This is a genomic window from Tomitella biformata AHU 1821 (assembly GCF_000524475.1).
GTDB lineage: Bacteria > Actinomycetota > Actinomycetes > Mycobacteriales > Mycobacteriaceae > Tomitella > Tomitella biformata.
The window spans coordinates 111619-161987 of the sequence record NZ_BAVQ01000002.1; the positions used below are offsets into that span (position 1 = coordinate 111619).

Genomic DNA, 50369 nt, shown 5'->3' on the forward strand with positions numbered 1-50369 from the left:
CAGCGAAGAGCTCTACGTCATCTCTGGTCGGCTCAAGATCGGCGAGCTGATTCTGGAAGCTGGCGACTTCTTGCGCACCGCTGAGGGCGAGGTCCATGAGATCCGTGCGCTGGCGGATTCGGTAACCCTGATCAGCCTCACCGAACCATTGGAATTTCTCTAGCCGGCCGCAGCGCTCGTTAGACTGCGGCCAGAAACGACCGACACCTCCGGGGTACGTGGACCACGGAGGTGTCGGTGCGGGTCTAGCTCAGTTCAGAAGAGCCTGATTCACCACAACCCGCCGGTGGCGTCTAGAACTGTGCCGGTCACCCAGCGAGCCTTCTCCGAGGCCAGCCAATCCACGGCCTCCGCGATATCCTCCGGCGTGCCAAGCCTGCGCAGGGCAGGTGCCGCCGACATCGCCTCGACGGCCTTCTCTGCAGTGCTCGTCCGCAGCCGCTCAGTGTCGGTGGCACCTGGTCGCACCACATTCACCGTGATGCCGCGCCTACCCAACTCCTTTGCAGTAGAGCGCGACGCCGCCTCCAAACCGGCTTTCATCGCGGCGTAGGAGGCCTGACGGCCCGGCGCCATATAGGCCGCCGCACTGGAAATCATCACAATGCGGCCGTTGTCAGCGACTCTATTTGCCGCGGCCGCGAGAGTGAGGAGCCCAGAGCGAAGATTCGTCTGATAGTCCGCGTCGATGGACTCTTCGGTGAGGTCCGAGACCCGGGTGTAATCCCACGCCCCCGCGCAGTGCACCACCGTGCGCAGCGGACCCAGCTCCTCCGCCGCGTGGAAAGCCTGGTCCACACCTGCGGCGGTCCGCACATCCGAGCCGACGGCGAGCGCGGAACCGCCGGCGTCTTGAATCTCCTGGACCACCGCGCGGGCCCGGTCCTGCCGGTCACGATAGCCGACGGCCACCGCATGCGAGGCCGCCAGTTTGCGGGACACGGCGGCGCCAATCCCGCCGCCGCCGCCGATCACGAGTGCGCTGTTGATAGTCATGCTCCCTCTTCTCCGCCGCCGAGCCTCGCCAGAAAATCTGGGCTGCCCTGCACAGCAGTACGCTGCAGATGGTGCTGGACGCTGCGCAGGCCAGCGAGCTCCTCGCCGCCGCCCGCGCGGCCTGGGCCGCCATGAACGGCGTGCGGCATCGCAGAGCCGTGGCCGCTGTTCTCCGCCGCGTTGTCGGCGTTGACCACCAGCAACCGGCCGTGCCACGGCGCGGATCCCAGCACCGCGCGCGTAGCGAAGTCATCGTCTCCGGTGACAATCGACGTCACCAGGCTGCCCTGCCCGCGCGCCACGTAGTCCAGCGCTTGCTCGATGCCCTCGTAGGGCAGCAGCGTGCTCACCGGGCCGAAGGCCTCCACCGCGTGCACCTCCTCGCGGTCTGGGTCGTCCGCGCGCAGCAGCACCGGCGAGATGAACGCGCCCGCCTCAAAATCGGCGTCGACGCCGAAGTTCTCTGGGACGGTCTGGGGATCGCCGAAGACGGGCCGCGCCGCGCTCATGAGCGTGGCGACTGCGGCCCGCACGTCCGTACGCTGGCGCTGGCTGGCCAGCGCGCCCATCCGCGTGGACTCGTCCGCCGGGTTTCCCACCGTGATCTTCGCCAACTGAGCAACGACGGCGTCCTGGACGGCATCCATCAGCCCGGCCGGAACAAACGCGCGGCGGATCGCGGTGCACTTCTGGCCCGCTTTTTGGGTCATCTCGGTGACGAGGCCCTTGACGAAAATGTCGAACTCGGGATCGCCAGCCTTGACGTCCTCAGCCAGGATGCTGGAATTTAGCGAATCCGCCTCCGCGGTGAACCGCACCGAGTTGGACGCAATGACAGGGTGGCGGCGCAGTGCGGCCGCCGTGTCCCGGGAACCGGTCACGGAAAGTGAGTCCTGACCCGTCAACTGGTCCAGCAGACCGTCGGGCCGCCCGCACACCAGCTGCAACGCACCCTCGGGCAGGATCTGCGAGTCGATGATCGCCCGCACCACCATCTCCGTCAGGTACGCCGTCTGGCTGGCCGGCTTGACCACGCTGGGCGCGCCCGCCAGCAGCGCGGGCGCCAGCTTCTCCAGCATCCCCCAAACCGGGAAGTTGAAGGCGTTGATCTGCACCGCGGCGCCGAGCCGCGGAACGCTGATGTGCTGGAGGCCGAAGGTACCGCCCTTGCCCAGCTGCTCATACTCCCCGTCGAGGAGGATCTTGCCGGCGGGCAGCTCTTTGGCGCCCTTGCCGCCGTAGACGAACAGGGTGCCGATGCCACCGTCGATGTCGACGGTCGCGTCCCGGCGGGTGGCGCCGGTGCGCAGCGAGAGCTCGGTGAAGTCCGGGATCAGCCCGGACAGGTGCTTGGCGAGCGCCGTGAGCAGCCCGGCCCGCTCCTGGAAATTGAGTTCACGCAGAGCTGGGCCGCCGATATTGCGGGCGTGGCCGAGCACAGCAGCGTAATCAACGGGCTTGGTGGAGATGCGAGCGACGGGGGCGCCGGTGGCCGCGTCGAGAAGTGTGGTGCCCTCGTCCCGAGGCGCCTGCCACACTCCCCCGATGTAGCTGCTGAGTATCTGCGTCATTGTGGACTCCTTGCTGTGGGATTACCGGAGGAGCTCTCCGTCAGGCACTGCTCGAGCGACACCGCGCTCAGCTCCGCCCTATAGCGGCGGCGTGCCGAGAGGTACTCGCCTACGCCGTAGTCAATCCATGATGCGTTGTCGATGGGCCCGCTCACCCGCACTGGCACCCCGATTGCCTTGCTGTGCGCCGGGATCTCGAAGCCCTCGGGCACCAGCCCCTGCGCGCCGACAATCGAGCCGCGGCGCACGATCGCCCGATTGAGCGTCACCGAACCGGAGCCGATGAGGCAGCGATCCTCCACCGTGCAGCCCTCTAGGTGTGCGTTGTGCCCCACCACGCACTCATCGCCGATTACGGTGGGCCACTCCTCCGTGGTGTGCAGGACGGTGCCGTCCTGGATGGAGGTGCGAGCGCCGATGCGAATCTCACCAAAGTCCGCCCGCAACACCGCATTCGGCCATACAGAGCTATCTGCTCCGATGGTCACCGAGCCGATGAGCACCGCGTCGGGGTGGATAAACGCGCTGGGGTGGATCCGCGGCCGCTGCCCCTGGAGCTCGTAGATAGTCATGGCCGAGGATTCTTCGGCTGGGACTTCTTCACGAGGAAGTCCGTCATTCGGGAGATCTTCTCCTCGTCCTCGAAGAGCAGCGCTTGGATGGCGAGGTCGAGCTGCGGGTGCGCGGACTCGGCGGCGTCGACGGCCAGCTTGGTCATCCGCATCGCGATCGCCGAGTTGCGCCCCATCTTCGCGGCGAGCGCGCGGGCCGCGTCGAGCAACTCCGCGGGCTCCACCACGGAGTGCGCCAGGCCCAGGGCCAACGCGCGATCCGCCTTCACCCAATCGCCGGCCAGGAGGATCTGCTTCGCCACGGACTCCCCGAGCAGGCGCACGAGCCGGAAGGTGGCGCCGGCGCCGGCGATGATGCCAAGTCCCGGCTCCGGCTGGCCGAACACGGTGCGGGGGGTGATGATGCGCAGATCGCACGCGTACGAGAGCTCGGCGCCCCCGCCCAAGGCGTAGCCGTCGATGGCGGCAATCGTCGGCATCGGCAGCGCCCTGATGCGGTTGAACAGGTTCAAGTTGATGCCGGCTAGGGCGTCGTCGCGACGCCTGTCCCGCAGCTCGCCGATGTCCGCGCCGCCCGCGAAGACCCCGTCCGCGCCGCCGGTGAGGATCATCAGCTGCGGTGCCCGCTCCAGCTCTGCGCACAGGGCGTGCAGGTCGCCGATCATCTCGGCGTCGATCGCATTCTTCGCCGCCGGCCGATCCAGGGTCACGAGCACATGGCCCTCCCCCTGTTCGACGCGCAGGGTGTTCGGCTTCGGGATGCTCACTTCCCGCTCCAATCGAAGAAGCCCTGGCCGCTCTTCTTGCCGATGTCACCGCGCTCGACCATGTCGATCATCAGCTGCGGCGGCGTGAAGCGGGGTCCGAGGCTCTCGGAGAGCCCCCGGGCGATGTGCAGCCGCACGTCCAGGCCCACCAGGTCGGTCAGCCGCAGCGGTCCCATCGGGTGCCGATACCCGAGCACCATTGCCCGATCGATGTCCTCCGGCGAGGCGACGCCATCCTCGACCATGCGGATCGCCTCCAGGCCGAGAGCGACGCCCAGCCGACTCGTGGCGAACCCCGGGATGTCGTTGACCAGGATCGTGTCCTTGCCGATGAACTCGCCGATCCGCTGGGTCAGCGCCACTGTGGCGTCTGAGGTGTTCGCGCCGCGGATCAGCTCGAGGAGCGGCATCGTCCACACGGGGTTGAAGAAGTGCATGCCGATGAAGGTCTCAGGACGCGCCAGCACCGTCGCCAAGGAGGCGATGCCGAGCGCGCTTGTGTTGGTGCCCAACAGCTTCGGCTCGCGCTCCTCGATCGCGCGCAGCACCGAGTGCTTGAGCTCCAGGATCTCCGGTACCGCCTCGACCACCAGGTCCAGCCCCGTCGCGAGGTCCGAGACGGACTCCGCGGTGTCCACGGTGTCGCTGACATGGCTGGCCCGATCGCTCTCGAGGCGCCCCTGCTCCTCCATGCGCTCGGCCCGACCGACAATGGCGCCGCGGGCTGCGGCGCGGCGGTCCGCGTCGGGCTCGACAAGCGTCACGTCGCAGCCCGCCGCGGCGAAGACATACGCAATGCCGATACCCATGGTGCCGGCGCCGACGACGCCAACCGAGGTCACTGGGGCTGTGCTCATGGATGCTGTCCTTCTCATTTGGGTTTCAGGGGAGGGCTGGGGCAGAGGCCGAGACGGGGGAATACCGTGGTGGCGTTCCCGGCGAGGACGCCGCTGAGCGTGTCCTCCGACCAGCCGAGCGCGGCTAGGGCCGCCACGTTGCTCCGGGTGCCGGGCACGCCGGGCCAGTCGGTCCCGAAGATCATTTTCTCCGCGAGACGGGGCAGATTGAACGCCCGGTAGTACTCCGGGAGCTTCTTGGGGGGCAGTCCGGCCAGGTCCAGCCATACGTTCTTCTTGCTCTGCGCCATGAACGCCGCCGCGTCATACCACCAGCCCCGGCCGCCATGGGCGAACACGAAGTTCAGATCGGTGAAGTAGTCGATGGCATCCAACAGCAGTTCCGGGTTGCCGAATCTGGTGCGTGAGCCGGGGAAGCTCGACGTGCCGGAGTGGAAGATCACGGGCAACCCGAGTTCCGCGCAGCGGGCATAAACGGGGTAAAGCTCCTTGTCGCCGGGATCGAAGGCGCCGTGCACCGGATGCAGCTTCAGTGCCACGGCACCGTGCTCGAGCTGTCGGCCCAGCTCCTCGAGCAGGGGAAAGTGCAGGTGCGGATTGATATTTGCCACCAGGTGGAAGCGACCCGGGTTGTACTCCAGGATCGGCAGCAGGTGTTCGAACGGTTGGATGCCCGTCGCACGCGGGCTGTACTCGCAGAACAACAGGGCGTGGTCCACTCCCTGTCCAGCAAGCAGCGCATCGAAGCGCGTCGGGTCCACCCGACCGTCCTCGTCGTACGCGGAGCGCCAGGACTCCACACCGGAGAACGTGTCAGCCCATTCCAGCCAGGCGGGCTTGAGCGTGTCCAGACGCGGCGCGTGCACATGCGCGTCAACCACCAATCGACCGTCGATCACCTAGACCCACCTTTTTTCGCCTCGGATTAGAGCAACCTCTCCACTAGCAATGACTCTACAGCAGTGTTGAGTGTCGCGACAGCTTTGTAGAGTGTCAATGCGCCGGACTTTTGCTCGGGAACTCCCCGCCGCCCGCACGACCCGGCTCATGTTCCCACCTGATGTCACAGTGACGTTTCGACCCGCCATGTCCGGTAGTTCCGAATCGCGCCGAAATATCGATCCGTGACGAATGGGGCGTCTGGCCGCTGCGCAGCGAAGGTGAATGTTCCACGTGAAACATTCACACCGCGCGCAGCCCCTACTCGGGGCGGATGGCGATCATGTTCATCGCGCGGAGCGAGAGCACCTTCGTGTGACCTGAATTGAACATCTCGCCGGTAGTCGTGACGATCCCCCGATCCGGCTTCGAGTTCGAGAGCCTCTTGCCCTCCACCGTGATCCGCACCCACAGTCGATCGCCTGGCCGCACTGGCGCAGTCCAGCGCAACTCGTCGATGCCGGGTGAGGCGAGAGACCCGACAGCCGTCAGATAGTGGTCCACGAAGATGCGCATGAAGATCGACGCGGTCTGCCAGCCGGACGCGATCAGCCCCTTGAACGGCCCATCCTCTGCCGTGCCGGGATTGGTGTGGATCGACTGCGGATCATAGATGTTCGCATAGTGCACGATTTGCGCTTCCGTCACCTCCACGTGGCCGTACTCGTAGACGGCACCCACGCGGTAGTCCTCGAACCAGCGATCATCGATAGGGCAATCGAAGTTTTCCGTCCCAATGCGAACGGTGCTCAGGTCATAGTCCATATGGAAAGACTATGCACCCAAGCACCGTTGCGCTGGAGGATCAGTTACACGCCCAAGCGATTACACGTCCAAGAATCGGACGTCGCGGGCATTGCGGGTGATGAAGCTGCGGCGCGCCTCCACGTCCTCGCCCATCAGCGTGCTGAACAGCTCGTCGGCCGAGGCCGCGTCATCCAGCGTGACCTGGCGCAGGATGCGGACGGACGGATCCATCGTGGTCTCCCACAGCTCGCGGGCGTCCATCTCGCCGAGGCCCTTGTAGCGCTGAATACCATCGTCCTTGTTGATCTTGCGGCCGGCGGCCAAACCCGCCTCCATCAGCACATCGCGCTCACGGTCCGAGTACGCGAACTCGGGCTCGATCCGCTGCCACTTGAGCTTGTACAGCGGCGGCTGCGCCAGGTAGACGTGACCGGCCTCGATCAGCGGGCGCATGAAGCGGAACAGCAGCGTGAGCAGCAGGGTCGAGATGTGCTGGCCGTCGACGTCGGCATCCGCCATCAGCACGATCTTGTGGTAGCGGAGCTTCGCGATGTCGAACTCATCGTGGATGCCTGTGCCCAGCGCGGTGATGATGGCCTGGACTTCCGTGTTCTTCAGCACGCGGTCGATGCGGGCCTTCTCGACGTTGATGATCTTGCCGCGCAGCGGGAGGATAGCCTGGAACATCGAGTCGCGACCCGACTTCGCGGAACCGCCGGCGGAGTCGCCCTCCACGATGTACACCTCACACTTGGAGGGGTCGTTGGAGCGGCAGTCGGCCAGCTTGCCGGGCAGCCCGCCGAGGTCCGTCGCGGACTTGCGGCGCACCAGCTCGCGGGCCTTGCGGGCAGCCATGCGGGCCTGCGCGGAGGAGACGGCCTTCGTGACGATGACCTTCGCCTCGGCCGGGTTCGCCTCAAACCAGTAGTCGATGTGCTCGTTGCACGCCCTCTGCACGAACGACTTGACCTCGGTGTTGCCCAGCTTGGTCTTGGTCTGCCCCTCGAACTGCGGCTCGACAACCTTCACGGAGACCACGGCCGCCAGACCCTCGCGGATATCGTCGCCCGTGAGGTTCGGGTCCTTGTCCTTGAGGAGCTTCTTCTCTTTCGCGTACTTGTTGACCGTGGTGGTCAGCGCGGAACGGAAGCCCTCCTCGTGGGTGCCGCCCTCCGCCGTGTTGATCGTGTTCGCGAACGTGTGCACGGACTCGGAGTACCCGGCGTTCCACTGCATCGCGACCTCGACCTCGTGGCCGGTGCCCTTGGCATTGAATCCGATGATCGTGGTGTGGATGGCCTGTTTGGTGCGGTTGATGTGCTTCACGTAGTCCACCAGCCCGCCCGGGTAGTGGTAGGTGCGCTGCTTGACGCGGGGCTTGGCGGCCTTGGTCTCCTCCGCCTGCTCCTCCGCGGACTTCGGCGCCTCGGCGACGTCGCCGACGACCTCGTCGGTGATCTCGTCCGCTGTCACGCGCTCGTCGGTGAGGGTGATCGTCAGGCCCTTGTTGAGGAAGGCCATCTCCTGCAGGCGCCGCGACACGGTTTCGAAGTCGTACGTGGTGGTCTCAAAGATCGTCGGGTCCGCCCAGAAGCGGACCGTCGTACCCGTTGCAGAGGTGGGCCCGTCCTGCTCCAGCGGCTCGGGCACCGCGTTGTTGAAGTTCTGCTTCCAGTTGTAGCCATCGCGGGCGATGTCGACCTCGACCTTGGTCGAGAGCGCGTTAACTACGGAGATGCCGACGCCGTGCAGTCCGCCGGAGACCGCGTACGACTCGGAGTCGAACTTGCCGCCGGCGTGCAACTGCGTCATGACAACCTGGACAGTCGGCGCACCGCTCTCGTGCATCTCGACGGGGATGCCGCGGCCGTCATCGCTGACCTGGACCGCGCCGTCATCGAGCAGGCTGACGTGCACTGCGCTGGCGTAACCCGCCATCGCCTCGTCGATCGAGTTGTCCACGACCTCCCACACCAGGTGGTGCAGGCCGCGCTCGCCGGTGGAGCCGATGTACATGCCGGGACGCAGACGCACTGCCTCGAGGCCCTCGAGAATCGTGATCGAGGAAGCGCCATAACCGCTGCTAGAGCCGTTAGAGCTCGTTGCGGACTGATCTTTGTCTTTGGCAACCACGGGTAGGTAGCACTCCTTCTCGATCAAGGCACACACATGGATCCACCACCCGGGAGCGGACTCCATAGTGCGGGCGGTGGAGAGGCGATGCGATAGTTCCTGGCCAGTCTACTGCCATGCCCGGGTCACGGTGCCACTAAGACCGTCCTGACACGCCCACAGCCGCCTCAAAGGCTCGCGGGTAGAGAAGCGAGGACCAGAACTGACGCCACCGAAATCTGAGCCGCGCTGCGCGGGGCTACCCGTAGGTGTCGCGCGGGCCACGGCCGGAGATGTGATGATCACCGAACTTCCAACTGGGTGCCTTGGGCCCGTGGATGCGGACCTGCTTCACGACGCCATGCCCCACGGACTTCGCGATTTTCGCGATGATCGTGGACTGCATGAGCCGCAACTGCGTGGCCCAGGCCGTGGACTCCGCGGTGATGTAGAGGATGTTCTCTTTGATCTCCGTGGGCGTCGCATGGTCCGCGATGTCCGCGCCGACCACCTCCTCCCACAGCCCCAGCACCTTGCCCTCGGCGACGTGCGGGGTCCAGCCGCGGCGCTTGGCTATCGATGCGGTCACGGAGCCGAAAGCCTGCGGATCGCGCGCGTCCGGGCCAGATCCCGACCAGCGCCGGCGGCTCGTGGAATTGCCACGCTTGGGCGAGGCCTTGCCCTGGCCCACCGATTTGCCCTTGGCGAGGGCGTTGGCACGTGCCTCCTCGAGTGCCCGACGCGCCAGGTCGTAGCCGCGTTCGGGCTCTTTCTCGTCAGTCATCCGCCGACCTCCTATCCCTATCGATGCTCGCGGAATTCACTGTGGCCGTGACCGACCCCGGTGGATCTGAGCTCATGCTGGAAACCCGCTGGCCGTCCCGGTCGCTGATCTCCACATACAGTCTGCGCGCGTGCAGCTCCGCCGGCACGTCCTCGGGGACTGCGGCGGTGATCAACACCTGCTCCGTGTGGGCGGCGACCGCCGCCAGCGCGCTGCGCCGCTGCCGGTCGAGCTCGGCGAAGACGTCGTCGAGCATCAGCACCGGGTCCGTGCCGTCCTCACGCAACAGGCTCAGACTGGCCAAGCGCAGCGCGAGGGCATAGGCCCACGACTCGCCGTGGCTGGCATAACCCTTGACAGGGTGCTGGCCCAGACGCAACTCCAGCTCATCGCGGTGCGGCCCGACGAGGCACACGCCGCGGGCGATCTCCCGGTCGCGGACCCGTGCCAGCTCGGCCATAAACGCAGCCTCTAAGAGGTCGATGTCGGCCGGGCCGGTGTGGTCGTTGACGTCCTGGTACTGCGGTGGCATGGACTCGCCCAGGCTGCAGCGGTAGTTGATCGCCGCGTGCTGGGACTCGGGCGCCACGTCCGCATAGGCGGCCGAGATATGGGGCGCCAACTGCGCCAATAGGTCCAGCCTGGTCGCAATCAGCTCGGCGCCGAAGCGCGCGAGGTTGCCATCCCACACCTCCAGCGTCGCCAACGCGCTCGCTGCGTCCGAGGAATTTCCCCGCCGCATGGACGGCCCCGCAGTCTTCAGCAGCGCGGAACGTTGACGCAAAACCTTGTCATAGTCCGCCCGCACGCCCGCCATTCGCGGCCACCGGGTCGTGAGCAACTCATCCATGAAACGGCGCCGATCGCTTGGGTCCCCGCGTACCAGCGAGAGATCCTCAGGCGCGAACAACACGGTCTGGACGATGCCGAGGATCTCCCGGGTGCGGCGCACCGGCGTGCGGTTGATCCCGCCCCGGTTCGCCTTCCCCGGCACCAATGCCAGGTTCACGCTGAGTTCGCGACCCTCGTTGACGGCGGTCGCGGCGATCCGGGCGCCCTCGGCGCCCGCTCTGATCAGGGGCTGGTCGGAGGAGACGCGATGCGAGGTGAGCGTGGAGAGATAGTTCAACGCCTCGAGCACGTTTGTCTTCCCCCGCCCGTTGGCGCCGAGCAAAACGGTGACGCCGGGCTCTAGGTCGACGGTCAAAGACTCCCAGGAGCGGAAATCGTGCAGTTGGACTTGCCGGACAAACACGTGTGCATCAGCCCGGCAGTCGGACGGGCATCAGCAGGTAGGTGTAGTCGCCGTCCGAGGCCGGGTAGGTGCCGGACTCGTTGGCGGCCGGCAATTCCTCCGCCACGGTGGGGCACAGCACGGCGGGCCGGCTGGGGCTGGTGAAGCCGAACTGGACCTTGCTGGTGTGCAAGGCGCCGAGTCCTTCGAGGAGATATCCGGGGTTGAACGCGATGGTCAGCGGCTCGCCCTGGAACTCCGCCATCAATGCTTCCTCTGCGCGGCCGGCATCGTCGCCGCCGGCGGACATGAGCAGTCCCTCATCAGAGAACTGCATGCGGACCTGGGCGCCTCGCTCGGCGACGAGGGCGACACGCTTGATGGCGTCGACCAGTGGGCCGATCTCGACTGCCGCGAGGGCGGTGTGCTCGGTCGGCAGCAGCTGCCGAAACTTGGGAAATTCAGCGTCGAGCAGGCGCGTTGTGGTTTGACGGGCGCTGCCGACAATGCCAAGGAGGCCCTCGGAGGCGACATTGGCGCCGTTGCCCATAGAGAGCTCGATCGGTCCGGCGGCACTGCCAGCCATGGTCTTCGCGGCTTCGGACAGGGTGCGAGCCGGGACCAAGATGGCCGCCTCCACCGTGGAGTCCGCGGGGTTCCATTCGAGCTCGCGGACGGCCAGCCGGAACCTGTCGGTGGCGGCCATGACAATTTTGCTGCCCTCGATCTCCACCCGGATTCCGGTGAGCATCGGCAACGTGTCGTCCTTGCCCGCTGCGACCGCGACCTGCGTGATCGCCTCACCGAATTTGTCGGCAGGCAGCGATCCGGTCTGCGCGGGCGCCGAGGGCAGCTGCGGGTAGTCCTCAACCGGCATCGTCGGCAGGGAGAACTTCGCACTGCCACCGGTGATCGCGAGGCGGGTGCCATCGAATGACACGTCAACGGGCTTGGCAGGCAACGATTTGGTGATGTCCGCGAGAAGTCGTCCGGAGACCAGAATCGACCCGGGTTCATTGACCTCGGCGGAGATCTGCATGCGTGCGGAGGTCTCGTAGTCGAAGCCGGAGACGGTGACGGTGTCTTCCGAGGCCTCGATCAGGACGCCGCTGAGGACGGGGGTGGTGGGGCGGGCCGGAAGGCTGCGCGCGACCCATGCCACCGCGTCTGCGAAATCTTCCCGGGAAACGCGAAACCTCATGCCTGCAAGCTCCATCGGTCCCGGGGGTCCTTCCAGTGATGTCGGTGCCGTGCTCCAACGAAAGGAGCTGCATCCGAGATGTCGATCGGTGTCAGCCAGCGTAACTGGTGCCGGCTGATGCCTGCTCGTCCACCGTAAGGCTTCGAGGGGCTTCCGTAAAGCTGGATCCTCGGACTTGGCGCTGGTCTGAGCCGGTGGGGCCGGGGCGGCAGCGGAACTTTCCCCACAGGCTCTTTTAAAAGATGTTCTTAAGGGATGTAAACAGAAGCAGTAATAGCTCCTGTGCAACTTGTTAGCCGACCGTCTCCCACGCTGGTCGCGATGCGTATCCGGTTGTGGACGGTTGGTATGACAGTTTTGGGCCATCTGGGGACAGTTGGGGAGAGTCAGAAGTTGTTCACGGCTTGTCCCCAGTTTTCCCGACTTGTCCACATAGTTATGCACAGATGTGGAATCTCTGCTCAGGAGTCACACGCGTCCCAAAAATTGTTGGCGTCGAGGCGGGCAAATCACCGCGATCTCCGTGAATCGGTCGACTTTGGGCTGGGAACGGGTAGCTGGCGGAGAGCGGCCCGGGGTCTTCACTAGTGCGCAGAGGGGCAGCTGAGAGGTGTCAGCTGCCCCTCTGCGTCAGACAAAAGAAGCGGCATCCCGACCGTCGTCGGGATGCCGCTTCTCCATGCGTTCGTGGCAGATACTACATATCAGGGCTTGGAACGCTGCTTGATGCGTGCAGTGAGCTCCTGGACCTGGTCGTAGACCTTCCTACGCTCCGTCATCTGCTCGCGGATCTTCTTATCGGCGTACATGACCGTGGTGTGGTCGCGGCCGAACTGCTGCCCGATCTTGGGCAGCGATAGATCCGTTAGCTCACGGCAGAGGTAGAGGGCGATCTGACGGGCGCCCGCGATGGCACGGGTGCGTCCGGGCCCACAGAGCTCGTCGATGCTGGTGTCGAAGTACTCGGCGGTGACCGCCATGATCGTGGCCGCAGAGATCTCAATCGTCGACGAGTCCGGCGCGAGATCGCGCAAGACCACCTCGGCCAGTTTCAGATCGAGCGCCTGCTTGTTGAGCGAGGCGAATGCGGTCACCCGGATCAAGGCGCCCTCGAGCTCGCGAATGTTGCGCTCGATCCTGCTCGCGATCAGCTCCAGGACGCTGTACGGGACGTCGATCTTTTCCATCTGAGCCTTTTTGGACAAGATGGCGATGCGGGTCTCGAGGTCCGGCGGCTGCACGTCGGCGATCAGGCCCCACTCGAAACGGGTGCGCAGTCGGTCCTCCAGCGTTCCCATCGCCTTCGGGGGGCGATCGGAGGTGATGAAGATCTGCTTATCGTGGTTGTGCAGGGCCTCGAAGGTGTGGAAGAACTCCTCCTGAGTGCTCTCCTTGCCCTCGATGAACTGGATGTCATCGACCAACAGCACATCGGCATCGCGGTAGCGGCGCTTGAACTCCTCTTTGCGCTTGTCGCGGATGCTGTTGATGAAGTCGTTCGTGAACTCCTCCGTCGACACGTACTTGACCCGCAGCCCCGGGAACAGGCGCTTCGCGTAGTGGCCCGTCGCATGCAGCAAATGTGTCTTGCCTAGTCCGGACTCCCCCCAGATGAACAAGGGGTTGTAGGCGCGCGCCGGCGCCTCGGCAACCGCGACCGCCGCCGCATGGGGGAAACGGTTGGACGGGCCGGTGACGAAGGTCTCGAACGTGTACTTCTTGTTCAGGCCCGCGCCCTTGCCCTTATCGCCCGGATTGTGCGGCGCCGGGGTGTTGAACCGGGGCGGCCAGGAGCGGTCCAGGCTCTCGCGAGCCTCCCTCTCCTCCTCGAGCAGGTCGGAGTCCTTGCGAGCATCCTCGCCATAAGGGTCTCCGTACGTGTCGGGGGCCGGACGGGACGGGGACTGATGCTGGCCGGAGTCCGTGGGCGTCGCCTCATCGGCGTCGGTGGACCCTGTTTTTCTCAACTGCCCTGCCTCATCCTGATCGTTCGCCTCGATGCGGACGGCGATCTCGATCGGCTGGTTGAGATGGCGCTGGAGGGATTCGGTGATGGGGGTGCGGAGCACTCGTTCGATGGCGTCTCGGGCGAAACTCGAGGGCGCGGACAACAACGCGAAGCCACCGGCCAAGGTGATGGGGCGGGCCAGCAGCAGCCATGCTCGTTGCTGGCGGGTCAGGGGCAGAGTCCCAGTTCCGTCAGGGGACGAAGACGCCTCGCTAGCAGGACTTGTCAGTTCCGCGACCACGAGTGGCCAGACCCGTGACAACACGTCGGGATTACTATCCACGCGGCTTCTGCCTCTCCAGCTTTCCTATCTCGAGCTGCGGAAACGATGGTCCTCCGCAGGGCTTTTTCAGGGGTATTCCTGTCTCCACACGATTATCCCCAGCTGTGGACAAGTCTGGCCTACCCGTTTTGCGGGCAGACCAGGACCCCATTTTGAGCGCGCTCGGGTGTGCCAGGCTGTTGGGCCGCGGCATCATCCGAGTGCCCCAGTGACGAGGGCGGTCCATACTGTTGGGCCGAACGCTAACAAGGATGGCGTCGGTCTGCAATCGGGGCAAGCACAGTATTCTGAGGTTCTCAAGGATCTCGGGTTCTTGGCGTGTTGGCGGGGCGGGCATGAGGCTCCGACCCCAGTTTGACCTTCACACCGCTGCTGAGTAGTCTCGGGCAGTCACCCGTTGTGTCGGGAGCTCTGTCGATGCTGGTCATTAATTTGACCGCTTTGAAGGTTTCGCGGATCCCTCGTAACACGTGGGGATTCGGTGCACGTCGACATGATGGGTTCCCAGTCAGAGTTAGTGGCGCCGCAAGGGCGCCGGCATAGATCGAGGAGTAATCACCGTGAGCAAGGGCAAGCGGACATTTCAGCCGAACAACCGGCGTCGCGCGCGCGTTCATGGCTTCCGGCTGCGCATGCGTACCCGTGCGGGCCGTGCAATCGTGGCAGCTCGTCGCAACAAGGGCCGCGCCACGCTGACTGCCTAATAGCGGGCACGAGCGCGGATCCACAGTTGCTGCCAGAACGGCACCGTCTAAGTCATCGCAAGGATTTTTCCTCTGTGATGCGCGGCGGACGACGCTGTGGTCGACATGACGTGGTGGTGCATATCAATGCACTGCCACGTTTCGTCGATTCTGCAGCCTTGTCGGCCGGCGGCGAGGCGGCCGACCGCCATCTAGTCAAGACTGGGCCGCGTGTCGGCCTCATAGTCAGCACAGCCGTCGGGAACGCGGTGGTTCGCCACCGCGTGGCCCGGCGGCTTCGTCATGTCGCGTGCACCGTGCTCGGTGACCTCGATCCCGGCATCGACATTGTCTTGCGTGCCCTTCCTGGCGCCGCCACCGCGACCTCGGCTGAGCTGCGGCAACAGATCGAGTCGGCCTTGCTGAAGCTCCGGGTGCGGGAGCCCAGGTCGTGACGGCGCCGAGCTTGCTGCGCAGGATCCGGTCGTGGCCCATGCGGGCCGCGGTGTTCTGCATCGAGCTCTATCGCACGTATATCTCCCCCATGAGACCGCCCACGTGCCGTTTTACCCCGACCTGCAGCGAGTACGCGGTGGAGGCTCTGCGAGACTGGGGACTATTGCGAGGGCTGGCCCTGGCCATGTGGAGACTGCTGAAGTGCGGTCCGTGGCATCGTGGCGGCTGGGACCCCGTACCGCAGAGAAGACATGACCGTAACAACGCTTCGGAGGAGTTGGACGTGGAACGCTTGGAGGCCTCTAGTGAGAGCCTCGGCGTCGCGACCGCTTCATCGGCGCCCACAGATCAACATTCATAGCCGGATCTGATCCGGGAGGGCTGCCTGGCAGTCTGCACCGAGAATAAGGAGTGCCCAGCGTCGTGCTGAACTTCATCTATTGGCCTGTCTCGGCCATCATGTGGGTGTGGTACAAGCTTTTCAGCTTTGTGCCAGAAGCGGTGCCCGGGATGGGGCCGACCGGTGCCCTCACGTGGATCCTCGCCGTGGTCTTCCTTGTGTTCACCCTGCGCGCTGTCCTGTACTGGCCGGCGGTGAAGCAGATTCGCACGACGCGGCAGATGCAGGAGCTGCAGCCCCAGATCAAGGCGCTGCAGAAGAAGTACAAGAACGACCGTCAGCGCATGGCCACGGAGATGCAGAAGCTACAGAAGGAACACGGGTTCAACCCGCTGCTCGGCTGTCTCCCTATGTTGGCCCAGGCGCCTGTCTTCATTGGCCTGTTCCACGTGCTGCGCTCGTTCAACCGCACGGGCACCCGATTCGGCCAGATCGACATCTGTGGCGACGTTCCCAACCCCCTGGCGGACAACACCTGTGCCGAGCTGAACGCGAGCCTTGGCAACTATGCGTTCAGTTCCGGCGACGTCCACAACTTCCTGCAGGCGAACATCTTCGGCGTGCCGCTCTCGTCCTATATCTCACAGCCGGCGAAGGAATTCGCCGCGTTCGTCGGCTTCATCGACGAGATGCCGACCCGCTGGCAGATCGCGGCCGTTGCCATTCCCCTGATGATCATCGCGGCGGTTGCGACGTACCTGAACTCCCGCGCGTCCGTGGCCCGTCAGAGCCCCGAGGCGGCGGCCGCCCCGCAGGCGAAGATCATGAACAAGCTGGCCCTCTACGTCTTCCCGCTCGGAGTGCTCGTCTCGGGCGCGTTCCTGCCAGTCGCGATCTTGCTCTACTGGGTTGCGAATAACGGCTGGACTGTGGTGCAGCAGCACGTGGTGTTCGGCCAGATCGAGAAGGAAGAGGAAGCCAAGAAGCAGCGGCTCCTCGAGATCCGCTCAGAGCGTGCGCCCAAGCCTGGTGCGGTCCCCCAGGTCGGGAAGAAGGCCAAGCCTGTCGACGACGTCCTGGTCGTCGACGCGGAGGACTCCGACGAGGATGACGAGTCCCCGAAGCCGAAGCCCGCGGCTGGCGACAAGCCCGCCGGTGGTGCGGGCGGCGCCCAGAAGCAGGGCGGCCAGCAGCGGAATAAGAACAGGTCCGCGGGTAATCGGCCCGGTGGCGGCAAGAGCAAGAAGAAGCGTAGGTAGCTGTGGTGCAGTCCAGCTAGGGACCTTCGCTACACCCAACATGCCACCCAGATTTATGGGGATTGACGACAAGGAGAACCTGACGTGACGCAGGAAGACGTGGACCACGTAATGCCCGACGAGGTTGCTGTGGAGACGGTCGAGATCGCAGACAAGTCACAGGACGACGGCGGCGACGACCTGTTGGTGGAGGAGGGCGAGATCGCGGCCGACTACCTCGAGCAGCTGTTGGACGTGCTGGACTTCGACGGCGACATCGATCTCGATGTCGAGAGCAACCGCGCCATGGTCAGCGTCGTGGGCGGCGAGGACCTCGACAAGTTCGTCGGGCGCAAGGGCGAGGTCCTGGATGCACTGCAGGAGCTGACACGTCTTGCCGTCCAGCAGCAGACCGGCACTCGCAGCCGGTTGATGCTGGATGTGGCCGGCTGGCGGGCGGGCCGCCGGGCTGACCTGACGATCGTGGGCCTCGACGTGTGCGAGCGGGTGAAGTCCTCCGGTGCGAGCGAGGAGCTCTCCCCCATGACCCCGTTCGAGCGCAAGATCGTGCACGACGCGGTTGCCACGGTCTCGGGTGTGCGGAGCGAGAGCGCTGGTGTGGAGCCGTCGCGACGGGTAGTCGTTCTCCCCGGGTAGGCGGTGGCCGCCCATGGGCGGCGGATGGATTGAGGTGGCGTCCGGGCATTGGCCCGGGCGCCACCTTTCATATATCAACCGGCGGAGCCGGCCTCGTGTGTGTAGGACGCCTGCCTAGCGAGGCCTCTTCGAGTGATCGTCGCGATGAAGAAGCCGCGGCTGCTACCTCCATCATGAGGACGGACCGGGTCGGGTCGGCCATCTAGGGCCTCCGAGGGCTTGCAAATGGTCTTTGAGTGGGCGGACCATGCAGGCCACCCAGTCCTGAAGTTCGCTGGAGTTGCCAGCCTGGGCGACCATACGTTTACAAATCTGATCTACCTGTTCGGTGTGTGAGCGGACTATCGCTCGGACCAGGTCGGATTTGGTTCCGAAGTGATAGCTGACGGTCGCATCGTTGCCTTGTCGCTGGTGATCCAGCAGCTGATTCAACTGCCCGCCGCTACCGGTTACGGCATGGACAAGTGGTCGCTAGCTGTGGGTCTCGTCATGGCGCCGCAGGGCTTCGTGATGATGATCATGGCTGGACTGTCGGCGGTCATCGCCAAGTCTCGGGCCTGAAGGTGACGCTCATGCTCGGCGCCGTGACGGTGGCGGCCGGCTACGCACTGAACTTCGCGTTGATGTCGGAAGTCTGGCACCTGGTACTGGTCTCCTGCTTTTATCGGCGCTGGTGTCGGCTTCGCCTACGGATCCCTGCCCTCGCTCATCATGAGCGCGGTGCCGGTCTCCGAGACGGCCGCAGCAAACAGCCTCAATATGTTGATGAGGGGAATCGGCAGTTCAGTCGCCAGCGCACTGGCCGGTGTGATCCTTGCTCAAATGACAATGCCGATCGGGGCAGCCACGGTGCCGCCTGAGAACGCCTTCAAGGTCGTCATGAGAATCGCTTGTGGCGCAGCACTTCTCGCGCTCGCCGTCTCTGAGTGCCTTCCGCGTCAGGGCTTGCTGGTCAGTGGGGATACATCGGAGATGCCCAGGCCGTCTCTCCCCCCGAGTTGGTCGCGCCCGTTCGCCGTGCGTGACCTGAGATTGGGTCCGCGGCGAATCTGACATCCCACGCAGCTTGGGAGCGTGTCCTAATCGCTTGAGGCGCATCGTGATGGCCCCCGCCACCGCTTGTGGGCACCGACGGCTCGTTCAGCGACGTTGCGGCCTGTCGGAGTCCGGCGGTGTCGGCATCGGTGCGCAGCGCGGCATGGACCTGATCCCAGGCGCCGCCCTGGCCGTACGGATGGTGCGTTTCCGCATGGTCTGGCTCGGCGGCCACGTGCCCCGGGCACAACAAGGACGCCCTCCCATATGTGCCGTCGGGCCGCGAGGGCGTCATTCGCTCTGCTGTAATCGATGCGACCATCGCCTGGCCGGCAATTTGCGGCGAGACCCGCGGTCTGTGCACTGACGGGGATGGCGTGATGGATAGCCTCCGCCGCTGGCTAGCGCCGGATTGAGGTTCAAGAGATCCCATGTGTGGACAAAGTCATCCGTCGGCGACTTCGGTGGGCAAATGACGCACGGAGCAGTCAACAGTCCCGGATAGTAAGAGTGCCCCGATGGGCCCGGATGCCGCCGGTGAATTATCCACAGGTGTATTGGGGGTGCCTTGTGTGTGCGGGCCGGTAGCAGGGAGAATGGTGCTGCGCCTGGGATTGGGTCTGCGGATCACCGTGTTCGCCCCGGTCGGCAGTCCGCTGTGTCTGATCCCATTGCGACCATATCTATCTAGTGAGGATGTTTCACGTGGAACAAGACCTGCCTGATTCGCTGCGCGAGGCGGCCGAGGAGATCTTCGGGGACAGGCTGGAGCTTGCCCTTGCCTATGGCCGCTCGCTCGCCACCGCCGGCGTGGAGCGTGGTCTCATCGGCCCGCGCGAGGCGCCCCGCCTATGGGAGAGGCACATCCTGAACTGTGCCGTCCTGGGCGAGTTGGTCGACCGTGACGCCACCGTCGTCGACATCGGGAGCGGCGCCGGTCTGCCGGGTATCCCCCTGGCGATCGCCCGGCCCGATCTGCGCGTGACCCTCGTTGAGCCGCTGCTGCGCCGCACGAAGTACCTCGCCGAGATAGTTGAGGAGTTGGAGCTTGGCGTGGCGATTGTCCGCGGCCGGGCAGAGCAGCCCGGGGTGCTCAAGGAGGCCGGCGGGGCGGATTACGTCACCTCGCGGGCGGTCGCCCCGCTGGAGAAGCTGGCTCAGTGGTCGCTGCCCCTCGTGCACACCGGCGGCCAGTTCATCGCCATCAAGGGGTCGAGTGCGCAGGAGGAGATCGACCGCAGCGCCGAGGCTCTCCGGCGCCTGGGCGCCGGATCTGTGGAGGTTGTCCAATGCGGCGAGGATCTTCTGCCGACACCGACTACCGTGGTGCGTGCGACCCGGGAGTCGAAGCGGACCCTGCGGCAGCGGTAGATCCTCTCGGATAGATCGTCGATGGCACCCAGTGGCGTCGACGCAATGGTGGAATTACCGCAGTGGTGGAAGTACTGGGAATCGCGTTGTTGGTCGATTGCAAGGACGCGCTCCCGCCAGACAATCTGGATGGCTGCACGCGTGTCGGCAGCCAAGGTGAAGGAGCAGGGATTGTGAGACAGGCTTGGGCCGGGGTTTCACGTGAAACATTCGATTCACGTGAAACAGACGAACTACCGCCATCGGCGGATATGGACGGGGAGGAGGCTCCTATGGGCCAGCACCTTTCGGCGACGGTGGGTGGATCCCTCCCCCGGCCGACCAACCGGCGGATCATCACGATTGCCAACCAGAAGGGCGGGGTGGGTAAGACCACCTCTACGGTCAACCTGGCGGCTGCACTCGCCGCAAACGGGTTGGGCGTCCTGGTTGTAGATCTGGACCCGCAGGGGAACGCCAGCACGGCACTGGGCATCGACCACCGCTCTGGCGTGCCCTCCACCTATGAGTTGCTCATCGGTGAGGTGACCCTGGAGCAGGCGATCCAGCGCAGCCCTCACAACGAGAACCTCTATTGTGTGCCCGCGACGATCGACCTCGCCGGCGCGGAGATCGAGTTGGTCTCCATGGTGGCCCGCGAGGGGCGCCTGAAGAGCGCCCTGGACGACGCGGCGTTGGACAAGCGCACCATCGACTACGTCCTGATCGACTGCCCGCCGTCGCTGGGGCTGCTGACCGTCAACGCACTGGTGGCCGCGAGAGAGGTCCTGCTGCCCATCCAGTGCGAGTATTACGCGCTCGAGGGGGTCGGACAACTTCTCCGTAATATCGAGCTCGTGCAGGCGCACCTGAACCGCGCCCTGCACGTGTCGACGATCTTGCTGACGATGTACGACGGCCGGACCAAGCTCGCGGGCCAGGTTGCGGAGGAGGTCCGGAACCATTTTGGGAGCATGGTCCTGCGGACGATGATTCCCCGCAGCGTGAAGGTGTCCGAGGCTCCCGGCTTTGGGATGACGGTCCTCGACTACGCGCCGTCCTCCCGTGGGGCGATGAGCTATATGGACGCCGGCCGGGAACTCGGCGAACGAGGGGTCACGATGACTACGGGACAGGAGCAGTGAGATGAGCCAGCAGCGCAAGGGCGGTCTTGGTCGAGGGTTGGCCGCATTGATCCCCACGGGTCCGGCCGACGGGCCGCGACTCGGTGAGGCTGCGGCCAGCGTGGTCATCGGCGGCGAGAGCAGTGCCGATCGGAAGCGCAAGGCGGACGCGAAGAAGAGCAAGGGGAACGCCGCGTCAGGCGTGCTGCCGGCTATGCGGCCGCCCGTAGATGGCTCCTCCTCGGTCGCTGCGGAAGACGCGCAGGAAGATGCCGCCGGCTCCCCCGAAGTGGCGGAGATGGGTGCCATCTACCGGGAGATTCGGCCCGAGCTGATCGAGCCAAACCCCAAGCAGCCACGCCAGGTCTTCGACGACGAGGCGCTCGCGGAGTTGGTGCACTCCATCCGCGAGTTCGGCCTCATGCAGCCGATCGTGGTGCGCGAGGTCGCGCCCCAGCAGTATCAGCTCGTCATGGGAGAGCGGCGCTGGCGGGCCAGCCAGCTGGCGGGGCTCGAGACGATTCCGGCCATTGTCCGCGAGACCGCGGATGACAGTCTGCTCCGCGACGCGCTGCTGGAGAACATCCACCGCGTCCAGCTGAATCCCCTCGAAGAGGCGGCGGCTTATCAGCAGCTGCTCGAGGAATTCGACGTCACGCACGAGGAGTTGGCGAGCAGACTGGGGCGCTCTCGCCCGGTGATCTCCAATATGATCCGGCTGTTGCGACTCCCCGTCCCGGTCCAGCGGAGGGTCGCCGCGGGCGTACTCTCGGCTGGCCACGCGCGGGCCCTGCTCTCCCTCGAGGCGGGCGCTGCGGCGCAGGAGGAAATGGCTGCCCGAATCGTCGCCGAGGGTATGTCCGTGCGTGCCACGGAGGAGGCGGTAACCCTTGCGAACCGCGATGATGCTCAGGACGCCGCCCCTACCCCGCGTCGCAAGCCGATCCAGATGCCCGGCCTTCAGGAAGTCGCGACGCGGCTCTCGGACAACTTCGACACCCGCGTGACCGTCAGTTTGGGCAAGCGGAAGGGCAAGATTGTCGTCGAATTCGGGACTGTTGACGACCTCGAGCGGATCGTGAAGCTGATGGATCTGTAGTGAACCGTTTTATGACGGAAGACCCGCACCCGGGTACCCGCGGTAATAGTGTCACTGTGACGTAATGGGTTGCGGTGGGTGAATTCGCCGTCGAACGATTATTGAATTATTAAGGGGCACAAAGTCTTTCACGTGTCATGGTGATCGTTCGGCGGGGTGCGGGCTGCTGAACTATTCTGGACTCGGCCCAGCCGATTAATAAGCGTGATAAATCGGCAAAATTGGCGATTGGGGATCTGCGGTGTCCATCAGCACGACGGCGTTGACTCTGAGCTCCGTGGGGTCCTTCGCCGGGCATTCTCGAGACTGCACCTTTTGGGAGATGGACCCCGCGATGTCCGCGCCCGGCACGACCGCGGATCCAGGGCTCGAGAAGGAAGCCTGGCTCTCTGCCCTGCTTCTCGAATGGGGATCCTGCGGCCGGATGGTCTGGGACGGCGAGGCCTTGGCCGGGCACGCGCTATACGCGCCGCCCTCGGACGTGCCCCGCTCCCGTCTGTTCCCCACCTCTCCGGTGACCGCGGATGCAGTGCTATTGATGAGCATCGACATCTACGACCAGTCGGTGCCGTGGAGCGCGATCACTCCGCTGATGAACGCGGTGACGGGCGACCTGGTCCGGCGGGGGGTTCGCGCCATCGAGGCGTTCGGCTATCGCGAGAGCGCGCCCGAGACGGAGTTCGACCCCTCGATGCTCCTGCGGGACGTGGTCACGCCGGGGACAGGCGACTGCTCCCCTGGGCGTTGCATGATCCCCGTGGGTTGGCTCGAGCAGCTGGGCTTCCAGGAGGTGGCGCCGCATCACCGCTACCCGCGCCTGCGTTTGGAGCTGGGGCGGGATCTGGGGTGGAAGGCGGAGGTCGAGGCCGCACTGGAGAAGCTGTTCGACGAGGCCGCGTTGGTGGGCTCAGGGTCCGTCGGGACCATGGGCGCCGGCCTGGCAAACGCGGCGATGCGAGCGAAATAGCCTGTGCCCCCGGCTAGTCCGCCCGGGAGAGCTCCTCGGCCAGGAGCTCTGAGAACGTGTAGGTTCCGGTGGGCTGATCGTCATTGTCGAGCAGGTACAGGCGCTTGATGCCCACCAGGATGGCCTCGGCGATGATGTCGCGGGTCTGGGGATTGATCATGATCGCGGAGTCCGCGTCATTGGTGAGATAGCCGGCGTCGATCTGCACGGCGGGCATTCGCGTCAGGCGCAGGACCTCCCAGGTGCGCGCGTGCGAGCGGCAGTCGCGCAGTGCTGTGCGAGCGACAATCTCACGCTGGATGAACCCGGTGAGGATCGACCCGATCGGTGAGTAGGAGCCGTGCAGGGTGCCGAAATGGAAGCTCGCCACGCCATTCGCGCGCACCGAGGAGCCGGTGGCGCAATGCAACGAGATCATCAGGTCGGCGCCGAAGGCGTTGGCAGTCTCGGCGCGTTCGGTAATCGAGGGATTATTGCGCCGGCCGCGGGTCAGCATGGTCTCCATGCCGGTTGCCGCCATCCGCCCCTCGAGCCGCTGCGCAAGGTCCCAGATGATCTCCGCCTGGCTGATGGGCCCATCCGGGCCATCGATGATCAGGCCGGTCTCGAGGCCGCCGAGGGCGGGGTCGATGACAATCCGCTTGCCAGCGAGCCGGGGCCCGGAGCGACGCACGTTCTCATGCTCGGTCAGGGCGTTGGGCGAGCCGCCGGTGACGCGGGCCCCGAGGTACTGCAGGGACCGCAACGTGCCTGGACCGCAGATACCGTCGGCGGCGAGCCCATACTCGGACTGGTACGAGATCAGCGCGGCGTGCGTGATGGGACCGAAATAGCCGTCGACGAGCCCGTGGTAAAAGCCGAGGTCCTGGAGGCGCAACTGCAGGGCGGCCACATCGTCCCCGTACATGGGCGCGGCCAGCTGATAGAGCAGTGTGCGGGCGCCCAGACGGAAGGACGCGCCATGGAGAGCCAGGTAGGTCGAGTTGCCGACCACACCGTCCACCAAGAGCCCGCGCTGCTGCTGGAAGGTGCGCACAGCCAGATCCAACGCCTGGTTGAAGACAGACTCGCGGCTAGTCCAGCGATCGCTGCCGACCTGGACGGTGGCGTCGATGGCCTCGAGTCCGTCCAACAGGCCGAGGCCGGTCAGCTTGGCTCGAATCTCAGAAACCGCGGCGCCCTGGTCGCCAAGGCGGAGTGGCTGCATACCTTGGGGCCTTCCTTACATAATCTCCCGCGACTGCGCTAAATTGCGGAATCTGGGTCGGTTGGAACAAGTGACAGTGTCCTGAACAGGGTACGTCAGACCCTCGCCGGAGCGCTGGCGGGGACAGGGCTAGGCCAGCGTCAATGGCCTGTCACCTGTGGGTTTAGCTGGGCGACAACACACCTGGCGGTTAGAGGAACTCCGCGATTGCCGCGTGGAGCTTCTTCTTGGACTGGGCGCCCACCAACTGCGCCACCTGCTTGCCGTCCTTGAACACGATCAGCGTGGGAATCGACATGATCTGCAGATCCCGCTGCAGCCCCGGGGCCTGGTCGATATCGACCTTCGCGAAGGTGACCTTGTCGGAGTGGTCGCGGGCCAGCTCCTCGAATACTGGCGCGATCATCTTGCAGGGCCCGCACCAGGTGGCCCAGAAGTCGACGATGACCGGCTTATCGGACGCCAAGACCTCCGTGGGGAAGGACTGCTCGGTGACGGTGACGCTCGTGCCTGTGCTCATAGCCTGTGCTCCTATCGGGAAACTTCGGATTTAGACGCTGGCGGAGACGGTCTCCGCAGGCGCCTCGGCGCGCTCTGCGAGCCAGCGCTCGGCCTCGATGGCGGCGGAGCAGCCGGTGCCGGCCGCCGTGATGGCCTGGCGGAAGGTGTGGTCGACCAGGTCGCCGGCCGCGAAGACGCCGTCGACCGACGTCGAGGTGGACGGGGACGCGACGGTGACATAGCCGTCGGCATCGGCGTCGACCTGGCCGCGGACGAGCTCGCTGCGGGGATCGTGGCCGATGGCGACGAACATCCCGGTGACCTCGAGGGTGCTCTCCGCGCCGGTGACGGTGTCACGGAGACGGATGCCGGTGACGCTGTTCTCGCCGAGGACGGCGATGGGCTCGGCGTTGGTGACGAACTTGATCTTCTCGTTGGCGCGGGCGCGCTCGAGCATGATGCGCGACGCGCGGAACTCCTCGCGGCGGTGCACCAGGGTGACCGAGCGGGCGAAGCGGGTGAGGAAGGTGGCCTCCTCCATCGCGGAGTCGCCGCCGCCGATGACGGCGATGTCCTGGTCGCGGAAGAAGAAGCCGTCGCAGGTGGCGCAGGCGCTGACGCCGCGGCCCAGCAGCTCCTGCTCCCGAGGGATGTCCAGGTAGCGGGCGGCGGCGCCCATCGCGAGGATGACGGCCTTGGCATAGAAGATCTCGTCGCCGACGGTGACGGACTTGATCTCGCCCGAGAGGTCGATCGCATCGACATCCTCGGTGCGCACGTCCGCGCCGAAGCGCATGGCCTGCTCGCGCATCTGCTCCATCAGGTCCGGGCCCATGATGCCCTCGCTGAAGCCGGGGAAGTTCTCGACGTCAGTGGTGGTCATCAGCGCGCCGCCGAACTGGGTGCCCTCGAACAGCAGCGGGGCCAGCTGCGCACGGCCGGCGTAGACGCCAGCCGTGTAGCCAGCCGGGCCGGAGCCGACGATGATCAAGTTGTGGACGGTCGAGGAGCTCATGCGGGCCTTCCGGTCATGCAAAAAATCAGGGAATGTGCCGGCGGTGCGAGCGCCGGTGTCGTCATAGACAACACCAGCCTAGATTGTGTTGTTCCCGGCGGGTCAATCCGAGACGGTGTTCACCGCGAGCAAGTCCGGATTGCTCGCGGAGCAACGATCCCCGAGGACCAGGGCGATCACGATCGGCGGCCGATCGCCGGGAATGAGCAGGAGGGTGCCGAGCCGGTCGCCCACCTTCGCCTGCACGGCGCCGAGCAGTGTTGTGTCGGCCGCGTATCCGTTCGCGCTTAGACAATCCGACCGGAGCCGGGCATCGCTCAGCCGCCCCATGACCGTGCTGCCCTGCACGGCCAGTGCCGCGCTGGGCGGCACGGTGCCATCTGGCAGGTCGAGGGTGCCGGCGATGGTGGCTGGCGGCGCGGCGACGGGGGGCTCAGGCGGGGTCCCGCCGAACTGGCCGAGCCCGACGAACCAGCCCGCGCCGACGACAATCGCCGCGGCGGCCGCGGCGGCGACGACGGTGAGCCGCGACCACGGTCCGCGGCGCTGCGCGACGGGCGGGGAGGCGGCGTCGTCCGCGGCCGCCGGCAGTGCGAGCAAGGTGCGTTGTAGCCGGGCCGCGACGAACTCCGGCATGGGCTCGACTGGGCCGCCGAGCGTGCGCAGCTCGGCCGCGGTGGTGTCGAGGGCCGCGAGCACGGCGGCGGCGTCGGCATCCTCGCGCGCCCGCGGCCAGAGCGCGTCGGCCTCCGCGTCGGGCAGGAGGCCGGCGTGCAGATCGGCGAGGAGTTCGGGGGCGAAGGGGGGCGTTGGAGTCTCGCCAGGCACAGGATCACGCATCTGCACGGCCCTCCCCTCGAGCAAGTTCCTCTTGTCTGTTTTGACGCGCTGTGATGACGCACGGTTCCATCGCTACTGGCCGTCCTTCAGGTGTTCGAGCAGGCGCGCGAGTTTGAGGCGGCCGCGCGAGGCGCGGCTTTTGACCGTGCCGACGGGTATAGAGAGCAGCTCCGCGGTCTCCGCGACGGAGAGCCCCTGGAGGTCGACGGCGACGATGACCTGGCGTTGCTCGTCCGGCAGGGCGGCGATCGCCTCCTGCACCACCATGGTGGTCTCGAACTGCCGATAGTGGTCGACGGTGTCCGCCGGGCCGCCGTCCGCAAAATCTGGCATCGGCACCGCGGCGCGGACCTGATTGCGCCGCATCCGGTCCAGGCAGCTGTTGACGACGATGCGGTGGAGCCAGGACCGCACGGCGGCATCACCGCGGAAGGAGCCGGCCCGGCGATGGGCGGACAGCAGGGCCTCCTGCAGGGCGTCGGCGGCGTCCTCGGGCGAGCGACTGGTGCGGCGGGCGAGGCCCCAGAGGTAGTCCTGATGTCGGCCGACGAGCTCGGCGAAGGCGCGCGGATCGCCCTGTGCATGCGCCGACAACAGCTCGGTGTCAGAGACCGAGCGCACTCTGTCCTCGTCGCCGCGCACGAGCCGAACCATATCGCACCGGTTTGGAGCGCTGAGCCAATAAAAGAATAACTCCGCGCACAACGGTTGTATGAGACGCGGAGTCCCGCTAAACTTCCGTCAAGTGGCCGAAGTCATAGCAAGGAGGAAACGATGACGCTCTCAACCGCGCCGCGCGCACGGGTGGCACAAGCTGATCCGCTGCGCCAGGACTATCGGGACCTCCTGGCGACCCTCTCGCAAGGATCGGTGCACAAGAATTTCGATCCCTACCTCGACATCGACTGGGACTCCGCCAATTTCGCGATCGACCGGGACGATCCCCGCTGGCTGCTGTCGGCGGAGACGGACCCGCTCGGGGGCACCAGCTGGTACCAGGGCCTCCCGCTGGACCGCCAGATCGAGATCGGTCGCAGGAGGGGCGCCAATTCGATCAAGGTGGGCTCGGCGTTCGAGAGCATCCTGATCCGGTTGATGATGCAGTACGCGATGACGCTGCCCAACGGGTCGCCGGAGTTCCGCTACTGCCTCCACGAGATGACCGAGGAGTGCAATCACATCCAGATGTTCCAGGAGCTGGTGAACCGGATCGGCGACGATGTGCCGGGTATGCGCCGGCATTTCCGCATCCTGTCGCCACTGGTGGGCGTCCTGGGAGGTTACTTCCCCCTCCTCGGCTTCATCGGCATCCTCGGCGGGGAGGAGCCCATCGACCACTACCAGAAGTCGCTGATCCGGGCGGGCGCGGACATGCCGCCGGCCGTGCGCCGAGTCATGCAGATCCACATCGCCGAGGAGGCCCGCCACATCTCCTTCGCCGGGGAGTTCCTGCGCACCCACATGGGCCGGATGGGCCGGGGCAAGCGATCCGTCTACGCCGTCCTGTTCCCGCTGACCATGCGTTGGCTGGCAGGAGAGATCATGACTCCGTCGAAGTCGTTCGCCGCCGAGCTGGGGATCCCGCCGGAGGTGCGCCGGGAGGCCTTCTGGCGCAGCCGCACCTCGCAGGCGCTCCTCGCGGGCTATTTCGGAGACATGCGGGCGCTGGCCGAGGATCTTGGGCTGATGAACCCGGTGAGCCGACGGGTATGGCGCCTCGCCGGCATCGACGGCCCAGCAACCCGCTATCGCAGCGAGCCGGAGCGCTCGGCGCCACCTGCGGCGTAGGCGACGTTCCGAGCCCTAGCTCTGGCCGGTCGAGAGTTGGGCGACGACGGCGATGAGCTCCTGGCGGGGGTCGATGACCAACCCGGCGGACCGGACGGCGCCGTCGAGCACGTACCAGGAGTACAACGCCAAGTCCCCCACAATTTCCGCCCGGGACTTCTCCGGCGCCGGATCGCGCACCCACTCCCGGAGGGTGCCCTCCACCATCGTCACCACGGCGAACGGGACCGAGGAGAACTGCGCGGCGTCAATGCCGATGGCCAGGCCGAGGGTGGCGAGCAGCTCGCGGGCCTGTTGCGAGACCCGCAATTTCAGGTTGGTCACGGCGTCGATGCCAGGCGCGTCATGGGTCGGGCCGGTGCGCGCGAACTCGCCCTGCCGGGGATGCTCCGAGAGCCATTCGGCGACCGAGTCGATGGTCCGGTGCAGGATCTCCTCGATGGAGCCGGACGAGATGTCGAGGTTGGTGGTGATGGTCGCCGCGAAGTCGTTGATCAAATGCGAGCGCAGGCGCCGGTCCAAATCGTCGCGGCCGTCGAACTGCCGGTACACCACGGACTTGGCCAGCCCGGCTCGCTTGGCGACCTGCTGCATGGAACGGTCGGCGTCCTCCTCGAGCAGTTCCAGCGCCGCCTGCAGGATCATTGTCTGCCGCTTGACGTTGTGGGGCTGCCACCGGACTTCATATCCAGACGCCGTGTCGGCGCGCGCGCTCTCCTGCTCCGTGGACATACCGTGGAGTGTAGCCAGGCGGGGCCTGGCGGCCAGCGGTTGTGGCTACTCGGAGCCGATGAACGTGACCTGCGAGAGCTTGCTCTGGAACTGCCCCCCGGAATCGCCCAACTGAGTGATCCACACCAGCACATACCGGCCGGCCTGTGGATTCTCGACGGGGATGTCGGTGTGGCCGTCCTGGAGCACGGCGCCGCCGATCAGCTGGGTCTGCTCAAGCGTCGCGTCGGGGCTGGGCGCGCTGCGGATCTCCACTCGGGTGCCGGGGCTGGTCGAGTCGATGCCGACGCTCTGCAACCGCGCCGGCTGCTCCAGCTGAGCCATCAGACCGACGCCGTTCTTGAGCGCGGGCAACTGCTGGAAGTACTGGTCGGTGCTCCACGCGGTCGCGGGATCGCCGTCGATCGCGTTCCTGGCGATTGCGGGGGAATCCGCCACGCCCATTGGCGAGTACACGGTGACGTCGGACACGGCCAGCGGGTGGACGGCCGGCGGGGCCTCGGTCGGGGTGTCGTCGGAGGGGGTGGCCGGCGGGGTGGTCTCCGTCGGGGTGAGCCCGATGTTCTGCTGGGACATCGGCTCGTCGGACCCGATGAAGAAGTCGGTGAGGGTGCCCACGAGTACGACGGCGACGATCACGAGGGCCACGCCAAGGGCGGACAGGGCGATTGTCATCTTCCTGCGGCGGGCGGGATCGGGCCCGTCAGGGTTGTCACCGTCCTCCTCGATGGGCCGTGCGCTCTGGCGCGGCGCGTCGGTCCTGGGTGTGGACGTGGACGTGGGCGCTGGCGTGGCCCCGAGCGCGGTGCCGGCCTGCTCCAGCACATGTTGGACGGTGGCGGCGGTGCGAATGCCGCTGTTGCCCTGGACGGCGCGCATGGCCACGGCGGAGATCTCGAAGGGGATCTCGGGGCGGATGGTGTGGGGCTCGACGGGCAGCCCACGGGGATCGAGCAGCGCCTGGCGGAGGCTGCCGACCTCGATGTGCGGCTCCTTGCCCTCCTCCGACTCGTCCACGGGCCACTCGTTGGTGAGCAGGGCGTAGAGCGCGGCGCCGAGTCCGCGCACGTCGTGAGCCTGGTCTGAGGTGGCCAGGGTCGCGGGGAAGGCGAGCACCGCGGTGCCGTCCTTGGCGATGCGGATGCGGTCGGGGTGGTCGATGGCGAGGGCGGTGCCGAGGCGGTGGGCGTCCTCCGCGGCGCCGGCGAGCGTGGCGATCGCGCGGGCGGCGCCGAGCGGTGACGGGCTGAGCGCGCTGACCTCGTGCAGGGGGTTGCCGTCGGTCCACTCGGAGACGACGATGCCGCCGGAGCTGCCACGGACCACATCCAGCACGCGGGCGACTCCGGGCGAGTTGAGGCGGCCCAGGCGCAGAGTGCGGGTGAGGATCTCCTGGGGATCGTCCTTGGCGGTGCTGTGCGGTGGCTCGCCGGCGGCCTGGTCTTGCAGGGCGTCCACGAAGGTGAGGGCGACCTCGCGCTCGAGACGGGTGTCCAGGGCCTGCCAGAACTGCAGGGGCTCGGCGCCGCCGTGGCGGGCAAGGAGCCGGTAGCGGCCACCCGCGATCATCGCGCCCGGGATCAGCCGGGGTCCGCGGGGCGGTTGGCGGCGGCGGTCACGGGCGGAACGCGCGCCGGGACCTGACGGTGCCGGTGAAGCCTGTGCGTCCGGATCGCTCACGTTCAAAGTCCTCAGGGCAGCGTCGACCCGCGGCAATAGCGGGACATAGGTGAATGGGTCAAATTCAGAGTACGGGACCATCGGCGTCTGGATGGGGTGCGACGCGGCAGGGTGGAGTCCGTGGGACTCGGTCTGCGCAGGGGTTTCGGGGGCGGGGGCACCGCCGGGCAGGAGTCGCCGGATCAGGCCGGTCACCGCACCGGACACGGCGAGGACCTCGGGGACCTTGAGCCAGATCAGCAGTCCGAAGGTGACCCCGAGCATCAGGGTGCCGTTGACGGCGACGGCCAGCAGCGAGAACAGGCCGCCGTGGCGCTCCGCGAACTCGTGGATTCCCAGGGCCGCGTCGAGCAGCAGGATCACGGCCACGCCCACCGCGGACGCGGCGAGCACCTTCATGCCGAGGCCGGCGATGACCTTCAGATTGAGGAGGCCGAGGGCGCGCCGCAGCAGGGCGATCCCGACGGCGGCGCCGACGATGAAGCCCAAGCCATTCGCGGCGCCCAGCGCGACCACGACGTGCTTGGGGTCGACGAGGCTGGGCGCCAGCACCGAGAGCGCGATCTTGACGGTGGTGATGCCGATGATGATGAAGGTGGGGATCCACGCCTGCTCCCGCGCGTAGAACACGCGCAGGTGCAGCAGCACGATCGAGTACGGGATGAGCGTGAACGCGGACGCGGACAGGGTCAGGCCGAGCAGGGACGCGTCGTTCTCCCCGAAGTTGCCGTAGTTGAACAGCGCGCGCCCGATAGAGGGCCCCTCGGCGGTGAAGAACGCGACGACGGGGATCAGCGCGACCATCGTCAGCTTGGTGGCCATCGTGAGGTCGGCGACCACGGCGCGGTTGTTTTTCGCGGCGGCGTTGCGGCTGAGTTGCGGCATGACGGCGGTGAGGAGGGTGACGCCGAGGATGCCGTACGGCACCTGCAGGAGCATCCACACGAAGCTGTAGATCGCGGGTCCGGCGGCGTCGGCGCCGGCGGTGATGCGGTTGGTGACGACGAGGCCGGCCTGGCTGATCATCACGTACACGACGATGGCCACGCCCATGCCCGCAAAGCGCTTCAGACGCGGGTCCAGGCCCCACAGCGGGCGCATGTCGATTCTCTGCCGGCGTAGCGCGGGGACCAGGACCAGGGCCTGCGCGACGACCCCCAGGGTGGTGCCGATGCCCAACACCAGCAGCTTGGGCTCCCCCATCCGCACGGGGTTCAGCGAGATCTCGCCCGGCATGAGATAGAAGATCGCGAGGGTGGAGATGGCGACGACGTTGTTCAGGACCGGTGCCCACGCCCCGGGCTTGAACACGCTGCGGGTGTTGAGCACCGCCGTGAACAGGCCTGCGGCGCCGTAGAACAGGATCTGCGGCAGCAGCAGGTAGGCGAAGACGGTGGCCAGGCCGACGTCGACCTTGCCGCCCTCGGGCAGCATCAACCCCGTCAGCCACGGGGCCGCCAGCACCGAGGCCACCGCCGCCACCGTGAACACGGTCATCGCCGCGGTCAACAGTCTGCGGACGAACGCGGCGCCGTGATCGTCGTCCTCTTGCTCCGCGCGCACCAGCACCGGGATCACGATCGCGGTGAGCACGGCGCCGAGCACCAGCTCCGAGATCAGGTTCGGCAGCTGGTTGGACGTGTTGAAGGCGCTGGCCATCGCGGGGCCTAGGACGGCGGCCATCAGCAAGATCTTGACGAACCCGGTGATGCGGCTGATCAGTGTGGCGATCGCCATCGATCCTGTGGACGCGAGGACACTGGGTGCGGGCTTGCCACCGCTCATCTGCTTGCTCATCCTTCGGCCCCCGGCTGGTCCGGCGGGGTGATCACGGGTCGGCGTTCATCCGACGGGTCGGGCTTGCCCTTGATGCGGTGCCAGGCACGTCGGCCGGCGAGCAGGAGCAGCAAGGCACCGAAGACCGCGGTGACGATCGGTATCAGGTTGCCATAGGCGTTCGAGTGCAGCGAAATGTGGATCTCCTCGCCCAGCGGGGAGCCGTCGGGCGCGAGCAGCCCCACCCGCAGGTCGATCTGGCGGCTGAACTCGATCTCCGCCGGCACCTGGATCTGGCGGCTGCCGCGGGCGGGCAGCGTGTAGTCGGTGAAGTTGTGAATGTTCACACCCTCTGGCGCGGTGATCTCCAGCCGCACCCGCACCGCGATGGGCAGGTCGTTCTTCGCGACCAGCAACAGCGGGCTCTGCGAGGAGGCCAGGGTGTAGACGGAGCCCGGCGACAGCACGGTGATCGCCTGGAACTGCTCTGTCAGCGACTCGTCCAACGCGGCCAGCCGGGTCCGCGCCGCGGCCTCGGCGGGCTGGGGATCCTGGCCGTCGAGATTTGCGGTGCTCAGCGAGCGCAGTAGGTCCTGGGTTAGCGGCCGCAAGTAGGTGTCGGGGGTCAGGCCCGCATTGGGGACATCGACCAGGATGCCGCGCAGGGAATCCAGCCGGGGCAGCATCGTGCGCACGTCGGCGGCGAGGTCGGTCCAGCCCGACTCCTCGGGAGATTCCGCCGTCACCTCGCCGACGCCATCGCCGGGCACGGAGTCCACCAGGCCCGCCACCGGGGCGTCGGGCGCCTTGGCCAGGGCAAGCGCCTCCGGCAGCGGCCGGGAGATCGCGAGCCCGTTGGCGATGAGCCGCGCATAGGCGGACAACACGGCGGTGGCCTCGTCTTCGTCGACCGACCAGAGTTGCGGCGGCGTGAGGATGACCGGGCTCGGGGCGGGCGCGGGTGGGGTGCTGGCCGATGGGACGTCGGAGTCGGCGCGCGACGGCGGGATCATCGGCCAGACGATCGCGCCGAGGGCATCCTGCAGGCGCGCGAACCGCGAATCATTGTCGACGCGGTAGCGCAGGTCCTCGGGCACGAAGGTCGGCGTCGCGGGGTCCTCGCCCGTGGCGGCGAGGGCCGCCGCGGCCGGCAGGTCGAAGGAGGTGGCGCTCAGCAGCGGGTTCACGTCTTCTAATCGCATCGCGGGGGCACCGGCGCTGGTGGCGTTCGCGGCCAGCAGCAGCGTCGTCGGCGTGTCGGTGGGTAGGGCGTTCGCGGTGTCCGTGTTCAGCTGCCCGGTCGCGGGCCACAGCATCCCCGTGACACCGGTGGTGCCGAGGAGGTTGTTGACGATATCCGCCGCCGCCGTCGTCGCCTCACTGGTCAGCTGGGGGTCCTCAGCGTCCGTGACGGCGCCCAGCTCGGCCTGCGCGTACGGCATCGCGACGGTGCACATGGCGCCGGCGAGCGTGCGCAGAGTGGAGAGCCAGTTGGTGGCGGCCTCCTGCCCGGTCCCCGGCGTCGTAGGGGCGGTGGGATCGGTGGGGTCCGACGTGACCAGGTAGCCGTGCGTCATCGCGTCGACGGTGACCAGCAGGTCGGGGTCGATGGCCAGACACAGCCCGGCGGTCACGGCGGGATCCGGCGCCGCGCTGTCCGGGGTGACGGTCTCCTGGAGCGCGTCCAGCATCCCGTGCAGCCGGCCGCCGGCCGCGAGCGAGTCCGCGAGCGAATCGTCGATCAACCGGGTGACGGGGTTGGAGTCCACGGTCGGCTGGCCGGGGATGCCCGCGGCAAGCTTGGGGGCGTTTGCCAGCGGATACAGCATCGTCATCGGAACCGGGGAGCTCACGCGCGGCAGGACCGCGGGCTCGTCGGGCGCGTCGGCGCTGGAGGTGGCGGCCGTGGTGGACCGGGCGGCGGGCAGGCCGAGGACCGGGAGGAGGAAGCGGGCATCGTCGAGCCGGGCCGGGCCGCCATAGTCTGGGGTGCCGTTGACATTGACGAGCAGCGGGTAGACGCCGGGCTCGGTGATGTTCAGCGAGGCCTCGGTGGTCGCTCGCAGCGGCAGCGACAAGGCGAACTTGGCGGTGGTGCCCTGTTCGAGCTCGGCGGTGATCTGGTGGAACTCGCCGACCGTGTCGTAGCTGCCCTGGTCGAGTTGCAAGACACCGCGCAACCCCTCAGGCTCGTCGATCCGGTTCGCGCGTTGGAGCCGCACCTGCACGTCCGACACGCCCCGGTCGCCGATATTGGCCACCGACCCGATGACCGTCACGGTCGCCGGGCTGCCCGGCTCCACGATCTGCGGCGTCACGGAGTCGATGCTCAGGTGCAGGAACTGCTGGCTGGGATCGGCGGGGGCCTGGTGCGCGGGAGCCTGGTGCGCGGGCGTGCCGGCACCCGCCGCCGTCGCGACGCCGGCCGCCGGGCCGCAGAGGAGTGCGGCGGCGGCCACCGCTGTCGCCGCCCGGCGCAGCGCGTGCCGCAGGCCGGACGATCTGGTGGTCCGATAACTCATTTGTGGCCGGTCTTCCCCCTGGACTTGGGGAGCATGGACAGCGGCGACAGCAGCCGGCTGGGCCGGGGCCGGGAGTCGGCGCTGAGGTTCGGCCCGGGTGCGGCTGTTACCGGGGTGGGTGCGGTGGCATCGCCCGGCGTGGGGCCCGGGGCGGGGCCGGGCTTCGCGCTGGCCTGGGTTCTGGCGTGGGGTCCGGCCTGGGGCCCGGACATCATCTCGGTGAGCATCTTCGAGGCCAGACGGGCCAGCTTCCGCTCGTCCGCGTAGGCCAGCCGATGGTCCAATTCGCTCAGCGGCACCCAGGCCACCTCGCTGACCTCATAGTCCTCGTCGGAGAGCTCGCCGCCCTGGTAGCGCAGGAGGTAGTGGTGCACTGTCTTGTGGATGCGCCGGCCCTCGGAGACGAACCAGTAGTCGATGCTGCCGAGGGAGGCCAGGATCTGGCCGCGGATGCCGGTCTCCTCGGCGACCTCGCGCATCGCCGTCTCCTCGACGGTCTCGCCGTGCTCCACATGGCCCTTGGGCATGGACCACAGCAAGCGGCCGCGGCGATCGATCCGGCCGATCAGCGCGGCGCGGAGCTGGCTGGTCTCGTCGTCGAGACCATTGATCACCAGGCCGCCCGCGGAAGTTTCCCGCACGGTGCGCATCCGGGGCGCTTCGGGCACCTGGCCCGAATCTCGCTTGCCGCCCGCGGAATCGGCGGAGCGCCGTCGTCGACGACGCCCGCTGCGCGAGTGCTCGGCCGGGGACACGGTCTTGATGGTACTTGGCAGGCCAGCGACCTGGGGATCCCGCGCCGGATGGCGGGGGCGCCGAACTGCCGCGATACAGTTTTTCACTGTGCAGACCTCTATTGATCCCGTTGACGGCCCCGAGTTGGAGCGGCGCGCCCGCTTACTGGCCGCCGCCGCAGTGACACTTGGCGCCTACTCCGAGGTGTTCGACGGTCTGGGCGCCATCTTCGCCGAGCACGGCCACCAGCTCTACCTCGTTGGCGGCAGCGTGCGCGACGCGGTACTGGGCCGCCTGGGCTCCGACCTCGACTTCACCACCGACGCGGCGCCTGACGACGTGCAAAAGCTACTCGCCGGTTGGGTCGACAACCAGTGGGACACCGGCATCGACTTCGGCACCGTCAGCGCCGTCCGCGGCGATTTCGAGATCGAAATCACCACTTTCCGGGCGGACCAGTACGACCGCGTCAGTAGAAACCCCCAGGTCACCTATGGGCAGACCCTGGCGGAGGACCTGGTGCGCCGCGACTTCACCGTCAACGCGATGGCCGTGCGGATCGCGTCGGACGGCTCGCAGGAGTTCGTCGACCCTATGAACGGCTTGGACGATCTGCTGGCGGGAATCCTCGACACCCCCGGCAAGCCCGAGGACTCCTTCAACGACGATCCGCTGCGGATGCTGCGCGCCGCGCGTTTCGTGGCGCAGCTCGGCTTCGACGTGCACCCCCGGGTGCGGGCCGCCATCGTGGAGATGGCGGACCAGCTCGGGCGCATCACCGCCGAGCGGATCCGCGCCGAACTCGACAAGTTGATCCTCGGCGAGCACGCGCTCGACGGCGTCAACGCGATGTGCGAGACCGGTCTGGCGCAGTACGTCCTGCCCGAGGTTCCGGAGATGAAGCTGGAGATCGACGAGCACCACCAGCACAAGGACGTCTACTGGCACTCGCTCACGGTGCTCAAGCAGGCGATCGACCTCGAGGACGGCGATCCGGACCTGGTCCTGCGCCTGGCGGCGCTGCTCCACGACATCGGCAAGCCCGACACCAAGCGCAACGAGCCGGGCGGCGCCGTCAGCTTCCACCACCACGAGGTGGTCGGCGCGAAGATGGTGCGCAAGCGGATGCGCGCCCTCAAGTACTCGAAGCAGATGGTCGAGGATGTCTCCAAGCTCGTCTTCCTGCACCTGCGTTTCCACGGCTATGGGAAGGGCGAGTGGACCGATTCCGCGGTGCGCCGCTACGCCCACGACGCCGGCGACCTGCTGCCCCGTCTGCACAAGCTGGTCCGGGCCGACTGCACGACGCGCAATAAGCGCCGTGCCGCCGCGCTGCAGGCCACCTATGACGACCTCGAGCGGCGCATCGCCAACATCCAGGCGGCCGAGGATCTCGCTCGCGTGCGCCCGGACCTCGACGGCAACGCGATCATGGAGCTGCTCGGCATCTCCCCCGGCCGCGAGGTCGGCCTGGCGTGGAGCTTCCTCAAGGAGCTGCGTCTGGACCGCGGCCCGCTCCCGCGCGAGGAGGCCGAGCGCGAGCTGCTGGCCTGGTGGCAGGCGCGCTAAAGCTCTCTCGCGGACGCACTGCCAATGCCCGTTTGGCCGGGAATCTAGGCGATGAGGACCGGGTTTCGCCCGGTCGTGCGGCCAGAGCCGGCCCTCGTTCGCTGCCACCTGGGCAAACGGCCCAATGGCGGGTCAAGATTTTCTTGAGCGGGCACCTGACCTGCGATTGTTGTGGAGAATCGCCTGAATCCCCCCGTTGGCGAAGGCTGGCCAGCCATCACCACCCGCGCCACCTGGGCTTTTCCGGCGACACCCGATTCGAGGCTCGCCCACCGGAGGATTTCGGGTGTCCGACGCTCCAGATTGAGGCGATACGGGCGTTGCCTGCCCGCGCAACGTAGGCCCGCGGCAGGACTACCAACTGTGAATCCACAATTCGTCCGCGATGATGTTCCACGTGAAACATCCGCCTTGGCTATTGACCCCGACGCTAGCCTGGAGACATGAGCGACTTCGAGGCTGCGTCCGGGGACAAGGTGGTGGTGCTCGGCGGGGCGGGGGTCACGGGGACCGCGACGCTGCCGCGCCTGGTCGAGGCTGGGTACGCAGTCACCGCGCACAGCCGCTCGCCGAGGGCCGGCGGCGGACCGGTCACGTGGGCCAGCGGGGACATCATCACCGACCGGGCGGCACTGCGAGACCTGCTCGACGGGGCGGCCGCGGTGTTCGACCTCCGCGTGGCGCTGCCCACCTCCCTCCGCACGGCCGGCGCGATCCGGCAGTACAAGGCGGTCCGGGACACGGCGGTCCGCGAGGTGGTCGACGCGTGCATGCATCTTGGGGTGCCGCGTCTGGTGCACGACACCGTCACGATGGTCTACCGCGACGGCGGCGACCGCTGGCTGGACGAGGACAGCCCCGTCAACGCCCCCGGGCCGATGAAGGCCAATCTGGCGGGCGAGGAGCACCTGCGCCGGTTCACCGAGGGCGGCGGCATTGGCGTCGACCTCCGCCTGGGCATGCTCCACGGCGACGACCCCATGACCGCGATGATCGAGAACACCGCCCGCAAGGGCTGGCTGGCGATCCCCGGCCGCCGTGACGGCTACCTCTCGATGCTGCCGATCGAGGACGCCGGCGCAGCCCTGGCCGCAGCCCTCGCGGTGCCGGCCGGAATCTACAACGTGGCAGCCGAGCCGATCACCAGGGCGAACTACGGGCGGGCGCTCGCGGAGAAGGTCGGCCGGGCGTCCCTGCGCGCGCTGCCGGGATTCCTTGGCGGTCCGCTCGGCCGATCCCAGCGGGTGTCCAGCGCCAAATTCCGCGCCGCCGCAGGCTGGGCCCCGGCTTAGGGAACTCCGGAGAGCTCCCCCGCGTCCAAGGTCGTGGGGGTGGGGCATGGACGGAATCGAGTACATCTTCGGGACGGGCGACGGCCACGTCGACACCTGGGCCACGCCGGCCGATATCGACGTCAACGGGGACGGACTCCTCGACGCGGTGGCATTGGACTTCGATGGGGACGGGCTGTTCGACGACGCGCTGTGGGACACCGACGGCGACGGCGTCGCGGACACCGTGGCGGTGGACTTCCGCGCGGGCGGCGGCGCAGGCTGGTATACGGACCCCGACGCCGATGGGACGTGGTCGGATTACCGGGCCGGGGGCGCCGAGCCGGTGGAGGCGGCGGCGCCGGAGTTGCCGACCGCCCCGGTGGTGGTCGCGGAGCCGGTGCCGACCTTGGTCGTGGACACCGACGGCGACGGCATCCTGGATACGGGGCTGACCGATCGGGACGGGGACGGCCGCCTGGACACCGCTAGCCCTGCGAGTATCCGGTTGCGCGCAGGCGATTGGTGGGAGTGGGACGTGACGCTGCGTTGACCAGGACACCGACGATCGCCAGCGCGTAGAAGCCGCCGACGGCGAGGATCAGGGCCCGCGACTGCCCGTCGGCCGGCACGATCGCGGCCGCTGCGGCGATCGCCAGCACGAAGGCCATGTTGAACATCGTGTCCTGCAACGCGAAGACTTGGCCGCGGCGCGCATCGCGGATATCGGTCTGCATGGCGGCATCGCCGGTGAGCTTGATGGTCTGGCCCGCCAGGCCCAGCAGGAATGCGGCCGCGAGCAACGGCGCCTCCGCGAGCGCGGCCACGAGCAGCAGTTGGACGGCCAGCGCGACGGCCAGCGCGAGCAGCACGGTCAGCGCGCGGCCGAGCCTCGGCAGGAGTACGGGTGTGGCGACGGCGGCCAGCAGCATGCCGGCGGCGGTGAGGCCGACCGCCACCCCGAATCCCGCGAGACCTCCCACGGCGCCGTCCTCCCCCGCGAGCGGGCCGCGCAGGATCAAGACCATCACGAGGGTGTCCACGCCGAACACGATCCGATGCGCGCCGATTGCGAGCAGGACCCCTGTCACACTTGGCGCCCGCCACACCGCGACCGCCCCGCGCCCCAGCCCGGACAGGACGGAGTGCAGGACGGTGTCTGCCATCGCGGGGGCCCCTGCCGAGGCGCGCTCGGGGCCGAGGGCGTGGCGGGCGAAGCTGGCGGCGACCGCGGCGCCGCCGAAGGACCCGATGACGGAGAATAGGACGACGACCGAGGCCACCCTGTCGCCGGCGCCGACGAGGCCGAGGATGAGCAGGCCGGTGCTGGCGCCGAGCGAGTTGACGACCGAGCCGATGGTGGCGAACACGGAATTGGCGGGCACCAGCAGCCGACGGGACACCACGTGCGGGAGGGCGGCGGAGATTCCGGCGGCGACGAATCGGCTCACCCCCACCGCGCACAGGGCGAGCAGCAGCACGGCGGCTGTCGGCGCCCCGATCGCGAGGGCCCCGGCGCACAGCACGATAAACACCGCGCGCAGGAGGTTGGCCCAGAGCAGCACGCTGCGCCGATCCCACCGGTCCAGGAGACCCCCGGCGAACGGGCCGATGATCGAGTACGGCAGCAGCAGCACCGCGAAGCCGGCGGCGATGGCCCGCGGGTCCGCGCCGCGCTCCGGGCTGAAGAGCACCACGCCGGCGAGGGCGGCCTGGAAGATGCCGTCGCCGAAAATGCTGATCAGCTTGACGGTCAGCAGCCGGCCGAGGCCGGGTGATTCCCCCAGCAGCCAGCGCAGCCGAGCCCATCTACCGGCGGCCGCATCGGGCATCTCTGGAGGATTGCGCATCCCCCGCAGACTACAAAGGGTTGCCGACCACAGGATCGGTGCCATCATTGGGGGGTGCATATGCCAGAGGACAGTGAGGGCTTTCGACCGTCATCTATCCAGTCTGTGCTGCCCGGCAGCCTGCTGCTCGCCGGGACGAGCATGCTGGAACCAATCTTTCGTCGCACCGTGATCTATGTGATCGAGAACAACGACGGCGGCACGTTGGGCGTGGTCATCAACCGCCCGACGGAGACCCCGATCGCAGTGGGCCTGCCGCAGTGGGCGGACCTGTGCAAGCCGTCGGACGTGTTCTACCTGGGCGGGCCCGTCAAGCTCGAGGGCGCGCTGTGCCTGGGGGTGCTCAAGCCGGGGGTGAGCATCGAGGGCGCCGACGGCGTCTCGCGGGTGAGCGGCCGGGTGGTGATGATCGACGTCGACGCGGACCCGGCGCCCTTTGCGGCCGCGCTGGAGTCGGCGCGGATCTTCGTCGGCTACGCGGGGTGGACCTTCGGGCAGCTCGACGGGGAGCTGGCGCGCGATGACTGGATGGTGTTCACCTCGCGTCCCGGGGACGTGTTGGCGGACCCGGGCACGGACCTGTGGGGGGCGGTGCTGCGGCGGCAGCCGATGCCGTGGGCGATGCTCGCCACGCACCCGATCGATGTAGACCGAAACTAGCGCTGGTCCGCGAGGGTGTTCAGCGCGCCGGCGAGCTCCTCGGCGCGGGCGGTGGTGATGGTCAGGACGTCGCCGCCGGCCATGGAGATCTGCGCGGCCGGGCCCTTCTCGGTGACGACGCCATAGCGGCCCTGGCCCTTGAACCGCATGCCCCAGCCGCCGAAGTCCCGGAACGGGTGCACGGCCACCACGCGGGCGCCCTCGATCTCGCTGAGCTCGTAGGAGAGCATCGCGGCGCCGAGGGAGCGCACGCGCACGCCATCCTTGTCGGCCTCGACGTGGTAGCGCGCGGTGGCGAACATGAGAAGCGGGACGGGCGCGAACAGCGGCAGCGGCCAAAGCGACCCCACCGCGATGCACGTGATCACGGTGCCGGCGGCCGAGAGCCCGCAGACGAGCCACAGCCACACCGGTCGCACGCCGAGGTTGAACTCGATCGGCAGCTGGGGGCTTGCGGCGCGGGGCAGGTTGGCGTCGGGCCTGGCGGTGGCCTGGACGCGGGGCCGCAGATCCAGCAGGGCCCGTGCCCCGAGGAGCCCGACGAACACGCCGATCAGGACTCCGAGCCCGATGGATCCGGTGTTCAGTCGGGCATCGGCCGAGTCCTGGAGATCGAGCTGGCTCGCCATCATCGCGGTGTTGACGGTGAACATGAGGCCGGTGACGGTCAGGCCCACAACGAGCATGATCCGGCGGAGCATCAGCTGGACCGAGGCAAATGCGGCGATGGTCGAGCAGCCGCCGCCGATCACGATGATCATCGCGACCATGAACCATGTGTTGGACCACACGCCGGAGAAGCCGTCGGGCTCGGGTCCAGAGCTCCAGTGCGTGCCGATCTGCGTGGGTAGCCGGTCCTGCCACATGGCCGTGAGCGCGATGGTCACGGCAGCGGCCACTAGCGGGATGCCGAAGGCGAAGACGGCGCCGACGGGGTCGATTCTCTTGACGGAACTCACTCCTTGGCCAACGCGTCGAGGCGGTCGGTCTTGTCGCCGTAGCGTCGGGCCAGGATGGCGCACACCACAAGCTGGATCTGGTGGAAGATCATCAGCGGCAGCACGATCAGGCCCACGGACTGGCCGGCGAACAGCACGCTCGCCATCGGCAATCCGCTCGCCAGGCTCTTTTTGGAGCCCGCGAAGATGACGACGATCTGGTCGGCCCACGGGAAGCCCAGCCAGCGGCTGACGTGGATTGTCGCAAACAACACCACGGCCAGGATCAGACAGGAGACGGCGATGACGACGAGGATCTGCGTGACCGAGGTCGTGGACCAGATGCCCTGGTTCATGCCCTCGCTGAACGCCGCGTAGACGACCAGGAGGATCGAGCCGCGGTCCACGATCTTCGTGGGCGCGGCGTGCCGGGTCAGCCAGCCCACCAGCCATGGGCGCAGCAGCTGGCCCACCATGAACGGCACCAGCAGCTGGACCACGATGTCGATGATCGCGCGGCCGTCGATGTGCACGTCCCCGGTGGTCTCCATCAGCAGGATGACCAGGACCGGGGTGAGGAACACGCCGATGAAGTTGGAGAAGGACGCGCTGACGATGGCGCCGGCGACGTTGCCCTTGGCGATCGAGGTGAACGCGATCGACGATTGGACCGTCGACGGGACCAGGCACATGAACAAGATGCCGGCGTAGAGCTCGTCGGAGATCACGTGCGGCGCGAGCACCCGCAGCGACAGGCCGATCAGGGGGAACAGCACGAACGTGAACGCCAGGACCGTCGTGTGCAGGCGCCAGTGCTTGAAACCCTCGAGCGCCTCCTGGGGGGACAGACGTGCGCCGTAGAGCAGGAACAGCAGGCCGATGGCGATCTTGACGGCCCAGCCGAGGATGTCTTCGCCGACGCCCTTCGCGGGCAGGATCGCGGCGAGCCCCGCCATGACGAAGATGCCGATGAGGAACGCGTCGATGTTGAACCGCGCCAGGAATTTCATCTAGTTCAGTGCGCGTGGGTGGAGCTGTCGCAGGATCCGCTCAGCGAGCAGGCGCCGCAGGAGTTGCCGCAGGCTCCGACGTCGTCCGGCATCGCCGCGGCGGTCCGGATGCCGATGCTCGCGCCCAGCCCGAGCAGCGCCAGCGCGGCCAGCAACGCCACGACGACGATAATGATCCCCGCCACCCCGTCGAGCTTGAACGACGCGATCCCGCCGAGCAGCAGAGCGATGGCCCCCCCGACCTGGGTGGGGGCGGCGACCAGGTTAGCGACGCGGAAGGTCTCGTCGTCGCGCATCGTGGCCTCGGTGCGGATGCCCAGCCAGCGGTTGCGCGGGAGCTTGCCGGCAAACCCCACGGCAGCCAGGGAGCCGAGAAGGACAGCGAGCACGATTAACACAATTGCGGCAGTCAACACGCCCCATATGGTACGAGATGGCGGCGCGTGGGGCGGCGCCGGAGCGACAGGCGGCCCCACCGGGCCTTACTCTGTGTGCAGGGCTGATGGCCAGCGGCCCCGCGCAGTGCGTGCAGTTTTCGAGGAGATAGCGACAACAAGTGACCCAGTCCAACACCCCCGCCACACCGGATAGCACCGAGGCTTTCGAGGGCATCCCCTCACACCGCTATACCGCGGACGTCGCCGGGGCGATCGAGTCCCGCTGGCAGGGCCGGTGGAGCGAGCAGGGCACCTTCGACGCGCCCAACCCGACCGGCCCCCTGGCCGGCCCGGTGCCCGAGGACAAGTTGTTCGTCCTCGACATGTTCCCGTACCCGTCCGGCGCCGGCCTGCACGTAGGCCACCCGCTGGGCTTCATCGCCACCGACGTCTACGCGCGCTATCACCGCATGACGGGCCACAACGTGTTGCACACGATGGGCTTCGACTCGTTCGGCCTGCCCGCCGAGCAGTACGCGGTGCAGACGGGCACGCACCCGCGCAGCACCACCGAGGCGAACATCAACCGCTACCTCGAGCAGATCCGCCGTTTGGGCTTGGGGCACGACGAGCGCCGCCGCGTCGCCACCACCGACGTCGACTTCTACCGCTGGACGCAGTGGATCTTCCTGCAGATCTACGGCGCCTTCTACGACGTCGAGCAGGACAAGGCCCGTCCCATCGCGGAGCTGGAGGCCGAGTTCTCTTCCGGCGCACGCACTTTGGATGATGGCCAGGTGTGGTCGGAGCTGACCCGCGCCGAGCAGAACGCGGTGCTGGACGGCTATCGCCTTGTCTACCAGTCGAACTCGACGGTGAACTGGTGCCCCGGACTGGGCACCGTCCTCGCCAATGAGGAGGTCACCGCCGACGGACGCAGCGATCGCGGCAACTTCCCCGTCTTCCGCAAGAACCTGCGCCAGTGGATGATGCGCATCACCGCGTACTCCGACCGGCTGATCGACGACCTCGAGCTGCTCGACTGGACCGACAAGGTCAAGGCCATGCAGCGCAACTGGATTGGCCGCTCGCACGGCGCCTCGGTCCGCTTCGCCGTGGCCGACAAGTCCATCGAGGTCTTCACCACCCGCCCCGACACGCTCTTCGGCGCCACCTATGTGGTCCTCGCGCCCGAGCACGAGCTGGTCGACGAGCTGGCCACCGCGTTCTGGCCGGCGGATGTCGACGCACGGTGGACCGGCGGCGCCTCCTCCCCCGCCGAGGCCGTGCAGGCCTACCGCGCGCAGATCGCCGCGAAGACCGACCTGGAGCGCCAGGAGAACAAGGAGAAGACGGGCGTCTTCACCGGCTCCTACGCCGTGAACCCCGTCAACGGGCAGCAGGTCCCCATCTTCATCGCCGACTACGTCCTCACGGGCTACGGCACCGGCGCCATCATGGCCGTCCCCGCGCACGATCACCGCGACTGGGAGTTCGCCACCGCCTTCGGCCTGCCGATTATCGAGGTTGTCGGCTCTGACCAGGATGTTGCCGAGGGCTCCTACTCGGGCGACGGCGTCGCCGTGAACTCCGCCAACGCCGAGGGCCTGGATATCAATGGCCTCGCGGTCGCCGAGGCCAAGGCCGCCACCACCGCGTGGCTCGAGGGCCGCGGCGCGGGCGCCGGCACCATCCAGTACAAGCTGCGGGACTGGCTCTTCGCCCGCCAGCGCTACTGGGGCGAACCGTTCCCCATCGTCTACGACGCCGACGGCGTCGCGGTCCCGCTGCCGGACTCCATGCTGGCCGTGGAGCTTCCGGAGGTCGCCGACTATCAGCCGGTGAGCTTCGACCCCGATGACGAGGACTCTCTGCCCTCTCCCCCGCTGGCGAAGGCCACCGACTGGGTGAACGTGGAGCTGGACCTGGGCGACGGCCTGCAGACCTACACGCGCGACACCAACGTGATGCCGCAGTGGGCCGGCAGCTCCTGGTACCAGCTGCGCTACGTGGACCCGACGAATAAGGACACGTTCTGCGCCAAGGAGAACGAGCAGTACTGGATGGGCCCGCGCCCCGCCCAGCACGGCCCCGAAGACCCGGGCGGCGTCGACCTGTACGTCGGCGGCGTCGAGCACGCGGTGCTGCACCTGCTGTACGCGCGCTTCTGGCACAAGGTGCTCTTCGACCTGGGCCACGTCTCCTCGAAGGAGCCGTACCGCCGGCTGTTCAACCAGGGCTACATCCAGGCGTACGCCTACACTGACTCGCGCGGCGTGTACGTCGAGGCGGAGCAGGTCGTGGAGTCCGGTGGCAAGTTCTACTTCGAGGGCGCCGAGGTCAACCGCGAGTACGGCAAGATGGGCAAGTCCCTGAAGAACTCCGTCGCCCCCGACGAGATCTGCGAGCAGTACGGCGCGGACACCCTGCGTGTGTACGAGATGTCGATGGGCCCCCTCGACACCTCGCGGGCCTGGGCGACGAAGGACGTCGTCGGCGCGCAGCGGTTCCTGCAGCGCATGTGGCGCGTGGTGGTCGACGAGGACACCGGCATCGTCCGTGCGACGGACGCCGAGCCCACAGAGGACTCGCTTCGCCTGCTGCACAAGACGATCGAGGGCGTGCACGAGGACTACGCGGCGCTGCGCGATAACACCGCGATCGCCAAGCTCATCGAGCTGACGAATCACCTGACGAAGGCCTACCCCGCCGGCGCGCCGCGTGCCATCGTCGAGCCCCTCGTGCTGATGCTGGGCCCCGTCGCCCCGCACCTCGCGGAGGAGCTGTGGTCGCTGCTGGGCCACGCGGAGTCCCTGGCGCACGGGCCGTTCCCCGTGGCCGAGGAGAAGTACCTCGTGGAGGACACCGTCGAGTACCCGATCCAGGTCAACGGCAAGGTCCGCAGCCACATCACCGTGCCCGCGGACATGTCCAAGGCGGACATCGAGGCGACGGCGATGGCGGACGCGAAGATTGTCGCCCTGCTCGACGGCGCGCACCCGAAGAAGATCATCGTGGTGCCCGGCCGAATGGTGAACGTCGTCAAATAGGCCGCGGCGTTAGCGTTTCCGCGGCTTCGGGCGCCTCGCCCCCGTAACTTGACCTGGCCCCCGTTGCAACAGGGGCCAGGTCAAGATGCGGGGGCGAGCTGCGCTGATCCCTGAGGAGGACGGGCCTCTGTCTGGCCGAATGGGTGTCCGCGGGAGTCCGTCTGCGCGCATTCTGGAGTTGGTCGATGACGTACTGTTCCTAGAACGCGTTCTACTTCTAAGGAGCCACCATGTCGCCGTCCCCCGAGGCCATCCGCACCACCGTCGAGAGTTACATCAAGTTCGTCGGCAGCGGCACAGTCGATGAGATCCTCAGCCTGTTCGCCGAGGGCGCGACGGTCGAGGACCCGGTGGGCACCGACGTGCGCTCCACGGAGGCCGCGCTGCGCGAGTTCTACGGCATCATCGAGCCGCTCAAGCAGGAGACCGAGCTGCTCACGCTGCGCATCGCGGGAGACACCGCGGCGTTCCACTTCCGTGTGCTCACCGACTTCGGCGACAACCAGTTCGAGCTCAGCCCCATCGACGTCATGACCTTCGACGAGGACGCCAAGATCACCTCGATGCGCGCCGTCTGGAGCGGCGAGGACATGACGACCCTGTAGGCCCAACGCTTGAGGTTGTGGAATCTTGCGCTTCTGAAATAGCGCCGAACGTGGTGAAGATTGACGGATTCTTCGAGATTCAGTGCATCTTCCGCACGTTCGGCGAGGCCTTCGCCCGGAGACCCAGCTCAAGATCCCAGCTCAGAGCCCCCAGCTCAGGGCCCCTGGCTCAGACCGCGAGCTCCTTGTAGAACCGGTCGATGTCCTCCCGCTTGCACACCTCGCTGCCGGGCGTGAGCAGCGCAGCGGTCGCGCACGCGATGCCCAGCGCGAGGGTGTCGGAGAGGGTGCGCTCCTGGAGGAAGCCGGTGATCAGACCCGCCACCATCGAGTCGCCGGCGCCGACGGTGGAGCGCACCGGCGCGTTGATCGCAGGCACGCGCACCGTCTCGTCGGCGGAGACCAGCATGGCGCCGCCGGGCCCGAGCGAGACGACGGCGACCTCCACGGTCCCGTCGGCGATGATGGTGCGGGCGGCGTCGGCGATCTCGTCGTCCCCGGACAGCTCGCGGCCCACCCAGTCGCGCAGCTCCCCCACGCTCGGCTTGACGAGGAAGATCCCGCCGCCGGCCTCGCGCAGGGCGTCGCCGGAGGAGTCGAGCACCAGTCGGGCGCCCGCGTCGCGCGCGATGGCCGCCACGTCGGCGACGATGGAGGTCGGCACACCCGGCGGCAGGCTCCCGCTGAGCGCGACGTAGCGGGCGCCGACGACGGCTGCGGCGAGGGTGTCGAGGCATTGGCCGAGCTCGGCGGCGGTGAGTGTGGGCCCGGGCAGGACGAAGCGGAACTCGTTGTCGCCGCCGGTCTCGAGCGCGGTGAACGACTCGCGGGTGGTGCCCGCGATGCGGATCGGGTGCTCGACCACGGGGTGCTCCGCGAGCAGGGCGCTCATCTGCGCGCCGGAGTCCCCGCCGTACGGGTAGACCGCGGCCGCCTCCACGCCGAGGACGTGGGCGACCTTCGCGATGTTGATGCCGCCGCCGCCCGCCTCGAACATCGGCTGGCCGCAGCGCAGCTTGCGGGAGGGGACGACCGTCGGGGAGGCGACGGTGACGTCGAGGGCGGGGTTCAGGGTCAAGGTCACGAGATCGGCCATGGCGGCAGCCTAGCGAAGGCTCGCCGGGCGCGGACGGAGTCGTGGGGCCGTGGCGCCGAAGCCGAACGCGGTCGATTTCACGTGGCCGCGGGATCGGATCGAGCGAATTTCAGCCGATGAACGCTGGAGGGAAGCTCCATTCATCGACTCTCATTGGAGTGTTGTTCCATAGTTCACCCCAGCGGCATGGGCTATTTGCAAGTGGCCCTTAGTGTTTGGGCATGCGAGAAACCACACTGCCGATCGAGGCCGAGACCGTCATCGCCTCTCCTCTCTTGGAGGAGAAGCGGATGCGTTCGGCTGATCGCTCGGCGGCCGAACAGCGGGTCGCGCGGTTCGTTCTCGCCAGTCCCGATCGGGTCATGGAGATCTCGGTGAGCGATTTGGCGGTGGCCTCCGAGACGTCCGTAGGCACCGTTGTGCGGTTCTGCCAGCGGCTCGGCCTGCGTGGCTACCAGGACCTGAAGTTGAAGTTGGCGAGGGAGGTCTCGGCGGCGTCCACCCTCCTGCCAAAAGAGGCTCTACTGACCGATCCGTGGGTCGTGTGACCGGCATATAGACGCGCACGCCGTTGTCCCAGTAGCGTTTTGGCTTGTCTAAGGTCAACTCGCTGCAGAGCGGAAAACGGCGTGCGCGACAACAGGATATGGGCTGAGATTCTCGGTGTCGAAAACACGGTCGTAGAGACCGTCAATGTCGACGAGGATTCGGGGTGTGTGGTGGTCGCGGTGCGACCGAAATCCGGGTCGCGGTCCCGGTGTGGAGTGTGCCGGCGCCGGTCCCCACGCTATGACAGCGGAGACGGGCGACGACGGTGGCGGGCCCTCGACGCCGGGCTGAAAACTGTGCTCGTGGAGGCCGCCGCGCCGCGCGTGTCCTGCCGCGCGCACGGGGTCGTGGCCACGCACTGCGCGAAGTCCGCGGTCTGCGAGTTGATGACCGTCGCGTGGCGCACTGTCGGATCAATCATCGACCGGGTCTGGACGGACACAGAGAAACGGTTCGACCGGTTCGCGGGGCTGCGCCGGATCGGGATCGACGAGATCTCCTATAAGAAGGGCCACAAGTACCTGACGGTGGTCGTCGACCATGATTCTGGCCGACTGGTGTGGGCTGCGGAGGGACGCAACGCCGAAACGCCGCGAGCCTTTTTCGACCTGCTCGGGCCCGAACGCAGCGCCGAGATCACCCATGTCACCGCCGACGCGGCGGCCTGGATCGCGAAGGTCGTCGTAGAGCGTTGTCCAGCGGCGATCCGTTGTGCTGATCCGTTTCATGTGGTCGCCTGGGCTACTGACGCGGTCGACAAGGTGCGGCGCGGGGCGTGGAACCGTGCCCGAGACAAAGCTGCTCCGAAGAAGTCGTATGCCGGTCCCGGCCGGCCGGCCGCGGGAACCGGCACTGCTCCGGATCCGCATCGCGAGCACGCCGCCAAGGTGAAGAAGTCGCGGTGGTCGCTGCTGAAGAACCCGGAGAACCTGACGGCCAAGCAGAAGCTGACGCTGCGCCAGGCCCAGTTGCACGATCGCCGTCTCTATCGCGCCTACCTTCTCAAGGAGGAGTTGCGGCTGGTCTTCCAGCTGCCGCACGAGGAGGCGAGGGATGCGCTGGGACGGTGGGTGAGCTGGGCGCGGCGGTGTCGGATCCCGCGAGTTCGTGAAGCTGCAGCGCTCCATCGTCAAGCACGAGGCGTCGATCCTCGCGGCGATCGAGCACGGTCTCTCGAACGGCCGGATCGAGTCGGTGAACACGAAGATCCGGTTGATCACCCGGGTGGGTTTCGGGTTCCGAACGCCGGAGGCTCTGATCGCGTTGGCGATGCTCGGGCTTGGTGGTCATCCGCCGCAACTTCCAGGAAGAAACGACCCACGGATCGGTCAGTAGAGCCCCATTTCGACACCGGAGCCTCGAACGGGCCGGTGGAGGCGATCAACGGTCGGCTCGAGCACCTGCGCGGCATCGCCCTGGGGTTCAGGAACCTCACGCACTACATCTTGCGGTCATTGATCCACTCCGGTCAGCTCCAGGAACGAATCAAGGCACTCTGATTACGGAAGAGATTCCCTAACGTTTGTCAACACCCATTGTGAACTGCGGTTTTAAGGCAGGGCTGGATACCGTAGGAGC

The 50369-nt window shown here is 67.3% G+C and carries 43 protein-coding genes and 4 pseudogenes (1 of these 47 running past the window's edge); 21 read left to right on the plus strand and 26 right to left on the minus strand.

Annotation, left to right across the window (positions count from 1 at the left end):
- Nucleotides 1-163 carry the 3' portion of a cupin domain-containing protein gene (locus TBIF_RS25565; RefSeq protein ID WP_024792973.1) on the plus strand. The gene continues 152 nt to the left of window position 1, outside the view, so the window shows 163 of its 315 coding nt (coding positions 153-315); its start codon lies off the left edge, out of view; its stop codon occupies nucleotides 161-163.
- Between the two features lie 107 nt (nucleotides 164-270).
- Here the strand turns inward: TBIF_RS25565 and TBIF_RS00755 are convergent, their stop codons facing one another.
- The 12 genes and pseudogenes from TBIF_RS00755 to dnaA all read right to left on the minus strand — a co-directional run.
- Nucleotides 271-996 (minus strand): SDR family NAD(P)-dependent oxidoreductase, encoded by a 726-nt coding sequence (locus TBIF_RS00755; protein ID WP_024792974.1) that lies wholly within the window; start codon nucleotides 994-996, stop codon nucleotides 271-273.
- A complete protein-coding gene (paaZ, locus tag TBIF_RS00760) occupies nucleotides 993-2567 on the minus strand; it encodes a phenylacetic acid degradation bifunctional protein PaaZ (protein ID WP_024792975.1) in 1575 nt (524 codons plus the stop codon). Before paaZ ends, TBIF_RS00755 begins: the two co-directional genes overlap by 4 nt.
- On the minus strand, nucleotides 2564-3139 hold the full coding sequence (locus tag TBIF_RS22535) for a gamma carbonic anhydrase family protein (RefSeq protein WP_024792976.1): 576 nt from the start codon (nucleotides 3137-3139) through the stop codon (nucleotides 2564-2566). Before TBIF_RS22535 ends, paaZ begins: the two co-directional genes overlap by 4 nt.
- Nucleotides 3136-3906 (minus strand): enoyl-CoA hydratase/isomerase family protein, encoded by a 771-nt coding sequence (locus TBIF_RS00770; protein WP_024792977.1) that lies wholly within the window; start codon nucleotides 3904-3906, stop codon nucleotides 3136-3138. Before TBIF_RS00770 ends, TBIF_RS22535 begins: the two co-directional genes overlap by 4 nt.
- Nucleotides 3903-4763 carry a 3-hydroxyacyl-CoA dehydrogenase family protein gene (locus tag TBIF_RS00775; protein ID WP_024792978.1) on the minus strand — a complete coding sequence of 287 codons (861 nt, stop codon included), beginning with the start codon at nucleotides 4761-4763 and terminating at the stop codon, nucleotides 3903-3905. The genes TBIF_RS00770 and TBIF_RS00775 overlap by 4 nt, the downstream gene beginning before the upstream one ends.
- Before the next feature lie 14 nt (nucleotides 4764-4777).
- On the minus strand, nucleotides 4778-5662 hold the full coding sequence (locus TBIF_RS00780) for an amidohydrolase family protein (RefSeq protein ID WP_024792979.1): 885 nt from the start codon (nucleotides 5660-5662) through the stop codon (nucleotides 4778-4780).
- A 301-nt stretch (nucleotides 5663-5963) separates the two neighbouring features.
- The gene (locus tag TBIF_RS00785) at nucleotides 5964-6467 is read right to left on the minus strand and encodes a MaoC family dehydratase (RefSeq protein WP_024792980.1); all 504 of its coding nucleotides are present in this window, start codon (nucleotides 6465-6467) and stop codon (nucleotides 5964-5966) included.
- A 60-nt stretch (nucleotides 6468-6527) separates the two neighbouring features.
- The gene (gene gyrB / locus TBIF_RS00790) at nucleotides 6528-8582 is read right to left on the minus strand and encodes a DNA topoisomerase (ATP-hydrolyzing) subunit B (RefSeq protein WP_038169315.1); all 2055 of its coding nucleotides are present in this window, start codon (nucleotides 8580-8582) and stop codon (nucleotides 6528-6530) included.
- A 238-nt stretch (nucleotides 8583-8820) separates the two neighbouring features.
- Nucleotides 8821-9345: a DUF721 family protein gene (locus TBIF_RS00795; RefSeq protein WP_024792982.1), complete on the minus strand. Its 525-nt coding sequence runs from the start codon at nucleotides 9343-9345 to the stop codon at nucleotides 8821-8823.
- Complete coding sequence (recF, locus tag TBIF_RS00800; protein WP_024792983.1) at nucleotides 9338-10600, minus strand: DNA replication/repair protein RecF; 1263 nt, start codon at nucleotides 10598-10600, stop codon at nucleotides 9338-9340. Before recF ends, TBIF_RS00795 begins: the two co-directional genes overlap by 8 nt.
- 7 nt (nucleotides 10601-10607) lie before the next feature.
- Nucleotides 10608-11795, minus strand: a complete 1188-nt coding sequence (gene dnaN, locus TBIF_RS00805; protein ID WP_024792984.1) for a DNA polymerase III subunit beta — start codon at nucleotides 11793-11795, stop codon at nucleotides 10608-10610.
- Between the two features lie 689 nt (nucleotides 11796-12484).
- Nucleotides 12485-13948: pseudogene (gene dnaA / locus TBIF_RS00810) on the minus strand (chromosomal replication initiator protein DnaA); the annotation flags it as partial.
- A 683-nt stretch (nucleotides 13949-14631) separates the two neighbouring features.
- Here dnaA and rpmH point away from each other — a divergent pair.
- The 10 genes from rpmH to TBIF_RS00850 all read left to right on the plus strand — a co-directional run bounded on the left by rpmH (nucleotide 14632) and on the right by TBIF_RS00850 (nucleotide 23020).
- Nucleotides 14632-14775 carry a 50S ribosomal protein L34 gene (gene rpmH / locus TBIF_RS24710; protein WP_084611467.1) on the plus strand — a complete coding sequence of 48 codons (144 nt, stop codon included), beginning with the start codon at nucleotides 14632-14634 and terminating at the stop codon, nucleotides 14773-14775.
- Nucleotides 14776-14801: 26 nt separating this feature from the next.
- Entirely contained in the window at nucleotides 14802-15209 is a 408-nt protein-coding gene (rnpA, locus tag TBIF_RS00815) for a ribonuclease P protein component (protein ID WP_024792986.1), read from the plus strand.
- A gap of 38 nt (nucleotides 15210-15247) precedes the next feature.
- The gene (gene yidD, locus TBIF_RS24715) at nucleotides 15248-15571 is read left to right on the plus strand and encodes a membrane protein insertion efficiency factor YidD (RefSeq protein ID WP_084611471.1); all 324 of its coding nucleotides are present in this window, start codon (nucleotides 15248-15250) and stop codon (nucleotides 15569-15571) included.
- 62 nt (nucleotides 15572-15633) lie between these two features.
- Nucleotides 15634-16809 (plus strand): membrane protein insertase YidC, encoded by a 1176-nt coding sequence (yidC, locus tag TBIF_RS00820; protein WP_024792987.1) that lies wholly within the window; start codon nucleotides 15634-15636, stop codon nucleotides 16807-16809.
- Between the two features lie 111 nt (nucleotides 16810-16920).
- Complete coding sequence (locus TBIF_RS00825) at nucleotides 16921-17445, plus strand: Jag family protein (protein WP_051461292.1); 525 nt, start codon at nucleotides 16921-16923, stop codon at nucleotides 17443-17445.
- 402 nt (nucleotides 17446-17847) lie between these two features.
- Nucleotides 17848-18006 (plus strand): hypothetical protein, encoded by a 159-nt coding sequence (locus tag TBIF_RS25570; protein ID WP_158506300.1) that lies wholly within the window; start codon nucleotides 17848-17850, stop codon nucleotides 18004-18006.
- 1170 nt (nucleotides 18007-19176) lie between these two features.
- Nucleotides 19177-19851: a 16S rRNA (guanine(527)-N(7))-methyltransferase RsmG gene (gene rsmG, locus TBIF_RS00835; RefSeq protein ID WP_024792990.1), complete on the plus strand. Its 675-nt coding sequence runs from the start codon at nucleotides 19177-19179 to the stop codon at nucleotides 19849-19851.
- A gap of 170 nt (nucleotides 19852-20021) precedes the next feature.
- Entirely contained in the window at nucleotides 20022-20975 is a 954-nt protein-coding gene (locus tag TBIF_RS00840) for a ParA family protein (protein ID WP_038169320.1), read from the plus strand.
- Between the two features lies 1 nt (nucleotide 20976).
- On the plus strand, nucleotides 20977-22053 hold the full coding sequence (locus tag TBIF_RS00845; protein ID WP_024792992.1) for a ParB/RepB/Spo0J family partition protein: 1077 nt from the start codon (nucleotides 20977-20979) through the stop codon (nucleotides 22051-22053).
- 241 nt (nucleotides 22054-22294) lie between these two features.
- The gene (locus TBIF_RS00850; RefSeq protein ID WP_024792993.1) at nucleotides 22295-23020 is read left to right on the plus strand and encodes a hypothetical protein; all 726 of its coding nucleotides are present in this window, start codon (nucleotides 22295-22297) and stop codon (nucleotides 23018-23020) included.
- Nucleotides 23021-23033: 13 nt separating this feature from the next.
- Here TBIF_RS00850 and TBIF_RS00855 read toward each other — a convergent pair whose 3' ends face one another.
- From TBIF_RS00855 to sigM, 5 genes are all read right to left on the minus strand, one after another.
- Nucleotides 23034-24227, minus strand: coding sequence for an N-acetylmuramoyl-L-alanine amidase (locus TBIF_RS00855; RefSeq protein WP_024792994.1), 1194 nt, complete (start codon nucleotides 24225-24227; stop codon nucleotides 23034-23036).
- Between the two features lie 190 nt (nucleotides 24228-24417).
- A complete protein-coding gene (trxA, locus tag TBIF_RS00860; RefSeq protein WP_024792995.1) occupies nucleotides 24418-24747 on the minus strand; it encodes a thioredoxin in 330 nt (109 codons plus the stop codon).
- A 30-nt stretch (nucleotides 24748-24777) separates the two neighbouring features.
- Nucleotides 24778-25743, minus strand: coding sequence for a thioredoxin-disulfide reductase (trxB, locus tag TBIF_RS00865; protein ID WP_024792996.1), 966 nt, complete (start codon nucleotides 25741-25743; stop codon nucleotides 24778-24780).
- Between the two features lie 102 nt (nucleotides 25744-25845).
- Nucleotides 25846-26583, minus strand: a complete 738-nt coding sequence (locus tag TBIF_RS22545) for an RsmA family anti-sigma factor (protein ID WP_148302111.1) — start codon at nucleotides 26581-26583, stop codon at nucleotides 25846-25848.
- Between the two features lie 72 nt (nucleotides 26584-26655).
- Entirely contained in the window at nucleotides 26656-27237 is a 582-nt protein-coding gene (gene sigM, locus TBIF_RS22550; protein WP_051461288.1) for an RNA polymerase sigma factor SigM, read from the minus strand.
- A 120-nt stretch (nucleotides 27238-27357) separates the two neighbouring features.
- Here sigM and TBIF_RS00875 point away from each other — a divergent pair, with 120 nt between their 5' ends.
- On the plus strand, nucleotides 27358-28371 hold the full coding sequence (locus tag TBIF_RS00875) for an AurF N-oxygenase family protein (RefSeq protein WP_024792997.1): 1014 nt from the start codon (nucleotides 27358-27360) through the stop codon (nucleotides 28369-28371).
- Nucleotides 28372-28386: 15 nt separating this feature from the next.
- On the opposite strand, the gene TBIF_RS00880 is transcribed toward TBIF_RS00875, so the two are convergent.
- From TBIF_RS00880 to TBIF_RS22555, 4 genes and pseudogenes are all read right to left on the minus strand, one after another.
- A complete protein-coding gene (locus TBIF_RS00880) occupies nucleotides 28387-29103 on the minus strand; it encodes a TetR/AcrR family transcriptional regulator (RefSeq protein ID WP_024792998.1) in 717 nt (238 codons plus the stop codon).
- A 45-nt stretch (nucleotides 29104-29148) separates the two neighbouring features.
- Nucleotides 29149-32580, minus strand: a complete 3432-nt coding sequence (locus TBIF_RS00885; protein ID WP_084611468.1) for a murein biosynthesis integral membrane protein MurJ — start codon at nucleotides 32578-32580, stop codon at nucleotides 29149-29151.
- Nucleotides 32577-35081, minus strand: coding sequence for a DUF6049 family protein (locus tag TBIF_RS00890; protein WP_051461289.1), 2505 nt, complete (start codon nucleotides 35079-35081; stop codon nucleotides 32577-32579). The genes TBIF_RS00885 and TBIF_RS00890 overlap by 4 nt, the downstream gene beginning before the upstream one ends.
- Before the next feature lie 179 nt (nucleotides 35082-35260).
- A pseudogene (locus tag TBIF_RS22555) lies at nucleotides 35261-35836 on the minus strand (NUDIX hydrolase); the annotation flags it as partial.
- A gap of 88 nt (nucleotides 35837-35924) precedes the next feature.
- On the opposite strand from TBIF_RS22555, the gene TBIF_RS00900 reads away from it, so the two are divergent.
- From TBIF_RS00900 to TBIF_RS24285, 3 genes are all read left to right on the plus strand, one after another.
- The gene (locus tag TBIF_RS00900; protein ID WP_235174410.1) at nucleotides 35925-37385 is read left to right on the plus strand and encodes a CCA tRNA nucleotidyltransferase; all 1461 of its coding nucleotides are present in this window, start codon (nucleotides 35925-35927) and stop codon (nucleotides 37383-37385) included.
- A gap of 443 nt (nucleotides 37386-37828) precedes the next feature.
- Nucleotides 37829-38677 (plus strand): NAD-dependent epimerase/dehydratase family protein, encoded by an 849-nt coding sequence (locus tag TBIF_RS00905; RefSeq protein ID WP_024793003.1) that lies wholly within the window; start codon nucleotides 37829-37831, stop codon nucleotides 38675-38677.
- A 46-nt stretch (nucleotides 38678-38723) separates the two neighbouring features.
- Complete coding sequence (locus TBIF_RS24285; RefSeq protein ID WP_024793004.1) at nucleotides 38724-39209, plus strand: hypothetical protein; 486 nt, start codon at nucleotides 38724-38726, stop codon at nucleotides 39207-39209.
- Here TBIF_RS24285 and TBIF_RS00915 read toward each other — a convergent pair.
- Nucleotides 39145-40506, minus strand: coding sequence for an MFS transporter (locus tag TBIF_RS00915; RefSeq protein WP_372435160.1), 1362 nt, complete (start codon nucleotides 40504-40506; stop codon nucleotides 39145-39147). The genes TBIF_RS24285 and TBIF_RS00915 overlap by 65 nt on opposite strands.
- A 54-nt stretch (nucleotides 40507-40560) precedes the next feature.
- Here TBIF_RS00915 and TBIF_RS00920 point away from each other — a divergent pair, with 54 nt between their 5' ends.
- Nucleotides 40561-41166 carry a YqgE/AlgH family protein gene (locus TBIF_RS00920; RefSeq protein WP_372435161.1) on the plus strand — a complete coding sequence of 202 codons (606 nt, stop codon included), beginning with the start codon at nucleotides 40561-40563 and terminating at the stop codon, nucleotides 41164-41166.
- On the opposite strand, the gene TBIF_RS00925 is transcribed toward TBIF_RS00920, so the two are convergent.
- The 3 genes from TBIF_RS00925 to TBIF_RS00935 are packed head-to-tail and all read right to left on the minus strand — an operon-like array spanning nucleotide 41163 to nucleotide 43503.
- Entirely contained in the window at nucleotides 41163-42125 is a 963-nt protein-coding gene (locus TBIF_RS00925; RefSeq protein WP_024793007.1) for a DUF1648 domain-containing protein, read from the minus strand. The two genes, TBIF_RS00920 and TBIF_RS00925, sit on opposite strands and share 4 nt — an antisense overlap.
- Nucleotides 42122-43114 (minus strand): bile acid:sodium symporter family protein, encoded by a 993-nt coding sequence (locus TBIF_RS00930; RefSeq protein ID WP_024793008.1) that lies wholly within the window; start codon nucleotides 43112-43114, stop codon nucleotides 42122-42124. The genes TBIF_RS00925 and TBIF_RS00930 overlap by 4 nt, the downstream gene beginning before the upstream one ends.
- A gap of 5 nt (nucleotides 43115-43119) precedes the next feature.
- Nucleotides 43120-43503, minus strand: coding sequence for an SdpI family protein (locus TBIF_RS00935; protein ID WP_235174412.1), 384 nt, complete (start codon nucleotides 43501-43503; stop codon nucleotides 43120-43122).
- 167 nt (nucleotides 43504-43670) lie between these two features.
- Between TBIF_RS00935 and leuS the strand changes: the two genes are divergently transcribed.
- Both leuS and TBIF_RS00945 read left to right on the plus strand, forming a co-directional pair.
- Complete coding sequence (gene leuS / locus TBIF_RS00940; RefSeq protein WP_024793010.1) at nucleotides 43671-46541, plus strand: leucine--tRNA ligase; 2871 nt, start codon at nucleotides 43671-43673, stop codon at nucleotides 46539-46541.
- Nucleotides 46542-46771: 230 nt separating this feature from the next.
- Nucleotides 46772-47146 (plus strand): nuclear transport factor 2 family protein, encoded by a 375-nt coding sequence (locus TBIF_RS00945; RefSeq protein WP_024793011.1) that lies wholly within the window; start codon nucleotides 46772-46774, stop codon nucleotides 47144-47146.
- A 169-nt stretch (nucleotides 47147-47315) separates the two neighbouring features.
- Here the strand turns inward: TBIF_RS00945 and TBIF_RS00950 are convergent, their stop codons facing one another.
- A complete protein-coding gene (locus TBIF_RS00950) occupies nucleotides 47316-48242 on the minus strand; it encodes a 1-phosphofructokinase family hexose kinase (RefSeq protein WP_024793012.1) in 927 nt (308 codons plus the stop codon).
- 221 nt (nucleotides 48243-48463) lie between these two features.
- Here TBIF_RS00950 and TBIF_RS00955 point away from each other — a divergent pair, with 221 nt between their 5' ends.
- The 3 genes and pseudogenes from TBIF_RS00955 to TBIF_RS00965 all read left to right on the plus strand — a co-directional run.
- Complete coding sequence (locus TBIF_RS00955) at nucleotides 48464-48790, plus strand: MurR/RpiR family transcriptional regulator (protein ID WP_024793013.1); 327 nt, start codon at nucleotides 48464-48466, stop codon at nucleotides 48788-48790.
- Nucleotides 48791-48871: 81 nt separating this feature from the next.
- Nucleotides 48872-50126, plus strand: a pseudogene (locus TBIF_RS22565) (ISL3 family transposase).
- Nucleotides 50099-50290: pseudogene (locus TBIF_RS00965) on the plus strand (transposase); the annotation flags it as partial. The pseudogenes TBIF_RS22565 and TBIF_RS00965, both read left to right, overlap by 28 nt.
- Nucleotides 50291-50369: the final 79 nt, after the last annotated feature.

Coding starts and splice junctions, on each gene's coding strand:
- TBIF_RS00915 (WP_372435160.1), bottom strand. CDS start 40,506: ATGCGCAATCCTCCAGAGATGCCCGATGCGGCCGCCGGTAGATGGGCT.
- TBIF_RS00950 (WP_024793012.1), bottom strand. CDS start 48,242: ATGGCCGATCTCGTGACCTTGACCCTGAACCCCGCCCTCGACGTCACC.
- TBIF_RS00880 (WP_024792998.1), bottom strand. CDS start 29,103: ATGTCCACGGAGCAGGAGAGCGCGCGCGCCGACACGGCGTCTGGATAT.
- TBIF_RS00855 (WP_024792994.1), bottom strand. CDS start 24,227: ATGCAGCCACTCCGCCTTGGCGACCAGGGCGCCGCGGTTTCTGAGATT.
- TBIF_RS00845 (WP_024792992.1), top strand. CDS start 20,977: ATGAGCCAGCAGCGCAAGGGCGGTCTTGGTCGAGGGTTGGCCGCATTG.
- sigM (WP_051461288.1), bottom strand. CDS start 27,237: ATGGTTCGGCTCGTGCGCGGCGACGAGGACAGAGTGCGCTCGGTCTCT.
- TBIF_RS00955 (WP_024793013.1), top strand. CDS start 48,464: ATGCGAGAAACCACACTGCCGATCGAGGCCGAGACCGTCATCGCCTCT.
- dnaN (WP_024792984.1), bottom strand. CDS start 11,795: ATGGAGCTTGCAGGCATGAGGTTTCGCGTTTCCCGGGAAGATTTCGCA.
- TBIF_RS22535 (WP_024792976.1), bottom strand. CDS start 3,139: ATGACTATCTACGAGCTCCAGGGGCAGCGGCCGCGGATCCACCCCAGC.
- TBIF_RS00890 (WP_051461289.1), bottom strand. CDS start 35,081: ATGAGTTATCGGACCACCAGATCGTCCGGCCTGCGGCACGCGCTGCGC.
- TBIF_RS00885 (WP_084611468.1), bottom strand. CDS start 32,580: ATGAGCAAGCAGATGAGCGGTGGCAAGCCCGCACCCAGTGTCCTCGCG.
- TBIF_RS00945 (WP_024793011.1), top strand. CDS start 46,772: ATGTCGCCGTCCCCCGAGGCCATCCGCACCACCGTCGAGAGTTACATC.
- TBIF_RS00825 (WP_051461292.1), top strand. CDS start 16,921: ATGCCCGACGAGGTTGCTGTGGAGACGGTCGAGATCGCAGACAAGTCA.
- TBIF_RS00930 (WP_024793008.1), bottom strand. CDS start 43,114: ATGAAATTCCTGGCGCGGTTCAACATCGACGCGTTCCTCATCGGCATC.
- yidD (WP_084611471.1), top strand. CDS start 15,248: ATGCGGGCCGCGGTGTTCTGCATCGAGCTCTATCGCACGTATATCTCC.
- TBIF_RS00755 (WP_024792974.1), bottom strand. CDS start 996: ATGACTATCAACAGCGCACTCGTGATCGGCGGCGGCGGCGGGATTGGC.
- trxB (WP_024792996.1), bottom strand. CDS start 25,743: ATGAGCTCCTCGACCGTCCACAACTTGATCATCGTCGGCTCCGGCCCG.
- TBIF_RS00795 (WP_024792982.1), bottom strand. CDS start 9,345: ATGACTGACGAGAAAGAGCCCGAACGCGGCTACGACCTGGCGCGTCGG.
- TBIF_RS00875 (WP_024792997.1), top strand. CDS start 27,358: ATGACGCTCTCAACCGCGCCGCGCGCACGGGTGGCACAAGCTGATCCG.
- paaZ (WP_024792975.1), bottom strand. CDS start 2,567: ATGACGCAGATACTCAGCAGCTACATCGGGGGAGTGTGGCAGGCGCCT.
- TBIF_RS00905 (WP_024793003.1), top strand. CDS start 37,829: ATGAGCGACTTCGAGGCTGCGTCCGGGGACAAGGTGGTGGTGCTCGGC.
- TBIF_RS00785 (WP_024792980.1), bottom strand. CDS start 6,467: ATGGACTATGACCTGAGCACCGTTCGCATTGGGACGGAAAACTTCGAT.
- TBIF_RS24285 (WP_024793004.1), top strand. CDS start 38,724: ATGGACGGAATCGAGTACATCTTCGGGACGGGCGACGGCCACGTCGAC.
- TBIF_RS00775 (WP_024792978.1), bottom strand. CDS start 4,763: ATGAGCACAGCCCCAGTGACCTCGGTTGGCGTCGTCGGCGCCGGCACC.
- trxA (WP_024792995.1), bottom strand. CDS start 24,747: ATGAGCACAGGCACGAGCGTCACCGTCACCGAGCAGTCCTTCCCCACG.
- rsmG (WP_024792990.1), top strand. CDS start 19,177: ATGTTTCACGTGGAACAAGACCTGCCTGATTCGCTGCGCGAGGCGGCC.
- TBIF_RS22545 (WP_148302111.1), bottom strand. CDS start 26,583: ATGCGTGATCCTGTGCCTGGCGAGACTCCAACGCCCCCCTTCGCCCCC.